The sequence below is a fragment of the Cedecea sp. B1(4) genome, from assembly GCF_059414925.1.
The window spans coordinates 396965-454635 of sequence record NZ_JCAHMZ010000006.1 but is presented as its reverse complement, the minus strand read 5'-3'; the positions used below and the strand labels follow the sequence as shown (position 1 = coordinate 454635).

General features: G+C 54.8%; 46 protein-coding genes, 1 tRNA gene and 1 pseudogene (2 of these 48 running past the window's edge). 22 read left to right on the top strand and 26 right to left on the bottom strand.

Features of this window, described 5'->3' with window-relative positions; translation table 11 throughout:
* A protein-coding gene (locus ACR6JA_RS14795; protein WP_494493785.1) for a YhbP family protein crosses the window boundary here: on the top strand, positions 1 to 116 show its end. It extends 313 nt beyond the left edge of the window; 116 of the gene's 429 nt are visible here — the last part of the coding sequence; its start codon lies off the left edge, out of view; its stop codon occupies positions 114 to 116.
* Between the two features lie 20 nt (positions 117 to 136).
* Entirely contained in the window at positions 137 to 790 is a 654-nt protein-coding gene (locus tag ACR6JA_RS14790; protein ID WP_494493784.1) for an NAD(P)H-binding protein, read from the top strand.
* Between the two features lie 140 nt (positions 791 to 930).
* On the opposite strand, the gene ACR6JA_RS14785 is transcribed toward ACR6JA_RS14790, so the two are convergent.
* Positions 931 to 1461, bottom strand: a complete 531-nt coding sequence (locus ACR6JA_RS14785; protein ID WP_494493783.1) for an NAD(P)H-dependent oxidoreductase — start codon at positions 1459 to 1461, stop codon at positions 931 to 933.
* A gap of 120 nt (positions 1462 to 1581) precedes the next feature.
* Between ACR6JA_RS14785 and ACR6JA_RS14780 the strand changes: the two genes are divergently transcribed.
* The gene (locus tag ACR6JA_RS14780) at positions 1582 to 1935 is read left to right on the top strand and encodes a winged helix-turn-helix transcriptional regulator (RefSeq protein ID WP_494493782.1); all 354 of its coding nucleotides are present in this window, start codon (positions 1582 to 1584) and stop codon (positions 1933 to 1935) included.
* 30 nt (positions 1936 to 1965) lie between these two features.
* On the opposite strand, the gene nrdG is transcribed toward ACR6JA_RS14780, so the two are convergent.
* The 3 genes from nrdG to ACR6JA_RS14765 form a co-directional block, all read right to left on the bottom strand.
* A complete protein-coding gene (gene nrdG, locus ACR6JA_RS14775) occupies positions 1966 to 2430 on the bottom strand; it encodes an anaerobic ribonucleoside-triphosphate reductase-activating protein (protein ID WP_213715462.1) in 465 nt (154 codons plus the stop codon).
* A gap of 190 nt (positions 2431 to 2620) precedes the next feature.
* Entirely contained in the window at positions 2621 to 4756 is a 2136-nt protein-coding gene (gene nrdD / locus ACR6JA_RS14770; protein WP_494493781.1) for an anaerobic ribonucleoside-triphosphate reductase, read from the bottom strand.
* 295 nt (positions 4757 to 5051) lie between these two features.
* Entirely contained in the window at positions 5052 to 5933 is an 882-nt protein-coding gene (locus tag ACR6JA_RS14765) for a LysR family transcriptional regulator (RefSeq protein ID WP_213715464.1), read from the bottom strand.
* A gap of 100 nt (positions 5934 to 6033) precedes the next feature.
* Between ACR6JA_RS14765 and ACR6JA_RS14760 the strand changes: the two genes are divergently transcribed.
* Positions 6034 to 6564: an NAD(P)H-dependent oxidoreductase gene (locus ACR6JA_RS14760; protein ID WP_494493780.1), complete on the top strand. Its 531-nt coding sequence runs from the start codon at positions 6034 to 6036 to the stop codon at positions 6562 to 6564.
* A 64-nt stretch (positions 6565 to 6628) separates the two neighbouring features.
* On the opposite strand, the gene treC is transcribed toward ACR6JA_RS14760, so the two are convergent.
* The 3 genes from treC to treR form a co-directional block, all read right to left on the bottom strand.
* Positions 6629 to 8287, bottom strand: a complete 1659-nt coding sequence (gene treC, locus ACR6JA_RS14755; RefSeq protein ID WP_494493779.1) for an alpha,alpha-phosphotrehalase — start codon at positions 8285 to 8287, stop codon at positions 6629 to 6631.
* 200 nt (positions 8288 to 8487) lie between these two features.
* The gene (gene treB, locus ACR6JA_RS14750; protein ID WP_008454726.1) at positions 8488 to 9906 is read right to left on the bottom strand and encodes a PTS trehalose transporter subunit IIBC; all 1419 of its coding nucleotides are present in this window, start codon (positions 9904 to 9906) and stop codon (positions 8488 to 8490) included.
* A gap of 120 nt (positions 9907 to 10026) precedes the next feature.
* Positions 10027 to 10974 carry a trehalose operon repressor TreR gene (gene treR / locus ACR6JA_RS14745; protein WP_166877826.1) on the bottom strand — a complete coding sequence of 316 codons (948 nt, stop codon included), beginning with the start codon at positions 10972 to 10974 and terminating at the stop codon, positions 10027 to 10029.
* 498 nt (positions 10975 to 11472) lie between these two features.
* On the opposite strand from treR, the gene mgtA reads away from it, so the two are divergent.
* Both mgtA and ACR6JA_RS14735 read left to right on the top strand, forming a co-directional pair.
* Complete coding sequence (gene mgtA / locus ACR6JA_RS14740; protein WP_213715468.1) at positions 11473 to 14190, top strand: magnesium-translocating P-type ATPase; 2718 nt, start codon at positions 11473 to 11475, stop codon at positions 14188 to 14190.
* Between the two features lie 114 nt (positions 14191 to 14304).
* Positions 14305 to 16695 carry a beta-N-acetylhexosaminidase gene (locus tag ACR6JA_RS14735; protein WP_494493778.1) on the top strand — a complete coding sequence of 797 codons (2391 nt, stop codon included), beginning with the start codon at positions 14305 to 14307 and terminating at the stop codon, positions 16693 to 16695.
* Positions 16696 to 16746: 51 nt separating this feature from the next.
* Here ACR6JA_RS14735 and ridA read toward each other — a convergent pair whose 3' ends face one another.
* From ridA to argF (ACR6JA_RS14690), 9 genes are all read right to left on the bottom strand, one after another.
* Positions 16747 to 17133: a 2-iminobutanoate/2-iminopropanoate deaminase gene (gene ridA, locus ACR6JA_RS14730; RefSeq protein WP_213715470.1), complete on the bottom strand. Its 387-nt coding sequence runs from the start codon at positions 17131 to 17133 to the stop codon at positions 16747 to 16749.
* 72 nt (positions 17134 to 17205) lie between these two features.
* On the bottom strand, positions 17206 to 17667 hold the full coding sequence (gene pyrI / locus ACR6JA_RS14725) for an aspartate carbamoyltransferase regulatory subunit (protein WP_008454720.1): 462 nt from the start codon (positions 17665 to 17667) through the stop codon (positions 17206 to 17208).
* A gap of 16 nt (positions 17668 to 17683) precedes the next feature.
* Positions 17684 to 18616 (bottom strand): aspartate carbamoyltransferase, encoded by a 933-nt coding sequence (gene pyrB, locus ACR6JA_RS14720; protein WP_213715471.1) that lies wholly within the window; start codon positions 18614 to 18616, stop codon positions 17684 to 17686.
* A gap of 268 nt (positions 18617 to 18884) precedes the next feature.
* Positions 18885 to 19364 (bottom strand): arginine repressor, encoded by a 480-nt coding sequence (locus ACR6JA_RS14715; RefSeq protein WP_008454718.1) that lies wholly within the window; start codon positions 19362 to 19364, stop codon positions 18885 to 18887.
* Between the two features lie 158 nt (positions 19365 to 19522).
* On the bottom strand, positions 19523 to 20992 hold the full coding sequence (gene arcD, locus ACR6JA_RS14710; RefSeq protein WP_494493777.1) for an arginine-ornithine antiporter: 1470 nt from the start codon (positions 20990 to 20992) through the stop codon (positions 19523 to 19525).
* Positions 20993 to 21065: 73 nt separating this feature from the next.
* Positions 21066 to 22070 (bottom strand): ornithine carbamoyltransferase, encoded by a 1005-nt coding sequence (gene argF / locus ACR6JA_RS14705; RefSeq protein ID WP_166877842.1) that lies wholly within the window; start codon positions 22068 to 22070, stop codon positions 21066 to 21068.
* A 140-nt stretch (positions 22071 to 22210) separates the two neighbouring features.
* Positions 22211 to 23125, bottom strand: a complete 915-nt coding sequence (locus ACR6JA_RS14700; protein WP_494493776.1) for a carbamate kinase — start codon at positions 23123 to 23125, stop codon at positions 22211 to 22213.
* Positions 23126 to 23138: 13 nt separating this feature from the next.
* Positions 23139 to 24359, bottom strand: a complete 1221-nt coding sequence (arcA, locus tag ACR6JA_RS14695; protein ID WP_039287993.1) for an arginine deiminase — start codon at positions 24357 to 24359, stop codon at positions 23139 to 23141.
* A gap of 649 nt (positions 24360 to 25008) precedes the next feature.
* Entirely contained in the window at positions 25009 to 26013 is a 1005-nt protein-coding gene (gene argF / locus ACR6JA_RS14690; RefSeq protein ID WP_213715476.1) for an ornithine carbamoyltransferase, read from the bottom strand.
* Between the two features lie 163 nt (positions 26014 to 26176).
* On the opposite strand from argF (ACR6JA_RS14690), the gene rraB reads away from it, so the two are divergent.
* From rraB to ACR6JA_RS14640, 10 genes are all read left to right on the top strand, one after another.
* Positions 26177 to 26599, top strand: a complete 423-nt coding sequence (gene rraB / locus ACR6JA_RS14685) for a ribonuclease E inhibitor RraB (RefSeq protein ID WP_008460771.1) — start codon at positions 26177 to 26179, stop codon at positions 26597 to 26599.
* 207 nt (positions 26600 to 26806) lie between these two features.
* Positions 26807 to 27574, top strand: coding sequence for a LysM peptidoglycan-binding domain-containing protein (locus ACR6JA_RS14680; protein ID WP_494493775.1), 768 nt, complete (start codon positions 26807 to 26809; stop codon positions 27572 to 27574).
* Positions 27565 to 28008, top strand: coding sequence for a lysozyme inhibitor LprI family protein (locus tag ACR6JA_RS14675; protein WP_213715477.1), 444 nt, complete (start codon positions 27565 to 27567; stop codon positions 28006 to 28008). Before ACR6JA_RS14680 ends, ACR6JA_RS14675 begins: the two co-directional genes overlap by 10 nt.
* A gap of 117 nt (positions 28009 to 28125) precedes the next feature.
* Positions 28126 to 28890 (top strand): tRNA isopentenyl-2-thiomethyl-A-37 hydroxylase MiaE, encoded by a 765-nt coding sequence (gene miaE / locus ACR6JA_RS14670; protein ID WP_494493774.1) that lies wholly within the window; start codon positions 28126 to 28128, stop codon positions 28888 to 28890.
* 11 nt (positions 28891 to 28901) lie between these two features.
* A complete protein-coding gene (locus ACR6JA_RS14665; protein WP_494493772.1) occupies positions 28902 to 29717 on the top strand; it encodes a topoisomerase II in 816 nt (271 codons plus the stop codon).
* A 95-nt stretch (positions 29718 to 29812) separates the two neighbouring features.
* A complete protein-coding gene (gene uhpA / locus ACR6JA_RS14660) occupies positions 29813 to 30403 on the top strand; it encodes a response regulator transcription factor UhpA (protein WP_039287977.1) in 591 nt (196 codons plus the stop codon).
* The gene (gene uhpB, locus ACR6JA_RS14655) at positions 30403 to 31905 is read left to right on the top strand and encodes a signal transduction histidine-protein kinase/phosphatase UhpB (protein ID WP_494493771.1); all 1503 of its coding nucleotides are present in this window, start codon (positions 30403 to 30405) and stop codon (positions 31903 to 31905) included. Before uhpA ends, uhpB begins: the two co-directional genes overlap by 1 nt.
* Before the next feature lie 9 nt (positions 31906 to 31914).
* Entirely contained in the window at positions 31915 to 33243 is a 1329-nt protein-coding gene (locus ACR6JA_RS14650) for an MFS transporter (protein ID WP_213715481.1), read from the top strand.
* A 138-nt stretch (positions 33244 to 33381) separates the two neighbouring features.
* Positions 33382 to 34773, top strand: coding sequence for a hexose-6-phosphate:phosphate antiporter UhpT (gene uhpT / locus ACR6JA_RS14645; protein WP_039298084.1), 1392 nt, complete (start codon positions 33382 to 33384; stop codon positions 34771 to 34773).
* Between the two features lie 160 nt (positions 34774 to 34933).
* Positions 34934 to 35386 carry a DUF1198 domain-containing protein gene (locus tag ACR6JA_RS14640; protein WP_494493770.1) on the top strand — a complete coding sequence of 151 codons (453 nt, stop codon included), beginning with the start codon at positions 34934 to 34936 and terminating at the stop codon, positions 35384 to 35386.
* Between the two features lie 21 nt (positions 35387 to 35407).
* Here ACR6JA_RS14640 and ACR6JA_RS14635 read toward each other — a convergent pair whose 3' ends face one another.
* From ACR6JA_RS14635 to pepA, 4 genes are all read right to left on the bottom strand, one after another.
* Entirely contained in the window at positions 35408 to 35929 is a 522-nt protein-coding gene (locus ACR6JA_RS14635; RefSeq protein ID WP_434082324.1) for a GNAT family N-acetyltransferase, read from the bottom strand.
* A 108-nt stretch (positions 35930 to 36037) separates the two neighbouring features.
* Positions 36038 to 38893, bottom strand: a complete 2856-nt coding sequence (locus tag ACR6JA_RS14630) for a valine--tRNA ligase (RefSeq protein ID WP_213715482.1) — start codon at positions 38891 to 38893, stop codon at positions 36038 to 36040.
* A 6-nt stretch (positions 38894 to 38899) separates the two neighbouring features.
* Positions 38900 to 39358, bottom strand: a complete 459-nt coding sequence (locus ACR6JA_RS14625) for a DNA polymerase III subunit chi (RefSeq protein WP_039287963.1) — start codon at positions 39356 to 39358, stop codon at positions 38900 to 38902.
* Positions 39359 to 39475: 117 nt separating this feature from the next.
* Positions 39476 to 40987, bottom strand: a complete 1512-nt coding sequence (gene pepA, locus ACR6JA_RS14620) for a leucyl aminopeptidase (protein WP_008460793.1) — start codon at positions 40985 to 40987, stop codon at positions 39476 to 39478.
* Positions 40988 to 41261: 274 nt separating this feature from the next.
* Between pepA and lptF the strand changes: the two genes are divergently transcribed.
* Positions 41262 to 42362 (top strand): LPS export ABC transporter permease LptF, encoded by a 1101-nt coding sequence (gene lptF / locus ACR6JA_RS14615; protein ID WP_213715484.1) that lies wholly within the window; start codon positions 41262 to 41264, stop codon positions 42360 to 42362.
* Positions 42363 to 43442, top strand: coding sequence for an LPS export ABC transporter permease LptG (lptG, locus tag ACR6JA_RS14610; protein ID WP_213715485.1), 1080 nt, complete (start codon positions 42363 to 42365; stop codon positions 43440 to 43442).
* A 113-nt stretch (positions 43443 to 43555) separates the two neighbouring features.
* On the opposite strand, the gene ACR6JA_RS14605 is transcribed toward lptG, so the two are convergent.
* On the bottom strand, positions 43556 to 44785 hold the full coding sequence (locus ACR6JA_RS14605; protein ID WP_213715486.1) for an amino acid permease: 1230 nt from the start codon (positions 44783 to 44785) through the stop codon (positions 43556 to 43558).
* 229 nt (positions 44786 to 45014) lie between these two features.
* Positions 45015 to 46517, bottom strand: a complete 1503-nt coding sequence (locus tag ACR6JA_RS14600; RefSeq protein WP_494493769.1) for a helicase HerA-like C-terminal domain-containing protein — start codon at positions 46515 to 46517, stop codon at positions 45015 to 45017.
* A gap of 136 nt (positions 46518 to 46653) precedes the next feature.
* Between ACR6JA_RS14600 and ACR6JA_RS14595 the strand changes: the two genes are divergently transcribed.
* On the top strand, positions 46654 to 48294 hold the full coding sequence (locus ACR6JA_RS14595; protein ID WP_494493768.1) for a dihydroxyacetone kinase subunit DhaK: 1641 nt from the start codon (positions 46654 to 46656) through the stop codon (positions 48292 to 48294).
* A gap of 34 nt (positions 48295 to 48328) precedes the next feature.
* Here ACR6JA_RS14595 and ahr read toward each other — a convergent pair whose 3' ends face one another.
* Positions 48329 to 49348, bottom strand: a complete 1020-nt coding sequence (gene ahr, locus ACR6JA_RS14590) for an NADPH-dependent aldehyde reductase Ahr (RefSeq protein WP_494493767.1) — start codon at positions 49346 to 49348, stop codon at positions 48329 to 48331.
* Positions 49349 to 49428: 80 nt separating this feature from the next.
* On the bottom strand, positions 49429 to 50487 hold the full coding sequence (locus ACR6JA_RS14585; RefSeq protein ID WP_494493766.1) for a Gfo/Idh/MocA family protein: 1059 nt from the start codon (positions 50485 to 50487) through the stop codon (positions 49429 to 49431).
* 204 nt (positions 50488 to 50691) lie between these two features.
* On the opposite strand from ACR6JA_RS14585, the gene ACR6JA_RS14580 reads away from it, so the two are divergent.
* From ACR6JA_RS14580 to ACR6JA_RS14570, 3 genes and pseudogenes are all read left to right on the top strand, one after another.
* Positions 50692 to 50776: transfer RNA gene (locus tag ACR6JA_RS14580), tRNA-Leu, on the top strand.
* A gap of 186 nt (positions 50777 to 50962) precedes the next feature.
* A pseudogene (locus tag ACR6JA_RS14575) lies at positions 50963 to 52219 on the top strand (tyrosine-type recombinase/integrase).
* Positions 52220 to 52450: 231 nt separating this feature from the next.
* Entirely contained in the window at positions 52451 to 53383 is a 933-nt protein-coding gene (locus ACR6JA_RS14570) for a COG2958 family protein (protein ID WP_043018260.1), read from the top strand.
* A 497-nt stretch (positions 53384 to 53880) separates the two neighbouring features.
* Here ACR6JA_RS14570 and ACR6JA_RS14565 read toward each other — a convergent pair whose 3' ends face one another.
* The gene (locus ACR6JA_RS14565; protein ID WP_494493765.1) at positions 53881 to 55053 is read right to left on the bottom strand and encodes a hypothetical protein; all 1173 of its coding nucleotides are present in this window, start codon (positions 55051 to 55053) and stop codon (positions 53881 to 53883) included.
* Positions 55054 to 55618: 565 nt separating this feature from the next.
* A protein-coding gene (locus tag ACR6JA_RS14560) for an HsdR family type I site-specific deoxyribonuclease (RefSeq protein WP_494493764.1) crosses the window boundary here: on the bottom strand, positions 55619 to 57671 show its 3' portion. Its footprint extends 1067 nt past the window's final position; the window shows 2053 of its 3120 coding nt (coding positions 1068–3120); its start codon lies off the right edge, out of view; it ends in the stop codon at positions 55619 to 55621.

Below are 57671 nucleotides of genomic sequence, written 5' to 3'. Positions count from 1 at the left end.
TCCCGATAGCCAAAGTCATGTCGGCTCCGATGTGGGAAATTCGGCTCGATGAGATAAAAATGACGGACAACACGCTCGGCTTCGGGAAAAAGCTACACTGGCTACGTGACGAATAAATTCATTCTCAGGAGGCAGTATGAGTCGTGTTCTGATTGTCGGTGCCACAGGGCTTGTGGGTGGCCATTTGCTCCGCCTGCTTAGTCAGGACTCGCGCGTTACCTCGATTGTGGCACCCACCCGCCGCCCGCTGCCGGTAGCGCTGAACAAGGTTGTTAATCCACACGATCCACAGCTGTCAGACGCGCTCGCGCAGGTCACGGAACCGGTTGATATGGTCTTTTGCTGCCTGGGTACAACGCTTCGCGAGGCCGGCAGCAAAGAGGCGTTTATTCTTGTCGATTACACACTTGTCGTGGACACCGCTCTTACGGGCCAGCGGCTTGGGGCAAAACAGATGCTGGTGGTTAGCGCGCTGGGCGCGAACAGCCGCTCGCCGTTCTTCTACAACCGCGTTAAGGGTGAAATGGAAGATACGCTGATAGCGCAAACCTGGTCGCGTCTGACCATTGCCCGCCCCTCAATGCTGTTGGGGCATCGCCAAACCCGTCGCTTAAACGAAGTCGTCATGCTGCCGATTTTTAAAATGCTGCCCGGCAACCTCAAAGCTATTGAATCGCTGGACGTGGCAAAAGCCCTACTTTTTGACGCGTTCAACCCTGCTCGTGAAGGAGTAACGATTGTTAATTCTGCCGAACTTCGAGAACGAGCTCAGCACTTTGCTGCGGAGTAATTTTTCCAGATAGCTTGTGTGGCATTATTTACGTTGCTGTTATAAATAAAAGCCACGTAGTAACGTGGCTTTTTAATAGCTAAAGCATACCGCTCAATACAATATTGAGAAGATAACTGTCAGGGATTAAAGGCTAAATATTAAAAGGACTGCAGGTAATCAATATATCCTTTAGCACTGCTTTCCAGCTGCTGTGCGGAAACTTCATATTCAGCCCCATAAAATGCGTAGAAGGGCTGATAATCCGCTTCGACATATTTCGCGGTCATTTCAAACGGCAGAAGTATTTCCTGTAACGAATGCTGATAGCGCCCGTCAGGTGAAAAGTCCTCCTCTTTGATGCCGGCGCTTACCGCCAGCGCGAACTTACGGCCTCTGAGCTTATGCCCGCTGGCAGAGCCGTAGGCCCAGCCATAGGTAAAGACCTCATCCAGCCACTGCTTTAACAACGGTGGGCTGTTAAACCAGTACAGCGGAAATTGCAGAATAATTTTATCGTGTTGTTCAATCAGTTTTTGCTCGCTTTCCACATCAATAACGCCATCTGGATAAGCCTGATAAAGATTGTGGACGGTATATAACGCCAGATGATTTTCTAATTCACTTACCCAGCGATTATTAATTTTAGACTCATTAATATTCGGATGAATAACAACAATTAACGTCTTCATGGTTAATTCCTCTTGAGATGGCTGCTCATCATTGTTTATTTGATGTTTGCATCATAGGGAGCTTTAAATTAAAGTACAATACTGTCATTGTTGATATGTACTATACCAAAGGATAGTGTCATGAGCGAAAAAGCTGTGCCGGATTCCTGCGCATTTATGGGCGACACGGGCTTTGCCTATACGCTGTCGCTGGTGAATGGGAAATATAAAATGATCATTCTCTATGCGCTGGCGGAACATAAGCCGGTAATTCGCTTCAATGAGCTAAAACGTTGCATTGAAACTATCTCGTTTAGAACACTCAGCCTGACGCTGAAAGAGCTGGAGAGTGACGGGCTGATTATTCGGGACGAATATCCGCAAATTCCACCCAAGGTGGAGTACAGCCTTTCAGAGCGCGGTAAGTCGCTGATCCCGGTGCTGGATATGATGTGCGAATGGGGAAACGTGCACCGCTATGATGTGCTGAAGTGAAGCTTTCCGCAGGCTGGCGGGAAGCCTGATTTAACGCAGGTGATGAACAACCTGGTTACTGCTGCCGCGCCAGATAAGCGCCGGGTCTTTTAAATCCTGAACAAACTTGCCGTCCACCAGCACGTTGATTAACGCCGCCACTTCCTGCTGTGCAGCGTTCAGTTCATCAATCTTATATCCCGTCCACACCCAGATGTCCTTGCCTGGGCATTCGGCACGCACGCGCTGCACCAGCTTTAGAATCTCGGGCACGTTCTGCGGATGCAGGGGATCGCCGCCCGAAAGCGAGATCCCCTGACGCTTAACGCGGGTGTCGTTCAGGTCGGCAATAATGCGATCGGCCATTTCTGCGGTAAACGGCATGCCCGAATTCACGCGCCAGGTGCTTTTGTTGTAGCAGCCGGGGCATTCGTGCACGCAGCCTGAGACAAACAGCGTGCAGCGAGTGCCGGGGCCATTGACGATGTCGACGGGGTAGTACTGGTGATAATTCATTTTCGCATCTCAATTGACGCCATAACTGTGTTGGCTGCTCTCACTCACCCCGGTCACTTACTTTATGTAAGCTCCCGGGGATTCCTTCCTTTGCCGCCTTGTTCTAACGTCAATTGCTTTGCGAAAAAATTGCTGAAAGTCAGCTTTATCCCAAAGATTTGGCAGCATTAAAGTCTAAAAACGGAAATTGTTAACCGATCTGCCCATTACCCAGGTGCTTCACGCGGCGTTTCACCTCTTCTTGCTTACCGGCGTTGAACGGGCGAGCATCCGGGCTGCCGAGATAACCGCATACGCGGCGGGTAACCGACACGCGCGCCGCATCGTGGTTACCGCATTTCGGGCAGGTAAAGCCCTTGTTGGTACATTCGAACTCACCGGTGTAGCCGCACTCGTAACATTCATCGATTGGCGTATTGGTGCCGTAGTAAGGCACATGTTTGTAGCTATAATCCCATACGTCCTCCAGCGCTCGAAGGTTGTGCTGGATGTTCGGGTACTCGCCGTAGCAAATGAAGCCGCCGTTAGCTAGAGGTGGGTAAGGTGCTTCGAAGTCGATTTTGTCGTAAGGATCCACCTTTTTCTCCACGTCGAGGTGGAAACTGTTGGTGTAGTAGCCTTTATCCGTCACGCCAGGCACGACGCCAAACTCCGCGGTATCCAGACGGCAGAAGCGGTCGCACAGGTTCTCACTTGGCGTGCTGTAAAGACTAAAGCCGTAGCCGGTTTCTTCTTTCCAGCTGTCGGTGGCTTCGCGCAGGCGGGCAACAATGGCAACGGCCTTCTCGCGCAGGGTTTCGCTGTCGTACACATGTTGGTTACCGAACAGGGCATTCACCGTTTCATGGATGCCGATATAGCCCAGGGAAATAGACGCCCGGCCATTTTTAAAGATCTCAGATACGTCGTCGTCGGCGTTCAGGCGCACGCCGCAGGCACCTTCCATATAGAGGATCGGGGCCACTCGGGCTTTGACGCCTTCCAGGCGGGCAATGCGGGTCATCAGCGCTTTACGCGCCAGCAGTAAGCGATCGTCCAGCAGTTTCCAGAAGGTGGCTTCATCCCCTTTGGCTTCCAGCGCAATGCGCGGCAGGTTCAGGCTGATCACGCCGAGGTTGTTACGCCCGTCGTGGATCTGCTCGCCGTTTTCTTCGTATACGCCGAGGAAGCTGCGGCAGCCCATTGGCGTTTTAAACGAACCGGTGACTTTCACCACCTGATCGTAGTTAAGGATGTCCGGGTACATGCGTTTGGAGGCGCATTCCAGTGCCAGTTGCTTAATGTCGTAGTTGGCGTCGCCGAACCTATGGTTCAGGCCGTCCTTGATCGCAAAGACCAGTTTTGGGAACACCGCGGTCTTGCGATTTTTACCCAGGCCGGCGATACGATTGCGCAAAATAGACTTCTGGATCAGGCGGGACTCCCAACTGGTGCCGAGGCCAAAACCAAAGGTGACAAACGGCGTCTGCCCGTTGGCGGTATGCAGGGTATTCACTTCGTATTCAAGGGACTGGAAGGCATCGTAGCACTCCTTCTCGGTGCGGGAGTGAGCATATCCCTCCGCGTCGGGGATCTGCCACTCTTCAGCAATTTTACGGTGCTTGTTAAAGCTTTCGGTCACAAACGGGGCCAGCACTTCGTCGATGCGGTTGATGGTGGTTCCGCCGTAAATATGGCTGGCAACCTGGGCGATGATCTGCGCGGTAACCGCCGTTGCGGTAGAAATGGATTTTGGCGGTTCGATCTCGGCGTTACCCATTTTAAAGCCGTGGGTCAGCATACCTTTGAGATCGATAAGCATGCAGTTGAACATCGGGAAAAACGGAGAGTAGTCGAGATCGTGATAGTGAATATCGCCGCGCTCGTGCGCTAGCACCACATCGCGCGGCAGCAGGTGCTGCTTGGCGTAGTGCTTGGCGACGATCCCGGCCAGCAGGTCGCGCTGGGTGGGGATCACTTTACTGTCTTTGTTGGCATTCTCGTTGAGCAGGGCGGAATTAGTCTGCTCAACGAGGCCACGAATTTCCTGGTTCAGGCGGCCACGCTTTTCGCGCTCAATATCGCGGTCATGGCGATACTCAATATAGGCGCGCGCCAGCTGCTTGTAGTTTCCGGCCATGAGCTGGTTTTCCACGGCGACCTGGATCTCGCCGATGTCGACCTGGCTGCGACCGGCCATCTGCTGACTGACGATATCTGCGACGGTGGCGCAATAGTCCGCGTCATCGACTCCCGCTGCTTTAGCTGCACGCAGAATGGCTTCTCTGATGCGCTCTGAAGTGAAAGGTACCTTGCACCCGTCTCTTTTCATCACATGCGGTGTCATGATTTCTCCGTTTATTTTTAGGTTATCCACAAATGTAGGGGGATCTCCGGGAGCTCGTAGCCAGTTGTCCTGTCGAAACTTCCCGAAAGTTGGCCCTTTTTATCCACAGATAATCCCCAAACTTATCCTTAGGGCGTTGTCGTTATAATAGTCGATGAATACAACATGTAGGGCCGAGATGCATTCTAAGTTCTATATATAGTGATTTGCATCAAACATGTTTGCGATTTTATTGATTCAGAACAAAGTAAATCGGGGGCGGTAGAAACGGCGGGCGTTGTCTATTGGAGGGAAATTATCCGATTAATTTTTCGTATAAATATTCTACAAACACCCGAGTCTTTGGCGGGATTTTTCCTCCGGCATACTTCACCCAGAGCTGCTGTGGCTCGGGGGCTGAACCCTGCAAAATCGGCGCTAATTTACCTTCGGCGATGGGACGGGTGAGATACCAGTCGGCGAGATAAACGATCCCCATGCCGGACAGCGCGGCATCCATCAGAGAATCCGGCGAGGTGGAGATAAACCAGGCTGAAGGCTCATCAAACAGCGTTTCGTTATTCATCCACTGCTGAAGGCGCCCGGTGCCGGAGTTACGGTGGATGAGGCAGCGATGCTTCGCGAGATCTTCCGGCGTTTGTGGTGTTCCGTGTTGAGCTAAATAGGCCGGTGACGCCGCCGTAATCATTTTCGAGGTATACAGCTCGCGCGCCACCACGCGGTTATCTCTTACCGTGCGGTGGCCGATGGCTACGTCAATGCGCTCGCCAATGAGGTTGACGCTGCGGGCTTCCATCGACATCTCAAAGCGAATCAGCGGATAGCGCCGCTGGAATTCGGCCAGGATTGGCATCAGGCAGTGGCGGCCAAAGCCAGGGATCACGCTGACGCGCAGCAGCCCCGAAGGTTCCGCCCCCGGATTAACCAGCGCCTGGTTCAGCGCCTGCCACAGCGGAGCGACCTCTTCACGCAGCGCTGTCCCTTCTTCGGTCAGCATCACAAAGTGCGTATTGCGCACAAAGAGCACGATGCCCAGCCGCTGCTCAAGCTGGCGAATGCTTTTGCTCACCGCCGCGGGCGTAATGCCCAACTGACGAGCTGCCTCGGAAAAACTCTGGCAGTCTGCCGCTGCCAGAAAAGCGGGAATGAGCCGATGAACGTCTGCGGAAAGTATCATGCTTGTAACCTTTGGTTGAAACAGATGTGCCATGTTATGGACTACAGGTAAGCCCTGTCATCTGAAAAGATAGCCTCATCCCAAAAATGAGGTCTGAAAGATGAATAAAATATTAGTGCTGGCGGCACATCGTGCCCCTGAAGAATCCCGTATTAACCGCGCTGGCATTACGGCCCTGAAAAGCATCGCAGGCGTCACCGTGCACGAACTTAAGCGTGAGTACCCGGATCACCAGATTGACGTTGAGCGTGAACAGGCGCTGCTGATGGAACATGACGCGATTGTGCTGATGTTCCCGTTCTGGTGGTACAGCTCCCCGGCGATCCTCAAAGACTGGCAGGATCAGGTGCTAACCTTTGGCTTTGCCTACGGGACTAACGGCACCGCGCTGCACGGCAAAAAGCTGATGGTCATGACGTCGACGGGCGGCCAGGCGGAGGCTTATCGTGCAGAAGGTGCTAATCGCTATACGGTGGAAGAGCTGCTGCTGCCGTTCCACGCGATGGCGAATAAGACCGGTATGATCTGGCAGACGCCTGCGCTTATTCAGGGGGCGAATACAATTACGGAAGCGCTGATCGACGAAGGCGTTAACGGCTGGCTGAGCCGGGTTCAGGCGTTGAAAGGGTAATTTTCACCCCTCACCTAACCTTCTCCCCGTGGGGAGAAGGTTAGGTGAGGGGCATTTTTCCAGACTAACGCTTAATCCAGTACACCGCCTCAAACGGTCTCAGGCTCATCTCCGCAGGTTTAGGGGCGGCATCAGCGTAGTTACTCATCAGTACTTCCCATTCGCCTTCGTGCCCTTCCAACTGCAGCCATTGCGCCTCTGCGCTAAGGTTCGCGGCAACTACCAGCGTCTGGCCTTCATGTTGGCGGCTGTAGCTCCACACCAGCGGGTGCTCCGGCAGCAGATCCTGATAATTCCCCCAGGTCAGCACCGGCTCTGTCTTACGCAGCTTGATCAACTGCTGGTAGGTATAGAAGACTGACTCTTTGTCCTCCAGCGCCGCTGCGGCATTGACCGTCTGGTAGTTATCGCACAGGCCAATCCACGGCGTGCCTTCGCTAAAGCCGGCATTACTGCCCGCATCCCACTGCATCGGCGTGCGGCTGTTGTCGCGTGACTTACTGGCAAGAATAGACATCAGCGTGTCGCTGTCGCGTCCAAGGGTTCGCAGCTCGGCAAACATATTCAGGCTTTCCACGTCGCGGTACTGATCGATGCTGGAGAAATGCGGATTGGTCATCCCAATCTCTTCCCCCTGATAGATGTACGGCGTGCCTTGCATGCCGTGCAGCACCATCGCCAGCATCTTCGCGGAGGTGGTTCGCAGCTCGCTTTCGTGACCAAAACGGGACACGATGCGCGGCTGGTCGTGGTTACACCAGAACAACGCATTCCATGCCACGTTGTGCATACCCTGCTGCCAGTGGTTGAAGATTGACTTCAGCTCCACGTAGTCAGGTTTTGCCAGCGTCCATTTCTCACCGCCGGGATAATCCACCTTGAGGTGATGGAAGTTAAAGGTCATCGACAGCTCGCTGCCGTCGAGAGCGCCATATTTCTGGCAGTTATCCAGCGAGGTGGAGGACATCTCGCCGACGGTCATCAGGCCGAGCGGCTTAAAGGCATCGCGGCTGAATTCCCGCAGGTACTCGTGAACCCGTGGGCCATCGGTGTAAAAACGACGCCCATCACCGCCGTTCACGTCATTCGGGAACGTCTGGTCTTTTGAAACCAGGTTAATTACGTCGAGGCGCAGGCCGTCTACGCCGCGGTTGGCCCAGAACTCGCAAACCTTCTTCAGCTCGGCGCGAACCGTCGGGTTTTCCCAGTTAAGGTCCGCCTGCTCAGGCGCGAAAAGGTGCAGGTAGTATTGCCCGGTTTCCGCCTGCCACTGCCAGGCGTTGCCGCCAAACTTCGAACGCCAGTTATTCGGCAGAATATCCGGCGTGCCGTCGCGCCAGATATAGAATTCGCGGTACGGGCTGTGTTTATCCTGCGCCTGCTTGAACCAGTCGTGCTCCGTGGAGGTGTGGTTAAACACCATATCGAGCACCAGACGAATACCGCGCTGGTGGGCTTCGGCCACCAGCAAATCAAAATCTTCCAGCGTGCCGTAGGTCGGATCTATCGCGCAGTAGTCAGCGACGTCGTAGCCGTTATCTATCTGAGGCGACACATAAAACGGCGTCAGCCAAATGGCATCTACACCCAGCGTTTTGAGGTAATCCAGACGCTGAATCACGCCCTTCAGATCGCCGGTCCCGCTGCCGGTCGTGTCCTGGAAACTCTTCGGGTAAATCTGGTAGATGACGCCGTTCTGCCACCACGGAGGAGTGATATTCATAGCGAGTTCCTGCTAGCTGAAGGGGCGGAATTGCCCCATAAACTGATGACAAACTTCTGGCGTAGAAAGAACCGTAAGTGCCATCAAAAATAAACAAGGAAAATCAATGGGCTGATTTTCAGCTGATAACCCACAAAGCGAGAAAAAGTCACTTTGCTCTGACGAAAAGGGGGGGGCATTTCTGCCCCCGGTCTATCTCACTACACCACCAGCAGCGTGCCCTGGCGGAATTTACGCTTGTAGACGATGGAGGTCAGGATAATCGGCACAATCACCGCGATAACAATTGCAATGGCGTAGACACCCCAGAACTTAGGCTGAATGGACAGGATGCCCGGCAGACCGCCGACGCCAATCCCGTTCGCCATCACGCCGTTCAGGCCGCACAGCAGGCCAGCCAGGCCTGAACCGACCATCGCGCACAGCATCGGGAAGTGGTACTTCAGGTTGATCCCGTACATGGCCGGTTCGGTTACGCCGAGGTAGGCAGAAATGGCCGCCGGGACGGAGATTTCACGTTCATTCTGCTTGCGGCTACAGATAATGATGCCGACAACCGCAGAAGCCTGCGCGATGTTAGACAGCGCAATCAGCGGCCAAACCGGTGTCCCGCCCAGGCTCTGGATCATCTGCATGTCGATGGCCAGCGTGGTCTGGTGAACGCCGGTAATCACCAATGGTGCATACAGGAAACCAAACAGCGCGGCGCCGATAGGGGCGAAGCTGCCGGTCATCAGGTGGCGAACCGCGAACGCCACGCCGTCGCCGATCATACGGCCAAACGGTCCGATGACGGTGTGCGCCAGGAAAACAGCCAGGATCAGCGAGCAAACCGGCACGATAACCAGATAAAGATAATCCGGCACGATGCGTTTCATACGAGTTTCGATGAAGCCGAGCGCCAGACCGGCCAGCAGTGCCGGGATAACCTGCGCCTGGTAACCGACTTTCTCAATAGTGAACCAGCCGAAGTTCCACACTTCCGGGATCTTGGTGCCCAGTTCGTAGGCGTTCATCAGCTGTGGGGAGACCAGCGTAACGCCCAGCACGATGCCGAGGATCGGCGTGCCGCCCATTTTCTTCACCGCAGACCAGCAAATGCCCACCGGCAGATAGAAGAAGATCGCTTCACCAATCAGCCACAGGAAGTCATAGACGGTTTTCAGCGCCGGGTACATCTGGGCAAGGGTTTCCCCGTTGCTCATCGGCAGGTCGCCAATGACGTTACGGAAACCGAGGATCAAACCCCCGCTGATCAGCGCTGGCAGCAGGGGGAAGAAGATCTCTGCGAAGTGGGAGATCAGCTGCTCGTGCCATTTCATGTTTTGACGAGCCGCCGTCTTGGCCTGCTCTTTGTCGGCGGAGTCCAGCCCGGTCGTGGCGATCAGCGCTTTGTAGTAATCATCCACATCGGTACCGATAACCACCTGGAACTGGCCGGCATTGGTAAAGCAGCCTTTCACCATGGGCAGATTTTCGATCTCTTTAGGATGGGCATTTTCGGGATGGTTCAGCACAAAACGCAGTCGGGTAATGCAGTGGCTGACGGTGGCGATATTCTCGCGCCCGCCAACCAGTTCGATCAGTTTGTCGATGTCTTGTTGTTTTACTTTGCTCATAAGTAACACCCTGGGTAGGAGGTAATGACCTGTTGTAAGGGTAGCCAGGTTTCTATATTGCGAAAATGGGAACGTTCCCGAAACCGGGCGAAGATCACAAAATCCCGTTCAGGGACGGTTTTATTGCAGGTGACTAGGAATGACGATTTGCCGCAGCTGTTGGTCCTGAGAAATCTGCCCGATCAGCTGTAAAGCCGCGGCGCGACCGGCTTCGGCGTAGCCTGGGTCAACGGTAATGATTTCAGGATGCAAGAATTTCATCAGCGGCGTGTTCCCCACGCTCGCCAGTTGAATATCGCTGCGATTTTGCTGCTGGAGATATTTGCTAGCGCCCAGCGCCAGGGTGTCGGTGGCGCACAGCAGGGCGGTGGTTTTCGGGGTCAGAACTTCAACCACATGCTCGTAGCCCTGCTTCATGGCAAGGCCGGGCAGGGCGGCATTTGGAACGATATCGTGGTCACGGCAAAAAGCGAGATACGCCTGGTGGCGGCGGTAACCGGTGGTGACGTCGCCGTGCGGCACGCCAAGGAAGCTGATATCCCGGTGACCCTGCTGATAAAGCGTAGACATCAGGATGTGAATGGAGCCTTCATCGTCATAACACACCGAAGCGAAGCCGCTGGCATCGCGCGCCATCAGCACCAGCGTGGAGCGCCACGGCTGCAGCACCTTCTCGTTGATGCCGGTGAAGCCAAACAGAATCACGCCGTCGATGTTACGGCGGCGCAGCATGCCAAGATGCTCCTCAACCATCTCTGGTGAGAACTGGCTTTCCATCATGATCGGGTCATAGCCCTGCTCGTAAAGGCAAGGCAGCATGGTTTGCACCGCCAGATTTTCCGACAGGGAGTCCAGGCGGGTCACAATAATGGCGACGACTTTGTCGCTTTGCCCGCGCATCGCGCGCGCCGAGCGGGAAGGGGAAAACTCATGCTGCTGCATTACCGCTTCAACCCGTTCCCGCGTGCGGGCGCTGACGCCGCTTTCATTGTTCAATACGCGAGAAACGGTAGATTTCCCCACGCCGCTCAGGCGGGCAATATCTTTGATGGTAAGGCGACTTTGCATGGTTGTTCTTTTCCCTGGCGGTCACGGTGCAAATTGGTTGGTTAGACAATGGCGGCTAGCCCTGTTCCCTTAGGGACACGAATGCAGTGATTGTCACTCGTTTGCCACCAACCTGTAATCCGGATTATTTAGAATATACTTACCAGGATTAAAATTTTAACGCTCTATCCCGTTCCCGATATGGGCAAAATCTGGTTTACAGACGGTTTAGTTTTACGGGCGTAGTATACCGGGCATTCTCATTATGCCAGAAGGCGTAATGCTATTTTTCTTTCAACGCTACCGGAGATGACATGGAACCCGATCCCAGTCCTCACCCTGAAGTAACAGGAATTTTCCGGTAAGCCACAGGTTAACGCCCGCTGCCTTACCGGTTTTGTAAGGCAGTGACGACCGCTCTCTTTTACGTCCCTGCTTGTTGATGCTCTCCTGCCTGGTGCAGCTTTGTTGCGCCTGCAGGAAACTTAGGTACCGCTCAAGACGGTGCTAAGGACGTTTATGCAATTCAAAAACCTCACACGCCAGCTGATGTCCCAGCTGAGCCGCCATCTGCCGCGCCGCCTGGTGCAGCGCGATCCTATGCCTGACGGGAAAGTGGTGGCAAAGGCCGCCGATATTCCGGCGACGCTGACCCAGGCCTGCCTGAAATATGCCGCCGCCAGCGAAGAGCAGCTCTACGTTGAGTTTGGCAGCCACCCGGAAGGGCTGGACGCTCGCGAAGTCGAAAAGGCGCGCGAAACCCACGGTCTGAACCAGATCCCGGCGCAGCAGCCCGCGCCGTGGTTTGTGCATCTCTGGGTTTGTTACCGCAACCCGTTCAACCTGCTGCTGACGGCGCTGGGGATTTTCTCCTACGCAACGGAAGATGATCTGTTTGGCGCCAGCGTCATCGCGCTGATGGTGGTCATTTCCACGCTGCTGAACTTCATCCAGGAAACCCGCTCCACCCGCGCGGCGGATGCGCTGAAGGCGATGGTGAGCAACACCGCAACCGTGCTGCGTGTTATCAACGATCAGGGCGAATATGCCTACGTTGAAGTTCCGCTGGACCAGCTGGTGCCTGGAGACATTGTTAAGCTTGCTGCGGGTGACATGATCCCAGCCGACCTGCGCGTGATACAGGCGCGTGACCTGTTTGTAGGTCAGGCGTCGCTGACCGGGGAATCTCTGCCGGTCGAGAAAGTTGCCGTCAGCCGCCAGCACGACCAGCACAACCCGCTGGAGTGCGACAACCTCTGCTTTATGGGTACCAACGTGGTGAGCGGCACCGCGCTGGCCATGATTATCGCCACCGGCGGCAACACCTGGTTCGGCCAGCTTGCCGGGCGTGTCACCCAGCAGGAAAGCGAACCTAACGCCTTCCAGCGGGGTATCAGCCGCGTAAGCTGGCTGCTGATCCGCTTTATGCTGGTCATGGTGCCGGTAGTGCTGCTGATTAACGGCTTCACCAAGGGCGACTGGTGGGAAGCGGCGCTGTTCTCGCTCTCCGTTGCCGTCGGCCTGACGCCGGAAATGCTGCCTATGATTGTGACCTCCACGCTGGCGCGCGGGGCGGTCAAGCTGTCGAAGCAAAAAGTCATTGTGAAGCACCTGGATGCTATCCAGAACTTTGGCGCGATGGACATCCTGTGTACCGATAAAACCGGCACCCTGACGCAGGACCGCATTGTGCTGGAAACCCATACTGATATCTTCGGTGAGCAAAGCGATCGCGTACTGCATACCGCCTGGCTGAACAGCCACTACCAAACCGGCCTGAAAAACCTGCTCGACGTGGCGGTACTGGAAGGCGTCGATGCCGATCACGCCCGCACGGCGGTTGCCCGCTGGCACAAAATAGATGAAATTCCTTTCGACTTTGACCGTCGCCGCATGTCGGTTGTGGTATCTGAACAGCCAGATGTGCATCAGCTAATCTGCAAAGGCGCGCTGCAGGAGATCCTCAACGTCTGTACCCACGTGCGCCACGGCGATGAAATCGTACCGCTCAGTGAAGGGATGCTGACGCGCATTCGCAGCGTAACCGACTCGCTAAACAGCCAGGGTCTGCGCGTCGTTGCCGTTGCCACCAAATTCCTGCCAGCCCGCAGCGCAGACTACAGCCGCGTGGATGAGTCCGATCTGATCCTCGAAGGCTACATTGCCTTCCTCGATCCGCCGAAAGAGACCACCGCTCCGGCGTTAAAAGCCCTGAAAGCCAGCGGCATCGCGGTGAAAATCCTGACCGGCGACAGCGAACTGGTCGCGGCGAAAGTATGCCGTGAAGTCGGTCTGGAAGTAGGCGACCTGATTATCGGCAGCGACATCGAAGAGATGAGCGATGACGAGCTGGCTCGTGTGGCGCTGCAAACCACGCTATTTGCCCGCCTGACGCCGATGCACAAAGAGCGCATCGTTCGCCTGCTGCGCGGTGAAGGCCATGTGGTTGGCTTTATGGGCGACGGCATCAACGATGCTCCAGCGTTACGTGCGGCGGATATCGGTATTTCCGTTGATGGCGCGGTGGATATCGCCCGTGAAGCTGCCGACATCATCCTGCTGGAAAAAAGCCTGATGGTGCTGGAAGAGGGCGTGATTGAAGGCCGTCGTACCTTCGCCAACATGCTCAAGTACATCAAAATGACCGCCAGCTCCAACTTCGGCAACGTCTTCAGCGTGCTGGTGGCCAGCGCCTTCCTGCCGTTCCTGCCGATGCTGCCGATTCACTTACTGATTCAGAACCTGATGTACGATGTCTCCCAGGTCGCAATCCCGTTTGATAACGTCGATGATGAGCAAATCAAGCAGCCGCAGCGCTGGAATCCGGCCGATCTGGGCCGCTTTATGGTGTTCTTCGGGCCGCTCAGCTCCATCTTCGATATTGTGACCTTCGGCGTGATGTGGTGGATTTTCAAAGCCAATTCCCCGGAAGCGCAAACGCTGTTCCAGTCCGGCTGGTTCGTGGAAGGCCTGCTGTCTCAGACGCTGATTGTGCACATGATCCGTACCCGTCGTATTCCGTTCCTGCAAAGCCGTCCGGCCTGGCCGCTGATGGTGATGACGCTGCTGGTGATGGCGCTCGGGATTGCGCTGCCGTTCTCCCCGCTGGCGGAATATCTCCACCTGCAGGCGCTGCCGCTGAGCTACTTCCCGCTGCTGGTGATCATCCTGGCAGGCTACATGATGCTGACTCAGGCGGTAAAAGGTTTCTATAGCCGCCGTTACGGCTGGCAGTAATCCAAAAAATGGCGAGATGTGATCCACATCTCGCCGCCGCCTTGCTGAAAAATCCTCCACGTGATAACAGATTGTTTTTGCTATTTTCTGGCCCGTCACGTGAAAGGATTATCCATGTTCAAATCGCTTCGTCTTAGCCTGCTGGCCGCAGGTATCGCCGTTGCCTGTCAGGCGCAGGCTGCCCCGGCAGGGGATCTCCCGTTAATGCCCTGGCCGCAGCAGGTCGAACTCCCGGCCACGCAGGGCAGTTTACCTCTGACTAACGCCGTGTCTATCGCCATTAGCGGCGATAAGCTCGACGGGGCTATTGACCGCTGGCGGCAGCGTATCAGCCTGCAAACTGGCTGGCAGCTTCAGCCCGCGGCGGCACAGCCGGGCAAACCCACGATTGCTATTCAAATCAAGCAAGCCGTTGATCCACTGCCTAAAGCAGACAGCGACGAAAGCTATGCCTTAAGCGTGACGGCGGACGGCGTGAAGCTCACCGCTAACACGCGTTTTGGCGCGATGCGCGGCATGGAGACCGTCCTGCAGCTTATTCAAAATGGCCCGCAAAACACGTCGATTCCTTATGTCGAAATCAAAGATGTCCCGCGTTTCCCGTGGCGCGGGCTGCTGCTTGATTCGGCTCGCCATTTTATGCCGGTGAACGACATTCTCCGCCAGTTGGACGGGATGGCCGCCGCCAAGCTGAACGTCTTCCACTGGCACCTGACGGACGATCAGGGCTGGCGCTTTGCGTCGACTCATTATCCAAAGCTGCAGCAGCTGGCGAGCGACGGGCAGTTCTATACACAGGCGCAAATGAAACAGGTGGTACGTTATGCCACCTCGCTGGGCATTCGCGTGGTGCCGGAAATCGATTTGCCTGGGCACGGCTCAGCGCTGGCGGTGGCTTATCCGGAACTGATGAGCGCGCCGGGGCCTTACCAGATGGAGCGCAACTGGGGCGTTCTGAAGCCGTTGCTGAACCCGGCTAACGAAGACGCCTATAAGTTTGTGGATACGCTAATTGGCGAAGTTACCGCTATTTTCCCGGACAGTTATCTGCATATCGGCGGTGATGAGGTAGACGATAGCCAGTGGAAAGAAAACGCCGCCATCCAGCAGTTTATGAAGCAGCATAATCTGGCGGACTCCCACGCGCTGCAAACGTATTTCAACCAGCGGCTGGAGAAGATCCTCGAGAAACATAAGCGCCAGATGATGGGCTGGGATGAGATTTATCACCCAGATCTGCCGAAGAACATTTTGATCCAGTCCTGGCAGGGGCAGGATTCGCTGGGGGCGATTGCGGCCAACGGCTACAAAGGCATTCTGTCCACGGGCTTTTACCTCGATCAGCCGCAGTCCACCGCCTACCACTACCGCAATGAAGTGCTGCCGGTTGGGCTGAACGGCGTGGATCATATTAGTGAAGCCGACAGCACACAGAGCTGGTTCTTCAGCATGCCTCGTCTGAAAGGCAGCGCGGTAGAAGGCAGCTTCACGCTGGTGAAAAGTGACGGCGGCTGGCGCGGATTTATCGACTTCAAGGGCAAATCCCGCCGTGCAGTTCATGACGTAAAATGGCTGAATCCAACTCAGGTAACCTTTGCGGTAGACACCTGGATGGGGGAAACGCGCCCGGTAGTCACGCTGGAAAACGACAAGCTTAACGGCTACTTCCTGGTGGGCAACGTGCGCTATCCGGCGACCGGGCAGAAGCTCGAAGGGATCCCGGATGGCAAACAGCCTGTGGTCCCAACTGAAGCGCAGATGAGCAATATCCTTGGCGGCGAAGCGGCGCTGTGGGCGGAAAACGTGATCTCCCCGCTGCTGGATATCAAACTCTGGCCGCGGACTTTTGCCGTAGCCGAGCGGCTGTGGTCGGCTAAAGACGTCACAGACGTGGACAATATGTACCAGCGTATGCAGGCCATTGATGCCTGGTCCACGGTCTCCGTTGGCCTGCGTCAGCACACCGAGTCCGTTACGCAGCTCACTCGCCTCGCCGGTACACCGGAGATCATGCCTCTGCAAATCCTCGCCCAGGCCATTGAGCCGGCGCAGTACTACACGCGCCAGCATCTGAAGTTCCAGGCCGGGAATTACAACCACTTTGAGCCGCTGAACCGCTTTGCCGATGCGCTTGGGGCAGAAAGTGGGCAGGTCAGGGCGATTAACGGTTGGGTGGACAAACTGATTGCCGACAGGGAAGACGGGAACAGTGCGGAAGCGTTGCGCCATATCTTCACTCGCTGGCAGAACAACACCCCGGATGTATTGGCGCTGATCGACGGCAACTACGTGCTAAAACCGCTCAAGCCGGTTGCTGAAGACGTGGACAAGCTCGCCGGGCTGGGCTTAAGGCTGACGGATTTGGTGGCGAAGCAAGGTTCGCTCAGCGATGACGAGCTGAAAGCCATTCAGGCTCAGTTGGATACTGCGGCGCAGACTCGTGATGAAGTGGTGATTGCGGCGGTGTATCCGCTGGAGAAACTGCTGCGGGCTGCCGTGAAGTAAGAAAGAAATGGCCCCGTGAAAGCGGGGCCAGAAGCAAAGCGCGGCGGCGAACTAGCGGCGAACGGCGATAGCTTCGATTTCGATTTTTACGTCTTTCGGCAGACGAGCCACTTCAACGCAAGAGCGAGCCGGGAAGGTCGCGTTATGTTCGTTGAAGAAGGCTTCGTAGGTGGCGTTCACGGTCGTGAAATCATTCAGATCTTTCACAAACACGGTGGTTTTCACGATGTCGCCCACTTTCAGGCCCGCGGACTCAACGATAGCCTTCACGTTTTCCAGGGACTGACGAGCCTGAGCAGCTACATCTTCCGGCACTTCACCGGTTTTTGGGTTCACCGGGATCTGCCCGGAAGTGATGATCATGCTCCCGAGATCGACACCCTGAACATAAGGACCGATAGCGGCCGGTGCATTTTCCGTGCTAAGCGTACGTGACATACTTTCTCCTTAGTATTGGATATAAACTCCCGCCCATTATAGGGACGGGAAATTGCTTGTCATTAGTGGTTGTTAATCTACCAGAACCACGTGGCGAGCGAACTCTTTCTCGCAATACTTGCACTTCAGGCTGATATCGTCGGCGCGCTGCTTCACGGCGAACGAAGAAGCCACCGGCTCGTTGTGGCTGATGCAGTTGGTGTTCGGGCACAGCAGCACTTTCTCGATCCGATCCGGCAGGCTTGGGGTGCTTTTGCCCACCACTTCGTATTCGTCGATGCGGTTCACCGTGGCGTGCGGGGCGTACAGCGCCAGCTGATTCACCTGCTCGTCAGTCAGGAAAGTATTTTCAATTTTGATCAGATCTTTGCGGCCCAGCTCGCGGGACGGCAAATTCAGGCCGATGGTAATGCGCTGATCGGTTTCGGTTAGCTGGAACAGGGTCAGCAGCTTAAAGCCAACCTGAGCCGGAATGTGGTCGATAACGGTGCCGCGCTTGATGGCTTCAACCTGTAATTTATTATCGTGCGTCATCTTCTTATCCTCTCACTTAAACCAGTTCGCGATTCAATACCAGCGCCAGCAGCGCCTGGCGAGCAAAAATACCGTTCCCGGCCTGCTGGAAGTACCAGGCATGCGGCGTGCTGTCTACGTCGGTGGTGATCTCATCCACGCGCGGCAGCGGGTGCAGTACCTTCATGTTGCCGCGTGCGCCGGTCAGGTCGGCGGCGCGCAGGATAAACTGCGCCTTAACGTTGGCGTACTCAGACGGATCCAGACGCTCTTTCTGCACGCGGGTCATATACAGAATATCCAGCTCGCCCACCACTTCGTCGATAGACTCGTGGCGGCTCCAGGCAATGCCTTTTTCATCCAGCATGTCGAGAATGTACTGCGGCATCGCCAGCGCAGTTGGGGCGATGAAATAGAAGCGGTTGCCGTTGAACTTCGCCAGCGCCTGGGCCAGCGAATGCACGGTGCGGCCATATTTCAGGTCGCCGACCATGGCGATATTCAGGTTCTCCAGGCGGCCCTGAGTTTCCTGAATGGTGAATAAATCCAGCAGGGTTTGGGTCGGGTGCTGGTTCGCGCCGTCACCGGCGTTCAGTACCGGGATCTCACCGGAAAACTCGGTGGCCAGGCGGGCCGCGCCTTCCTGCGGGTGGCGCATTACGATGGCGTCCACGTAGGTACTGATGACGGAGATGGTATCTGCCAGCGTCTCACCTTTCTTGCCCAGCGAAGTGTTGCTGCTGTCGGAGAAACCCACCACGGACGCGCCCAGACGGTGAATGGAGGTTTCAAAAGAGAGACGGGTTCGGGTCGACGCTTCAAAGAAGCAACTGGCGATAACTTTGTGCTTCAGCAACTCCGGCTGTGGATTAGCTTTTAGCTTTGCCGCGGTTGCCAGCACCAGTTCAAGTTCTTCACGACTGAGATCATTGATGGAAATGATGTGTTTTTTATAGAGCGGGTTAGTCATGCTTCTCTCCTGTTCTCGGGCCGACGGGCAAAAAAAAGGCCCCTCAACGAGGGGCCTTAGCAATTTGGGAATTTAGACATTCGACGGTGCAACGGGAAGAAAAACGCCCTGCCGCGTCTGCTTTCAGACGTCGAGCTGCGACATTTTTTTGAACACAGTAAACCATGCTTCCTCCCGGCAAATTGTGGCGCATTATACGCGCGTGGGTGTTCTCTGCAAGCGCTAAAATCACACTTTTTCAGGGGCGCTGCAATCGGTTGCGGTGCATTCAGGCCTGGCCCAGCATACGCATGATGCGGCGATGCACCAGCGGCGTTTTTTGCACTTCACGCGGCGCAATCCAGACCACGCTGCTGCCGGCGACCACGCCCAAAATCTCTGCGATGGCGTGATGATCGAGAATTTTTGCTATCGCTTTGCCGTAGCCTGACACCGTATGCACCATGACAAATTCACTGTTGTGCTCAACGCTTAACACCATCTCGGCCACCGAACGTGCCGCGTTGGGCTGGGGCAAAGTCTGCGGGCTAAGAGCATAGATTTTTTGCCCTTTGGCATTGCGCAATTTTATAACGCCCAGCAGCTTGAGCAGGCGGGAGACGGTGGACTGACTGATGGCTTCGAAGCCATGCTGTTTCAGGTCATGGCGCAGTTGCTCCTGGGAGTGATAACTCTTGTGGCTGATGAGCTGTTGGCACAGTTCAAGCTGGCGCTGCTCTTTCTCGAACGAGAGGCGGGATGTCCTCATGATCTCTATACACTCCTGTGATGGCCGGTGCGTTTTCATTGCACGGTTGATGAACGTAATTTATTGATAGAAATGATTTTTATTAATATTACCTTTTTAAAATGTCGCCAATGGATGGAGATGAAGCGTTTAACGCCACAATCGTGGCGTTAATGGCGTCAGGCTATCTGTAAATTTCCACTTATGACCAGTTTTAATGTCCATGCGGCCAGAGCCAGAATGGCCACGGCGATCGCCAGTTCATAGCTTTTCAGCAGCGGCTGACCCTGGGTTTTTTTCTGCCACAGGAAGACCAGAATGCCCGGCGTGAATAACAGCGAGCTCAGCAACATCGAATCGCCTGCGGCGTAGCAAAGCCAGAAGCCGTAAGCCGTGGCAATCAGGCCAAGCGCGATGCCGCCGGTTCGTGATTCCCCCAGTCCATAGCGCTCCCCGGTCCAGGCCAGCTTCAGCCCGTAGGCCGCGCTGAACAGGTACGGAGGTAAAATGGCCGCCGTGGCAATGGAGAACAGCGCCTGGTAGCCGGCGGCGTAGAACAAGGTGAGGATCAGGAAGAGCTGAATTAAGCCATTGGTGATCCACAGTGAAAACGAAGGTGAATGACGGGCGTTCTCTTTGGCGAAAATTTTAGGGAAAATGCCGTCAATTGCCGCGACGCGCGGTAATTCTGCGGCAAACAGCGTCCAGGCCAGCAGCGCGCCGGCTACGGACAGAATCACGCCTCCGGCAACGAACTTCGCTCCCCATGCCCCGACCACGCTTTCCAGCACGCCGGCCATCGACGGATTCTTCAGCCCGGCCAGAGCGGCCTGATCGAGGATCCCCATCGACAGCACGCTGACCAGCACGTAAATCGCCAGCGCGCCCAGTAGACCAATGACCGTCGCCTTACCGATATCCTCACGTTTTGCCGCCCGGGCGGAAACAACGGTTGCCCCTTCAATGCCGATAAACACCCAAGTAGTTACAAGCATGGTGTTTTTAACCTGGTCGAAAATTTCCGGGCGAGATCCTTCGACCAGCATCATGCGGCCCCAGAAATCCGCCGTGAACACACCAATCCGAAAGGCAATCAGCACCGCGATAATAAAGACCAACAGAATGATGACCTTGACCACGGTGAGGATGGTGTTGATGTAGGCGGCTTCTCGCACCCCGCGAAGGACCAGGGCATGTACCAGCCACAGCACAACGGAGGCGCCGATAATGGAAGGCAGGTTATTCCCGTCGCCAAAAACCGGAATGAAAAAGCTCATGGCGCTGAACAGCAATACCGCGTAAGAGACGTTCCCGAGCCAGGCGGAGAACCAGTAGCCCCAGGCGGACTGGAAGCCAATAAAGTCGCCAAACCCGGCCCGGGCATAGCTGTAAACGCCGCCGTCAAGATCCGGGCAGCGAGCGCTGAGGTTCTGATAAATAAACGCCAGGCAAAGCATGCCGACGCCGGTAATGGCCCAGCCGATCAGCAATGCGCCGGGGGACGCTACCGAAGCAAAGTTTTGCGGCAGGCTGAAAACGCCCCCGCCAATCATGGAGCCTATAACCAGCGCCACCAGCGCGCTGAGTCCGAGTTTTCTTTCACTGCTTGTGGAGGTGTCTGCGGCACCTTCATGGGTAACATCGGCCATTTCCTTTTCTCCCGCTGCGCGAAGCAGCACAAGGGCAATACGGGCAGCGAGGGGTTCCCACTGCCCGACAGCGTTACGCGCCGAGCGTGGCGACCATCACGGCTTTTATGGTGTGCATGCGGTTTTCGGCTTCGTCGAAGACAATGGAGTGTGTTGACTCAAAGACTTCCTCGGTCACTTCCAGCCCTTTCAGGCCGTAGGTTTCTTCGATCTCTTTGCCGACTTTGGTGTGTTCGTTATGGAAGGCAGGCAGGCAATGCATGAACTTGACGTTCGGGTTGCCGGTCGCATTAAGAACGCTCTGGTTAATCTGGTAGGGCGTCATGATGCTTACGCGTTCAGCCCAGGCTTCTTTAGGCTCGCCCATCGAAACCCAAACGTCCGTGTAGAGGAAATCCACCCCCGCAACGCCTTCTTCCACGCTATCCGTCAGCATGATGCGGCCGCCGGTTTCTTTGGCGATGGCGCGGCATTGCTCGACCAGCGCCGCTTCAGGCCAGAAGGCTTTCGGTGCGACAAGACGAATATCCATGCCCATTTTGGCTGCGCCCACCATCAGGGAATTGCCCATGTTGTTACGGGCATCGCCGAGATAAGCGAAGGAGAGATCCTGCAGTTTTTTACCCGGAGCGTGCTCCAGCATGGTCATCAGGTCGGCGAGGATCTGGGTCGGGTGAAATTCATTGGTTAGCCCGTTCCACACCGGCACGCCAGCGTATTCCCCCAGCTCTTCGACAATGTCCTGGCCATAGCCGCGGTATTCAATCCCGTCGTACATCCGCCCCAGCACGCGAGCGGTATCTTTCATGGATTCTTTATGGCCGATTTGCGAGCCGCTTGGCCCCAGATAGGTCACCAGCGCGCCCTGGTCAAACGCGCCAACCTCAAAGGCGCAGCGGGTACGGGTGGAGGTTTTCTCGAAGATCAGCGCGATGTTTTTACCGCATAGCGTTTTTTTCTCCGTTCCGGCCTGTTTGGCGGCCTTCAGTTCACGGGCCAGGTCGATGAGGTACTGAATTTCTGCCGGTTTGAAGTCGAGGAGTTTCAGGAAATTACGGTTTTTTAGGTTGATAGTCATTTTCGTTATCCTTTGAATGAGAAGTTTTTTTACCCTCACCCCGGCCTTCTCCCTGGAAGGGAGAGGGGGGAAATGCTGGTGATTCTGTTCCGTGTCCTGTCCCCTCTCCCCTTGGAGAGAGGGTTAGGGTGAGGAGGCTTTCATGGCTCCCGAATTAACGTGCCTTTCTCCCCGGCCAGAATTGCCGGGCCATCCTCCAGCGCACCTATCCCGGCGATACCGTGGCAACTGGCGACAAAGTGACTGCAGGCGGACACTTTTGGCCCCATCGAGCCTGCATCGAAGCTCATGCTTTCAAGCTCGGCTGGCGTCACGCTGGTGAGCGGGCGCTGCGCTGGCGTGCCCCAGTTGAGATAAACGGCGTCTGCGTCGGTGAGGATCAGCAGGGCGTCGGCCTCTATCTGGCGAGCCAGCAATGCGGCGGAAAGATCCTTATCAATGACGGCTTCAATCCCGTGGTAGCCGTCGGCTTTCTCCACCACCGGCACGCCGCCGCCGCCGTTACAAATAACCAGGTGGTCACGCTGGATAAGCGCCGTAATGGCATCGCTTTCGACGATGCGTTTAGGCAGCGGGGACGGCACCACGCGGCGGAAATACTGGCCATCGGCTTTTACCGACCAGCCTTTGTCACGCTCCAGGGCATCCGCCTGCTCCTTGCTGTACACCGGGCCGATGTACTTGGTCGGATTGCTAAAGGCCGGATCCTGCGGATCCACTTCAACCTGAGTCAGCAGCACGCTGACTTCGCGGTCAGGCAGATGATTTTTCAGCGCCTGCTGAAGCATGTAGCCGATCATTCCCTGGCTCTCAGCGCCGAGAACGTCCAGCGGATAAGGACTTACGTTTTGGTAGGCGCTGTTTTGCAGGGCCAGCAGGCCGACCTGCGGACCGTTGCCGTGTACCAGCACCACGCGCCAGGCGTGGGTGAGCTGGGCGATAGTTTTTGCCGCCAGCTCAATATTTTTACGCTGCAGATCGGCTTCCAGCGGTTCACCACGCTTCAGCAGGGCATTCCCGCCGAGCGCGACTACGAGAGTGGGTTTCTGTTGCATATGCTTTCCTCCCTTAAATCCCGTCGCGTTCCAGCGGGCAGCTCATGCAGCGCGCGCCGCCACGTCCGCGGCCCAGTTCATCCCCTGGAATAGGCAGGACGGTGATCCCGGCTTTGTCGTATTTCTCGTTGGTCCAGATATTGCGTTCGTAGCCGATGACCACGCCGGGGCGAACGGTCAGCACGTTGTTGGCATCGTTCCACTGTTCGCGCTCGGCTTCAAAAGCATCGCCGCCGGTGGTGATGAGCTTGACCTGATCGATACCCAGCGCTTTTTCGATGGCGTTCACCAGGCTGGTTTCCTGGTGGCGTTTGATGCCGCCGTGGCCGTCAGGGGTTAACGTCCAGCACTGCACGTCTTTGCGGACGACTTCTGGGTAAACGGAGAAGGTGTCGAGATCGAGATGGGTCATAACGGTATCGAGGTGCATACAGGAGCGGTGCTTCGGTAGCTCGACGGCAATCACGCGTGTTGCCTGTTGATGCCTGAATAATGATTCAGCGAGGAACTCAATGCCCTGAGGGGTGGTTCGTTCGGACATGCCAATTAATACCGCGCCTCGGCCAATCACTAATACATCACCACCTTCCAGCGTGGCATGATCGTAATTAATATTTTCGTCGCCGTAATACTTAATGAATTTTCCGTCGGTGAATGCCGGATGCCAGCGATAAATGGCCCTTAAGTTATTTGTTTCGCGCTGGCGAGCTGCTTTTGCCATTGGGTTAATAGAGACGCCGTTATAAATCCAGCAGGAAGTATCTCGGGTGAATAAATGGTTGGGGAGCGGCTTCATAATAAAGTCTGTTGTAGCATGAATATCCACGACCATATTTTTAATGTGTGTCGGAATTTCCCCGTAGGTCAGCCCGCCGGAAAGGCGACGGGCGAGTTCGCGATGTGGCATATCGGCCAGCCAGCCGCGAACGTCCGAGGCGAATGCCGGCCCGAGCCGGTAGTCTGAAATCTGGGTGTTCAGCAGCCAGGCCTTAGCATCGCTGACGTCCAGCGTTTGTGTCAGCAGGTCGGTTAGCAGCAGAACTTCCACACCCTGGCCGCGCAGCGTATTGGCAAAAACGTCGTGCTCTTCACCGGCGCGCTCAACGGAAAGCACATCGTCAAATAACAATTCCTGACAGTTTGAAGGGGTAAGTCTTTTCAGGCTGAGGTTTGGGCGATGCAGCATCACGCTGCGTAATTGACCTATTTCGGAGCCGACATAGTGTTTGTCCATGACTATTCCTTTGCATTAATTCGGAGATAGACGTGCCATTGGCGCAATGAATATTGCGTCGCGATTTTATTAACCTGTAGATTTGTCTTCGAGGCGTATATTAATTTCTTCACAACCATTTAATGTGATATTTATCACGCGCTCAAGGTGGTTTTTATTTGTTTTGTTATTAATTGATGGCTGTCAGAGAACGGTAATTTAACTGAGATTGATGAGTGCATAATTATACGATAAATCGTTTTTAATTATTTTGGAGTGTTAAAAATATGTAAGTTTATCCCTAAGGGTGAATATTGTAATGTATTGATTATCATTGCTTTTTATTTTCTGTTTGCATGGTTATTCATTATGGAATCTGTTTAATGCCGTGAAGAGAAGTTCACGAAAAAATAGTTATTTTTATTTTGCTATTAATGCAGTGCATGCAAACTGTGAGCGCAGCGGATTTATTCTTTTTATTTTAATGAAAACAACCGGTTGTGTGAGCTTTAAAAAGAGAGTGGGATGAGGTTATGTCCTTTTAGTGCATAAAAAATGCTGGGCGTGCATCAGACGCGCAACATTTTTAGTAATAACCAGGCGGGAGAAAAGAAAACCCCTCAGGCGGAAAGCCGCCGAGGGGCCAGGAGAAGCCCTGGGAGCGAAGAAACTAGTTTGCCAGCGTGGCGACCATCACGGCCTTGATGGTGTGCATCCGGTTCTCAGCCTGGTCGAACACCACGCTGTGGGAGGATTCAAAAACTTCGTCGGTGACTTCCATGCCGCCGTGCAGATCGAACTCCAGCGCCATTTGTTTACCCAGCGTGGTTTGATCGTCGTGAAACGCCGGCAGGCAGTGCAGGAATTTGACCTGCGGATTGCCGGTTAACGCCAGCATGGCGCTGTTGACCTGATAAGGGCGCAGCAGGGCGATACGCTCGGCCCACTTCTCTTTGGCTTCGCCCATCGACACCCAGACGTCGGTATAGATGAAATCCGCGCCTTTAACGCCCGAAGCAACGTCTTCGGTTAACGTGATTTTTCCGCCAGTCTTTTCGGCCATGGCTTTACATTCGGCGACCAGCTTTTCATCCGGCCAGCAGGCTTTAGGCGCCACCAGGCGCAAATCTAGCCCGGTCAGCGCGGCAGCTTCCAGCATGGAATTACCCATGTTGTTGCGCGCGTCCCCGGCGTACACCAGCGTCATCTCATTCAGGTTTTTGCCCGGCAGGTGTTCCTGCATGGTGAGTAAATCCGCCAGCAGCTGGGTCGGGTGATATTCGTTGGTCAGGCCGTTCCACACCGGTACGCCCGCATAGCTGGCAAGGGTTTCGACGATATCCTGGCCGTAGCCGCGGTACTGGATGCCGTCATAAATGCGCCCCAGCACGCGAGCGGTATCTTTAATTGATTCTTTATGCCCGATCTGACTGCCGCTTGGGCCGAGATAAGTAACGCGGGCGCCCTGGTCGTAAGCGGCAACTTCGAAAGAGCAACGAGTACGAGTCGAATCTTTTTCGAAGATGAGCGCAATGTTTTTACCAGTAAGATACTGAATTTCTGTTCCTTTTTTCTTATCGCTTTTCAGCTTGGCGGACAGGGTCAGCAATTCGTTCAGTTGAGCAGGGGTAAAATCGAGCAGCTTAAGAAAGTTTTTCTGATAGAAGTGACTCATTTTTTCCTCGCAGGGCGAAAGCCTTAATTGAATTAAAATTCAATTTATATGTATGAATATTCAATTGCAACCCCGTGTGTTAAAACTTTGCGGTGAAAGGTGGAGGCAAACCCCGGCGTGTGTGAAAATGAGAGTATCTGCCGACACATTTGAGGAAAGGGCCATGGCAAATCCAGAACAGCTGGAAGAACAGCGCGAAGAAACACGTTTAATCATTGAAGAACTGCTGGACGACGGGAGCGACCCGGACGCGCTGTACACCATCGAACACCACCTTTCTGCGGATGATTTCGAAACGCTGGAGAAAGCGGCCGTTGAAGCGTTCAAGCTGGGTTATGAAGTGACTGACCCGGAAGAGCTGGAAGTGGAAGAGGGTGATACCGTCATCTGCTGCGATATCCTGAGCGAATGCGCGCTGAACGCTGAGCTGATCGGTGCCCAGGTTGAGCAACTGCTGAACCTGGCCGAGAAATTCGGTGTGGAATACGACGGCTGGGGCACCTACTTCGAAGACCCGAATGGCGAAGAGGGTGAAGAAGACGGCGACGAATATCAGGACGAAGACGACGACGGCGTTCGTCACTAAAAGTAAGAGGCGCAGCGGCGTTCAGCCGCTGCGCCTGGAATGTGTCATTCTTACCCGATCGGGCAAAATTCTCTTTTTTCCTTTCTTCTTAAATAAATGATTTTCAGGCCGCCTATTCTGCCTTAGCATCGTCATCTTGTATTAAAAATGCGCAAATGAGGCTAAAGTCTCGCCATTTCAATTATCAGTCAGCACAGGATGTGTAATATGACAGCTTCCAGTCTTACTCCCTCCTCGACCCCAGCACAAAAAACGCCCAGAACAGGTTTTGAAAAGTGGCAGGACGGTATTAATAAGGCCCCCGGCGATACGCGGTGGAATGCCTGGGATTGTGACATCCAGCGGGTAGTCGATGGATACAATCGCCATCTCTCATCTACGCCAGGCTACAGGACTTTGGACTGGCATCTGATTAAAGCGATGGTCTGGGTCGAAACGGGAGCCCTGAGCTCTGAATGGCATTTCCGACCGATGCAAATCGGTGTTAAGGGCGATCCTGGGATGACATCTTTCCTGTCCGGTAAGGAAGGCGGTGAGCTCATCCTGCCTGACGCGTGGAAAAAACAGTTAACCGTCGCCACGATCAGAACCACGCCGTTAAATAACCTGCGTGCGGGCATCGGCTATCTGCTGATGCGTATGGCGCAATTCGAGCACCGAACGATACTCACTGTTGACAGCAAAATTTATGACGTCACCGTGAAACCCGGTGACAGCCTGGCAAAAATAGCGAAAGCGCAGGGAAGCACTCTGGAACTGCTGCAAAAGCTTAATCCACAGGTCAAGATTCTCCGTGTAGGTCAGACGCTCAAGTGCCAGAAGGCAAACGCTCGCAGAGTGATTGCCGGATGGCGGAGCATTTCTACCACGACGATCGCTCTTCGCTATAACGGCGGCGGCGATCCTAACTATTCCAGAAAACTCGATTACGCATTATCACTGATTAAAAAAGGGAAGAGCGCTTTATGCAAATGACACTGAAAGCTTGCCTGGTTATCGCCGCTTGTCTGCCGATGCTGGCGCTGGCTGACGATCCTCAGCCAGTTAAGGATGCCACGGCCCTGCGAGAAGCGTGTAGTGAATATGCGGAGGCGGGGATGCGTGATTGTCTGATTAAGCAGTCGAAAGAGAGTGAGCAAGTTTTGGAAAAAGCTAGCAAATCCGCCGCCACCAGAATCGCCGAATGGGATGAAGACCAGCGCTATATCGAGAAAGCTAGCGCAGCGCTCGAGACATCAAATCAACGGTTCATTCATTACCGCAACGGTCAATGCCAGCTTGCGGCTTCGCTCAGCGGAGGTGCGGCAGGCAATGCGCGTGAAATCAGGCGGCTGTCTTGCATGGCTGAACTCAACTATGGTCGCGCTGAGCAGCTAACCCACGCGGTTTCAGGGCTAGCCGTGAAATAGTGCAGCACGCTCTTTGTTGCCGGGCTTACTGACAAAAGTGTGGGCAGTGATTATGCTGTCCTTTACGAAAAGTAAGCGGTGCAGCGGCGTTCAGCCGCTGCACATCAGGATATCCTCATGGACTACCAGCAACTCCTCTCCCCGATTACCCAATTCCTGCAGTGCCCGACGCCCGAGGCGTGGATTCAAAAGGCACGTCGCCCGGAAAACCTGCCGCTGCTGCTAACCGACCACATGGTGTGCGAGCTGAAAGCCGCGCAAACCGCGATGCTGCTGATCCGCAAATACGTTGCCGATAAAGAGAGTTCTCAGGCGCTGCTCGCCTGGCTGCAGCCTTATGAAGCCTTTACCTTCCGCGACGGCGAGGAACCAGATTTTCTCTCGCTCCACAAAGGGCTGAGCAAAAGCATCATGCCGAAGACGGCGAACGGTTGGGGGCAGCAGCTTATCGACAGCATGGTGCTGCTGATCAAAGAAGAGCTGCACCATTTTTGGCAGGTGCGGGAAATTATGATTGCCCGTAACATCCCGTACGCCAAAATCACCGCCAGCCGCTACGCTAAAGGTTTACTGAGTGAAACTCGCACTCATGAACCGCTGATGCTGGTCGATAAGCTTATCTGCGGCGCTTACATTGAAGCGCGATCCTGTGAACGATTTGCCGCGCTGGCACCGCATCTTGATGATGAATTACAGCGTTTTTACCTGTCGCTGCTCCGCTCCGAGGCGCGCCATTATCAGGATTATTTAACCCTGGCGGAGCAGATTGCCGGGGGCGATATCAGTGAACGCGTTCGTTTCTTTGGCAAGGTTGAGGCCGGGCTTATCCAAAGTCCTGACGACGAGTTTCGTTTCCATAGCGGCGTGCCCGCCGCAGAGTAGAAGGATGCACTATGAACTGGACCCACGTCATTATTGCAGGCTATGTCGGGGCTGCGATCGCCGCGGTGGTAGCGGTATTTCGCAAGAAGGGCTGGGTCGGTAAAGCGGGCGCGGTGGCCATTGCGCTGGTTGCTATCATGGCGTGGAACATCTTTGACGTAAAATACCTTATCCCTCGCGATCGGGCCGGGCAGGAACTGGCGGGACTGGATGATGCGATGGCCCAGATGCCGGTTTACCAGGTGCTGAAAGAGCAGGAGCCCGTGCTGTGGATGTCCATTCGCCAGCAGGCGGTAGAGATGCACCAGCAGGGGAAAACCGAGCAGGAAGTGATCGACACCATCCAGCCGCAGATCCTCGCGGTGGAGACGAAGCGCCTGCAAAGCGCGACGGACGACAATGTCGTGGCATTTATGCAGGTGAACATGCAGCAAACAGCGATGGTGCAAAAATCCAGCGACGACGCCTGTTTCCGCTTCCTGTTCCCGGACGTGAAAGGCGGCATCAACTCCACGAAAATTCTGCCTAAAGATGTGACGATGCGCCGCATGCAGGTGGATGCGGCGATGATGCGTTCCGCCTACGGCGCAGACAAACACAGCGTAACTGACGCCGAGCGCGATCAGGCCCGCAAAGACATTCAGCCCATCGTGCAGCAGTTGACTAAGCGCTACGGGAGCGACCTCCAGCTTATGTCGGACCCGCATAAAGCGGTGGGCAAAGAGGGGCTGGTCTGTAACCAGGTTCAGGAGCTGTGGCGCAACGTTCTGCAGCTGCCTCCAGCCCGCGCGGCCGGGATCATTCGCCTGTCGGTTGCGCAGGAATAAACCATAGCGATAGCGATCGAAATCGCTTAAGGCTTGAACAGCTACGCGCTTATCGCTAAGGTAAGCGCGTTTTTTTTACCTTCCTGGAAAGCATCATGACCGCTATCGCCCTTATCGACGACCACCTTATCGTCCGCTCCGGCTTTGCCCAACTTCTTGGGCTGGAGGCGGATTTCCAGGTTGTGGCCGAGTTTGGCTCCGGGCGCGAAGCGCTGGCCGGGCTGCCGGGGCAGGGCGTGCAGGTGTGTATCTGCGATATTTCGATGCCGGACATTTCCGGGCTGGAGCTGTTAAGTCAGCTACCGAAGGGGATGGCGATCATCATGCTGTCGGTACACGACAGTCCGGCGCTGGTGGAGCAGGCGCTGAACGCTGGTGCGCGCGGCTTTTTATCCAAACGCTGCAGCCCCGACGAACTGATTGCCGCCGTGCGCACGGTGGCGACGGGCGGGTGCTACCTGACGCCGGACATTGCCATGAAGCTGGCCGCCGGGCGGCAGGATCCGTTGACGAAGCGCGAGCGGCAGGTGGCTGAAAAGCTGGCGCAGGGCATGGCGGTGAAAGAGATTGCCACCGAGCTGGGACTTTCGCCAAAAACGGTGCATGTGCACCGCGCCAACCTGATGGAAAAGCTCGACGTCAGCAACGATGTGGCGCTGGCGCGACGCCTGTTTGACGGTTGGTAATGCGGCCTTTCTTCTCGCGGCTGATTGCCGTTATCGCCAGTTTCTTTATCTTTTCCGCCGGCTGGTTTTGCCTGTGGAGCATCAGCCTGCATCTGGTGGAGCGGCCTGAGCTGGCGGTGCTGTTATTTCCCTTTGGATTGCGTTTAGGGCTGATGCTGCAGTGCCCGCGCGGCTACTGGCCGGTTCTGCTGGGCGCGGAGTGGCTGATGCTTTTCTGGCTCGCGCAGGAAGTGGCGCTGGCGCATCTGCCGCTGTTAATGCTGGGCGGAGTGCTCACCGTCCTGCCGGTGGCGCTCATTTCCCGCTATCGTCATCAGCGTGACTGGCGGACTCTGCTGCGCCAGGGGGCGGCGCTTATCGCGGCCGCTTTGCTGCAGTCGCTGCCGTGGCTGAACCAAGGCAGTGATGCCCTGAATGCGCTGCTGCTGACCCTGACCGGCGGGTTAACGCTGGCGCCGACCTGCCTGGTACTCTGGCACTATCTGACCAGCACCGTCTGGCAACCTCTTGGCCCGGCGCTGGTTTCCCAGCCGGTCAACTGGCGCGGGCGGCATCTGATTTGGTATTTACTGCTGTTTGCCGTCAGCCTCTGGCTGCAGTTGGGATTACCCGCCGAACTCTCCCGTTTTACGCCGTTCTGCCTGGCGCTACCGATTATCGCCCTGGCCTGGCACTACGGCTGGCAGGGGGCGCTGATTGCCACCCTGATGAACGCCATCGCGCTGATTGCCAGCCAGACCTGGCACGATCATCCGGTGGATCTTCTGCTGTCGCTGCTGGCGCAAAGCCTGACCGGTTTGTTGCTGGGGGCGGGGATCCAGCGCCTGCGTGAACTGAACCAGTCTTTGCAAACCGAGCTGGCGCGAAATCGCCGCCTGGCTGAACGCCTGCTGGAAACCGAAGAAAGCGTGCGGCGGGAAGTCGCGCGCGAACTGCATGACGACATTGGGCAGACCATCACGGCGATCCGAACCCAGGCCGGAATCGTGCAGCGGCTGGCGCCAGAAAGTGAGGGCGTTAAGCGCAGCGGGGCGCATATAGAACAGCTTTCGCTGGGGGTTTATGACTCGGTTCGCCGCCTGCTCGGGCGTTTACGTCCGCGCCAGCTGGATGATTTATCGCTCGAGCAGGCGATACGTTCCCTGATGCGTGAAATGGAGCTGGAAAGTCGCGGCATCGTCGGCCACATCAACTGGCAAATCGATGAGCCTCTGCTTAGCGAAGGGCAGCGCGTGACCCTGTTCCGCGTTTGCCAGGAAGGGCTGAATAACATCGTGAAACACGCCAGCGCCAGCGCGGTAACGCTGCAGGGCTGGCAGCAGGATGAGCGGTTGATGCTGGTGATTGAAGACGACGGCAGCGGTTTGCCGCTTGGGTCCGGGCAGCAGGGCTTTGGGCTTACCGGCATGCGTGAGCGCGTGACGGCGCTGGGCGGGACGTTCGCTATTTCCTGCACTCACGGCACGCGCGTCAGCGTTAGCCTGCCATTACGTTATGCCTGAGGGGCGAGCATGTTCAGTTTTTTAAAAGTCCCGGCAAGCGCCGCGCCGCTTAGCGACAAAAGTGAGATTGATGCCCGCTACCGCTACTGGCGTCGTCATATCCTGATAACTATCTGGCTCGGCTACGCACTGTTTTACTTTACCCGCAAAAGCTTTAACGCCGCCGCGCCAGAAATCCTCGCCACCGGCGTGATGGCGCGCACCGATATCGGCCTGCTGGCGACGCTGTTTTACATCACCTACGGCCTGTCGAAGTTCTTCTCCGGGATTGTCAGTGACTTTTCCAATGCCCGTTACTTTATGGGCATCGGGCTGATAGCTACCGGCATTGTGAATATTCTGTTTGGCTTCTCGACCTCGCTTTGGGCGTTTGCGCTGCTGTGGGCGCTGAACGCCTTTTTCCAGGGCTGGGGATCGCCGGTTTGCGCCCGTCTGCTGACGGCGTGGTATTCCCGCAGCGAACGCGGCGGCTGGTGGGCCGTCTGGAACACGGCGCACAACGTGGGCGGGGCGTTAATCCCGATCATCATGGGTGCTGCGGCGTTGCAGTACGGCTGGCGTGTCGGGATGATGATCGCCGGTGGCCTGGCGATTATCGCCGGGTTATTCCTCTGCTGGCGGCTACGCGACAGGCCGCAAACCGTGGGCTTGCCTGCGGTGGGTGACTGGCAGCATGACGCCCTGGAAATCGCCCAGCAGCAGGAAGGTGCGGGGCTGACGCGCAAAGAAATCCTCTACAAGTATGTGCTGGTTAACCCTTACATCTGGCTGCTCTCGCTGTGCTACGTGCTGGTGTATGTAGTGCGGGCGGCGATCAACGACTGGGGTAATCTTTACATGTCCGAAACGCTCGGGGTCGGGCTGGTTACCGCCAACTCAGCGGTGACCATGTTTGAGCTGGGCGGATTTATCGGCGCACTGGTGGCGGGCTGGGGCTCGGACAAGCTGTTCAACGGCAACCGTGGCCCGATGAACCTGATCTTCGCGGCAGGCATTTTGCTTTCCGTGGGCTCGCTATGGCTGATGCCCTTTGCCAGCTACGTGATGCAGGCGGCCTGTTTCTTTACCACCGGTTTCTTCGTGTTTGGGCCACAGATGCTGATCGGCATGGCGGCGGCAGAATGCTCGCACAAAGAGGCGGCGGGCGCGGCGACGGGATTTGTCGGGCTGTTTGGCTATCTTGGCGCCTCGCTTTCCGGCTGGCCGTTGGCGCGGGTGATCGACATCTGGCACTGGAGCGGCTTCTTTGCCGTGATCGCGATTGCCGCCGGGATATCGGCTTTGCTACTGCTGCCGTTCTTGAACGCCCAGGCCCCGCGCGAGGCTAATGAAGCGTGATACTCCTCACCCTTTTGCGCCATAAAGGGCAAAACTAAGAAATTTTCCCGGTTCGGCCTGGACGCTGTCTCAGGCCAGTTTGCTCGCTGATTTTTACAATGCCTGCCATTAAGCAGGTATTCAAATCAGGAGTCATCCATGCTGGCCTTTCTAAACCAGGTGCGTAAGCCCACCCTGGATCTGCCGCTCGAAGTGCGGCGAAAAATGTGGTTCAAACCGTTCATGCAGTCATATCTGGTGGTGTTTATTGGCTACCTGACGATGTACCTGATCCGCAAAAACTTTAACATCGCCCAGAACGACATGATCTCCACCTACGGGCTGAGCATGACACAGCTGGGGATGATCGGCCTCGGTTTCTCCATTACCTACGGCGTGGGCAAGACCCTGGTTTCTTATTACGCGGACGGCAAAAACACCAAGCAGTTCCTGCCGTTTATGCTGATCCTTTCCGCCATCTGTATGCTCGGCTTCAGCGCCAGCATGGGCGCAGGCTCGGTTAGCCTGTTCCTGATGATTGCCTTCTACGCTCTGAGCGGTTTCTTCCAGAGCACCGGCGGGTCGTGCAGCTACTCGACCATCACCAAGTGGACACCACGCCGCAAGCGCGGCAGCTACCTGGGCATGTGGAATATCTCCCACAACCTCGGCGGCGCTGGCGCGGCCGGTGTGGCCCTGTTTGGCGCCAACTACCTGTTTAACGGCCACGTTATCGGGATGTTTATCTTCCCGTCCGTTATCGCCCTGATTGTCGGTTTTATTGCCCTGCGCTACGGCAGCGATTCCCCTGAGTCCTACGGTCTCGGCACCGCCGAAGAGCTGTTTGGCGAAGAGGTCAGTGAAGAAGACAAAGAAGCCGAAGACAATTCGATGACCAAATGGCAGATCTTTGTTGAGTACGTGCTGAAAAACAAAGTGATCTGGCTGCTGTGCTTCTCCAACATCTTCCTGTACGTGGTGCGCATCGGTATCGACCAGTGGTCCACCGTGTATGCTTTCCAGGAGCTGAAACTCTCCAAAGAAGTGGCGATTCAGGGCTTCACCCTGTTTGAAGTGGGCGCGCTGGTTGGCACGCTGCTGTGGGGCTGGTTGTCTGACCTTGCCAACGGCCGTCGTGCGCTGGTGGCCTGCGTAGCGCTGGCATTGATCATCGCCACGCTGGGCGTGTACCAACATGCCAGCAATCAGTATGTTTACCTGGCTTCGCTGTTTGCCCTTGGCTTCCTGGTCTTTGGCCCGCAGTTGCTGATCGGTGTGGCGGCAGTCGGCTTTGTGCCTAAGAAAGCGATCGGCGCGGCCGACGGCATCAAAGGCACCTTCGCTTACCTGATCGGCGACAGCTTTGCCAAACTGGGCCTGGGGATGATTGCCGACGGGACGCCAATCTTCGGCCTCACCGGCTGGGCAGGCACGTTCGCTGCCCTGGATGCCGCCGCAATCGGCTGTATCGTGCTGATGGCCATTGTCGCCGTGTTTGAAGAGCGCAAAATTCGCCGCGAGAAAAAAATTCAGCAATTGAACATCGCTTAAGCGCATTTTGAACTGAACTGTTCCAGCCCGGCATAACGCCGGGCTTTTTTATGCCCGCGAATAACGCCAGCGCGAGGCATTACTGGGTAAAGTGATTGCGCTATACTGCCCGGCATTCATTGATAGCAAATTGTCGTTAAGCTGCCGGGTATTTAACTTCATGATTTGGATTATGTTAGCCACGCTTTGCGTGGTGTTTATTGTCGGCTTTCGGGTGCTCACGTCGGATTCACGGCGGGCTATTCGCCGACTGAGTGAGCGGCTGGGGATCGACGTGGTGCCGGTTGAATCGATGATCGATCAGATGGGGAAAGCACAGGGCGACGCGTTTTTACAGTATTTGCACCGCCCGGATGAGTCCCATTTGCAAAATGCGGCGCAGGTTTTGCTGATTTGGCAGATGGTGATTGTCGACGGCAGCGATCAAAATCTCCAGCAGTGGTATCGAAGGCTGCAAAGAGCCCGGCTTGCCACGCCGATTACCGATGCTCAGGTTCGCCTGGCGCAGGGATTTTTACGAGAAATGGAGCCGGAGAAGCCGGAGATCACGGCTTTTCAGATGCGCTATAACGGCTACTTCCAGCCTGAGGATGGCGTGCACTGGCTGCACTAGTGCACGCCGTTTCACAGAGAATTACAGCGTTTTGAGCATGGTGACTTCGCAATCCACATGGCCGGTGCAGCCTAATGGAGCAGGAATATGCTCAAAGCCTAAATGTTCGTATAACCCAACGGCTTCTTTCAGAAACGCGGTGGTTTCCAGGTAACAGCGCTTGAAGCCCTGAGCCCGGGCGTGATCCAGCGCCTGCAGCGCCAGTTTCTTGGCTAATCCCTGGCCGCGAACCACCGGCAGGAAATACATTTTCTGCAGTTCACAAATGTCCGGCTCGCTACACGATAACGGCGCCACGCCGCCGCCCCCCACCACTTCGCCGTTGATTTCTACCACCCAGTACGCATGGCCTGGCTGGCTGTAGAGCTGATAAAGCTCGTCAAGATTAGGGTCGGCAACGGTGTAGCCTTTATCGGCGGTCAGGCCGTATTCGGCGGACACCTGGCGAATAACCCGGGCGATAGCCGAATTGTCTTCGGCAGCAATCCGGCGCAGCTGGAGCTTCACATCAACCGGGGCTGTGGTGTTCATCATGTGACTCATAGGCTTAGGGAAGGATAAAAGCAGTTAATAGCACTTCATTACGGAGGGCGCAAGCTGCATAAAAAACGCCCCACACCGAGGTGCGGGGCGAATTATGCCTGGGGCCGATTACAGCGCGGCGATAACGGCCTGCTGCTCAATCAGCTTCGCTTTGGCGTCGACAAAGCCTTCGAGACGCTCACGCTCTTTGGCGACAACGTCAGCTGGCGCGCGGGCGACAAAGCCTTCGTTGGACAGTTTGCCTTCGATCTTGCCGATTTCGATTTCGATCTTCGCTACTTCTTTCGCCAGACGCTCGATCTCAGCGGCTTTATCTACCAGACCGGCCATCGGGATCAGCAGCTCTGCGCCGTCGATAATCTTGGTCACGGAAACCGGACCTTTGTCATCGACTGGCAGGATGGTGATGCTTTCCAGGCGAGCCAGATTTTGCAGGAAGGTGCGGTTTTCGCTCACGCGACGAATCGCTTCTTCGCTGCAGCCGCGCAGCAGTACGTCCAGACGTTTGCTTGGAGCGATGTTCATCTCGGCGCGAATGTTACGCACCGCGGTGATCACGTCCTTCAGCCATTCGGTGTCTGCGAACGCCGCTTCATCAACCTGAGACGCATCGTAGGCCGGGAATGACTGCAGCATGATAGTGTCTGCGGTGATGCCCTTCAGCACTTTCACGCGCTGCCAGATGGTTTCGGTGATGAATGGAATGATCGGGTGCGCCAGGCGCAGCAGACCTTCGAGCACGTTCACCAGCGTATTGCGGGTGCCGCGCAGTTCGGCTTCAGAACCGCCGTTCATGACCGGCTTGGTCAGCTCCAGATACCAGTCACAGAACTGGTTCCAGGTGAACTCGTACAGGATGTTGGCGGCGATGTCGAAGCGGTAGCTGTCCAGCGCTTCACGGTATGCTTTCACGGTGCGGTTGAACTCGGCCAGGATCCAGCGATCGGCCAGAGACAGCACCATTTCGCCGCCGTTGAAGCCGCAATCCTGCTCTTCGGTGTTCATCAGCACGAAGCGGCTGGCGTTCCAAAGTTTGTTACAGAAGTTGCGGTAGCCTTCCAGGCGCTTCATGTCCCAGTTGATGTCGCGGCCAGTAGAGGCCAGCGCCGCCAGGGTGAAGCGCAGGGCGTCGGTGCCGTGCGGCTCGATGCCGTTCGGGAACTGTTTCTCGGTGCGCTTGCGGATTTTCTCCGCGAGCTGCGGCTGCATCATGTTGCCGGTACGTTTCTCCAGAAGATCTTCCAGAGAGATGCCGTCCACCATGTCCAGCGGGTCGATAACGTTGCCTTTGGATTTGGACATCTTCTGGCCTTCGTCATCGCGAATAAGGCCGGTCATGTAGACGGTCTTAAACGGCACCTGCGGTTTGCCGTCTTCATCTTTGATGAAGTGCATGGTCAGCATGATCATGCGGGCAATCCAGAAGAAGATAATGTCGAAGCCGCTGACCATAACGCTGGTCGGGTGGAAGGTGCGCAGCGCTTCGGTGTTTTCCGGCCAGCCCAGGGTGGAGAAGGTCCACAGGCCAGAGGAGAACCAGGTGTCCAGCACGTCTTCGTCCTGGTTCAACGCCACGTCGGCACCCAGGTTGTTTTCGGCGCGAACTTCCGCTTCGTTGCGGCCAACGTACACGTTGCCTTCCGCGTCGTACCAGGCCGGGATACGGTGACCCCACCACAGCTGACGGGATATACACCAGTCCTGAATATCGCGCATCCAGGAGAAGTACATGTTTTCATACTGCTTAGGCACGAACTGGATGTCGCCCTGCTCAACGGCTTCTACCGCCACTTTTGCCAGCGGCGCGGTACGCACATACCACTGGTCGGTCAGCATTGGCTCAATAACCACGCCGCCACGGTCGCCGTAAGGCACGGTCAGGTCGTGGGGTTTGATTTCATCCAGCAGGCCCATTTCGTCGAACTTCGCGACCACGGCTTTACGTGCTGCAAAGCGCTCCAGTTTCTGGAATTCAGCCGGGATGTCGGAGGCGTAAACGGTGGACTCTTCGCCGTTGGTATCGAACACTTCTGCGGCTTCACGGATATCCCCGTCGAAGGTCAGAATGTTGATCATTGGCAACTGATGGCGGCGGCCAACTTCGTAGTCGTTAAAGTCGTGCGCCGGGGTGATTTTCACGCAGCCGGTGCCTTTTTCCATGTCCGCGTGCTCGTCGCCCACGATAGGAATGCGGCGGTTAACCAGCGGCAGTACCACGAATTTACCAATCAGGTCTTTATAACGTGGATCTTCCGGGTTAACGGCCACGCCGGTATCACCGAGAACGGTTTCCGGGCGGGTGGTGGCGACGATCAGGTAATCTTTACCGTCTGCGGTTTTGGCACCGTCGGCCAGCGGGTAACGCAGGTGCCACATGGAGCCTTTGGACTCGCGGTTTTCAACTTCGAGATCGGAAATCGCGGTACGCAGTTTCGGGTCCCAGTTGACCAGGCGCTTGCCGCGGTAAATCAGATCTTCTTTATAGAGACGGACGAACACTTCTTTCACCGCGTTGGACAGGCCTTCGTCCATGGTGAAGCGCTCGCGCTCCCAGTCTACGGAGTTACCGAGACGACGCATCTGACGGGTAATGGTGCCGCCGGATTCTGCCTTCCACTGCCAGATTTTGTCGATGAACGCATCGCGGCCGTAATCGTGGCGGGTTTTGCCTTCTTCGGCGGCGATTTTACGTTCTACAACCATCTGCGTTGCGATACCGGCGTGGTCGGTGCCCGCCTGCCACAGGGTGTTTTTGCCCTGCATGCGCTGGTAACGGATCATGGTATCCATGATGGTTTGCTGGAAGGCGTGACCCATATGCAAACTGCCGGTGACGTTCGGCGGTGGGATCATGATGCAGAAGCTTTCCTGGCTGGTGTCGCCATTCGGTTTGAAGTAGCCCTGCTGTTCCCAGTGCTCGTAAAGCGGCTGTTCGATATCTTGCGGGTTATATGTCTTTTCCATTGTCTGCTATGTCGTTCCCGGCGGGGTATAGGTCGCCGTAGTCAAGTGGAAACCGGCAACGCGGTACGCTTTGTAGCGCTCGCGGGCCAGTTGTTTCTGGGATTCTTCGTAAGGTACGAAGTCTATCACTTCCAGGAAAGCGGTGGCAAAATCTGCGAACTGTGGCAGCAGGCTAATCAGCAAATCCCGGGGCGCGCTGCCGCGGCGCTGAGGCCATGCCAGCTCAACCGGCGCGCCGTAGCGTGGGCCTTCACCAGCCAGATTGTGCGGGACGAATGCCTGAGCATCTCGCTGCCAGAGCGCTTCGTCGAGGCGAATCGCCTGCTGTTCGTTTTCGCAGGCGACCAGCACCCGCTTGCCTGCACGGAATCCATCCGCAGCCAGCTCGCACACCAGCTGTTCCACGGCACTTAGCCCTTCGGCATGAGTGTCGTTATCCAGCAGGTAAAACGTTGCGTTTTTCATGAGACCAGCTTGTTAAGTTGAATGTTGTTGCCCCTCACCCTAACCCTCTCCCCAGAGGGGCGAGGGAACCAAACGGCGTTTTTTATGCCCGTCCAGGGTGAGGGTAAAGCTTTACGCTTACTCTTCGCCGTTAAACCCGGAACGGTTCAACAGGAACTGGGACAGCAGGGCGACAGGGCGGCCAGTTGCGCCTTTTGCCTTGCCGGAGCGCCATGCGGTGCCGGCGATGTCCAGGTGAGCCCAGTTGTACTTGCGGGTAAAGCGAGACAGGAAGCATGCCGCCGTAATCGCGCCACCAGGACGGCCGCCAATGTTTGCCATATCGGCAAAGTTGGACTCCAGCTGTTCCTGATACTCGTCACCCAGCGGCAGACGCCATGCGCGGTCACCGGCTTGCTCAGATGCGCTGATCAGCTCGTGCGCCAGCGGATTGTGATTCGACATCAGGCCGGTGATGTGATGGCCAAGGGCGATTACGCAGGCGCCGGTCAGCGTTGCGACGTCGATAACCACTTCTGGCTCGAAGCGCTCGACGTAGGTCAGCACGTCACACAGCACCAGACGGCCTTCGGCATCGGTATTTAGCACTTCAACGGTCTGGCCGGACATCGTCGTCAGCACATCACCCGGGCGATAAGCGCGCCCGCCTGGCATATTTTCACAGCCGGCAAGGACGCCAATCACGTTCACCGGCAGGTTCAGCTCCGCTACCATGCGCATCACGCCGTAAACGGAAGCCGCGCCGCACATGTCGTACTTCATCTCATCCATGCCTTCGGCAGGTTTGATGGAGATACCGCCGGAGTCAAAGGTTAAGCCTTTGCCAACCAGCACAATCGGACGAGCATCCGGGGAGGCATTGCCTTTATATTCAATCACCGACATCAGTGATTCGTTCTGCGAGCCTTCGCCTACCGCGAGATAGGAGTGCATGCCCAGCTCTTTCATCTGCTGTTCGCCAATCACGCGGGTGACCACGTTTTTGCTGAACGAGTCAGCCAGTTGACGAGCCTGAGAAGCCAGGTAAGCGGCGTTACAGATGTTTGGCGGCATGTTGCCGAGATCTTTCGCGGCTTTGATGCCGGACGCGATAGCCAGGCCGTGCTGAATGGCGCGCTCACCGCTGGTCAACTCACGACGAGTTGGCACGTTGAACACCATTTTACGCAACGGACGGCGTGGTTCGGTTTTGTTGGTTTTCAGCTGATCAAAGCTGTACAGCGTCTCTTTAGCTGTCTCAACCGCCTGGCGTACTTTCCAGTAGGTGTTACGGCCTTTGACGTGCAGCTCGGTCAGGAAGCAAACGGCTTCCATTGAGCCGGTGTCGTTGAGCGTGTTGATGGTTTTCTGAATCACCTGCTTGTACTGGCGCTCATCAAGCTCGCGCTCTTTGCCGCAGCCAATCAACAGAATGCGTTCAGACAGCACGTTCGGTACGTGGTGAAGCAATAAGGTTTGCCCTGGTTTTCCTTCCAGCTCACCACGGCGCAGAAGCGCGCTGATGTAGCCATCGCTGATTTTATCGAGTTGTTCTGCGATCGGGGACAGGCGACGCGGTTCAAAGACTCCCACAACGATGCAGGCACTACGCTGTTTCTCGGGGCTACCGCTTTTTACACTGAACTCCATGCACTACGCTCCTGAATCTTAAAGACAACGGCGGGGGCTACAGGCTAGAATTGCAAGCTTTCGTAACTCATCTCCGCTGTTGCGATGACTTCGTGTTAATCTTAACGAATGGATTTACGTTTTCTATTGTGTCTGAACATCGTCCCGTGATGCGAGTTCGCCGGGCTATCTAATCTTAGCGATGTTTTCGACGATTAAAGAGAATAAATGACGTATAAGCGATGAAACAAGCGATTTTCCTGCAAAAAGACTCGTTTCTACAGGCGTATTTAATGTGATTATCATAAAGTATCTGGTTCGGGAGACGCTTAAGAGCCAGCTGGCGATCCTTTTCATCCTGCTGCTGATTTTCTTTGCTCAGAAGCTGGTTAGGATCCTCGGTGCTGCGGCCGACGGCGAAATCCCGACAAATCTGGTTTTATCTTTGCTGGGTTTAGGTGTGCCTGAAATGGCGCAGCTAATCCTTCCCTTGAGCCTTTTCCTCGGCTTACTGATGACGCTCGGCCGCTTGTACACCGAGAGTGAAATCACGGTAATGCATGCCTGCGGTCTGAGTAAAGCAGTACTGGTCAAAGCCGCGATGGTTCTCGCACTCTTCACCGGAATTGTTGCCACCGTAAACGTGATGTGGCTGAACCCGTGGTCCGCTCGTCACCAGGACGAAGTGCTGGCTGAAGCCAGAGCGAACCCTGGTATGGCTGCCCTTGCGCAAGGGCAGTTCCAGGTGGCGAGCAACGGCAGCGCGGTGCTGTTTATCGAAAGCGTGCAGGGCAAAACATTCAACGATGTTTTCCTTGTTCAGGTGCGTCCGAAGGGCAATACACGTCCTTCCGTGGTGGTCGCGGACTCTGGCCAAATCTTCCAGCGCCCGGACGGCACGCAGATTGTTAAGCTGAATACCGGCACGCGCTTTGAAGGAACCTCAACGCTGCGCGATTTCCGTATTACAGATTTTAAAGATTACCAGGCCGTGGTGGGCCATCAGGCGGTGATGCTTGATCCCTCCGATATCAGTCAAATGAGCATGACCGAATTGTGGAAGAATCCGGAGCCTTCTGCGCGAGCCGAGCTGCACTGGCGCCTGACGCTCATCATGTCGGTGGTGATTATGGCCCTGATGGTAGTCCCGCTGAGCGTGGTGAACCCGCGTCAGGGGCGTGTACTGTCGATGCTTCCAGCCATGCTGCTCTATCTGGTCTTCTTCCTGCTGCAAAGCTCTTTGCGTTCCAGCGGGTCAAAGGAAAAGCTGGATCCGATGATTTGGATGTGGGCGGTCAACCTGGCGTACCTGGCGCTGGCCGTTGCCCTGAACCTGTGGGATACGGTACCGATGCGCAAAGTGCGTGCCCGCTTTAGCTATAAAGGAGCGGCTTAAATGTTTGGCGTACTTGACCGTTACATCGGTAAAACCATCTTAAACACCATCATGATGACGCTGTTTATGCTGGTGTCGCTGTCGGGAATCATTAAGTTCGTTGACCAGTTGAAAAAAACGGGCCAGGGTTCTTATTCCGCAGCGGGTGCGGGGATGTACACCCTGCTTAGCGTGCCAAAAGATGTTCAGATCTTCTTCCCGATGGCCGCGTTATTAGGCGCGCTGCTTGGGCTGGGGATGCTTGCTCAGCGCAGTGAGCTGGTGGTGATGCAGGCGTCCGGCTACACCCGGATGCAAATCGCCTCCTCGGTAATGAAAACCGCGATTCCGCTGGTGCTGCTGACCATGGCAATCGGTGAGTGGGTCGCCCCTCAGGGCGAGCAAATGGCGCGTAACTACCGTGCGCAAATGCTGCTTGGCGGCTCATTGCTGTCCACCACCAACACCATCTGGGCGAAAGACGGCCATGACTTCGTCTACATCGACCACGTCAACAGCGAAACAGAAATTTCCGGCATCATGATTTACCACTTCAACGGTGAGCGCCGCCTGCTTTCGGTTCGCAATGCCGCGGCGGCGAAGTATGACGCTGAGCATAAAGTCTGGCGCCTGTCGCAGGTTGACGAGTCAAATCTCTCCGATCCAAAGCAGATTACCGGGTCGCAAACCGTGAGCGGGGAATGGAAAACCAACCTGACGCCCGACAAGCTTGGCGTGGTTGCGCTTGATCCTGACTCGCTGTCGATCAGTGGGCTTTATGATTATATCAAGTACCTGAAAACCAGCGGCCAGGACTCCCGACGCTACCAGTTGAATATGTGGAGCAAGATTTTCGCCCCGGTCTCGGTGGCGGTAATGATGCTAATGGCGCTGTCGTTCATCTTTGGCCCGCTGCGTAGCGTGCCGATGGGCGTACGAGTGGTGACGGGGATAAGCTTCGGTTTTATTTTCTACGTGTTGGATCAGGTGTTTGGCCCGCTAACGCTGGTGTACAATATTCCGCCGATTCTGGGGGCGCTGCTGCCTAGCGTGACCTTCCTGCTGATCAGCCTCTGGATGCTGACGAAAAGAGCGGGATAAGTTTACCCTCTCCCTAAAAGGGAGAGGGGATCTGACTGATACTCTTCTGCTTTTCTTGCCTTTTAGTGTTTCTTTCCTCCTCTCCCTTTGGGAGAGGGCCGGGGTGAGGGAAATCAGTGAATAAACATCACCGACACACACAAAATCCCGATAATCAGCGTCAACAGATTCGCCAGCGAACGCCACGGCTTAAGCGCGGGCACGAGATATGTCGACAGCGTTGGCATGATGAATAAAATCAGTGCGATAAGCGGCCCGCTGATGGCGTAAATCATCGCCAGCGCATTCGGGTTGATGTAGCACACCACGAAGGTCAGCAGCGAAATCAGGGTAATAGACAGCGCCCGGCAGAAGGCCCTGCTTCGGTTCATACCTGCCGCGCCCAGCGTGGACTTAACAATCGCCGTCGCCCCTTCAATCACCCCGAAATAGGTGCCCAGAAACGATTTGGACATTGCCACTATCGCAACGATAAAGCCTGAAATACCCAGCCAGGCCGGCGTGCCCGGCACCATCGACAGCGCCGACAGGATGGTCAGGCCTTGCGCCTTCGCCGCTGTAATATCCTGAGCCGGAATAGACAAGAAGCAGCTAAACACGAAGAACAGCACGCTGCAGCAAATCACAAAATAGGCGACACGCATGATTTTCTTGCTGTTATTCATCGCACCTTCGCCATGGCTTTCGCGCTGCGCTACGGCAAAAGTAGAAATAATGGGCGTGTGGCTGAAGGCGAATACCATCACCGGAATCGACATCCAGATCTCACCCAGCGCGTGGCGGTCGAGGATTAAGCCCTCGGTCAGTAAGGACGTCTGCCAGTTGCTGGTCAAATAGAGGGATAAAAACAGGAAGTAGGCAATCAGCGGGAAAACCAGGAACCCCATCACTTTGATGGTGACTTGCCGTCCCATCAGGAAGATCAGGTTCAGCGCCGCGACAACGCCGAGGCTAACCAGCACTCTGATTGTGGTCGTAATGGGTCCATGCTTGGCCAGCTGTTCGATGAGCGAGTTGGTAATGGCGACGGCATAAATCAGGATCACCACGAAGAACGCGACGAAGTAGAGCCCGGTGATCAGGTTGCCGATTGTTTTGCCGTAGTAGTGGGTCACGGCGCTGGTGATGCCGCCGCTGCCTGGGGTTTTTGCCGACAGGATAAACTGGCAGAGCGCCCGGTGCGGCCAGTAGGTCAGCGGGTAGGCGATCAATGCCGTAAGAAGCAGAACGATGGCGCCGGCTGAGCCGAGCTGAATAGGGAGAAAAAGGGTTCCTGCGCCAACGGCAGTACCATATAAGGCGAAACTCCACAAAGTTTCTTCTTTTGTCCAGAATTTGCGCATTATTTAATCTTTTCTTCTGACTGATTTCCAAAAACCGGCGTAATCTAGCACAAAACTGACCTGGTGAGTCATGTGGCTGTTATTGCAGAGGTTATTACCCTCACCCCGGCCCTCTCCCTGGAAGGGAGAGGGGGAAAGAAAGAACCACTGGCTCAATTGAACGGGCAGAAAGAGAAAGATCCCCTCTCCCTTGAGGGAGAGGGTGAGGGTGAGGGGGAAATCACAAAATCTACCGCTTACGCCCTCCCATAATACTGCCCAGCACGCCGCGAATAATCTGGTTCGTCACCTGCCGAGCCGCGCTCTTCGCCATCGTCTGCACCACGCCGTCACGCTTACCGCCTCGTGGCCCGGTGCTGCCGAACAGAATATCCTTCAGCCCACCGAGAATACCGTCGTCCACCGCCACGTTCTGGCCTTTGGCCGGCGGCGCATCCTGCTGCTCGCCCGCGGCCTGCACGCCTTTTTGAAGGATCTCGTAGGCCGATTCCCGGTCAATCACTTCGTCATATTTGCCGTACAGCGGGGATTGATTCAGCAGGCCGTTACGCTCGTCGTCCGTCACCGGACCCATGCGCGAACAAGGGGCGATCACCATCGCGCGCTCGACCACAGTCGGGCTGCCTTTGGCGTCGAGGAAGGAGATTAGCGCCTCGCCGGTGCCCAGTTCCTGAATAGCCTTTTCGGTATCGAAAGCCGGATTCGCCCGCATGGTTTGCGCCGCCGCTTTTACCGCCTTCTGATCTTTGGGCGTAAAGGCACGCAGGGCGTGCTGGACGCGGTTACCCAACTGGCCAAGCACAATGTCGGGCACATCGGCAGGGTTTTGCGTCACGAAGTACACGCCCACGCCTTTGGAACGGATCAGGCGGATCACCTGCTCGATTTTATCCAACAGAACCTGCGGGGCATCGTTAAACAGCAGGTGCGCTTCGTCAAAGAAGAACACCAGTTTCGGTTTATCGAGATCACCCGCTTCCGGTAACTGCTCATAAAGCTCGGACAGCATCCACAGCAGGCTGGCGGCGTACAGCTTCGGCATCTGGTAGAGCTTTTCCGCCGACAGAATATTGATGATCCCTTTGCCGTTTGCGTCGGTACGCATCCAGTCTCTTATATCCAGCATCGGCTCGCCGAAGAAATACTCCGCGCCCTGCTGCTCAAGAGAAAGCAGCCCGCGCTGAATGGCCCCGACGGAAGCGCTGCTGATATTGCCGTACTGCGTCTGGAAGGCTTTGGCGTTATCACCGATGTACTGAGTCAGGGCGCGCAGGTCTTTAAAGTCCAGCAGCGGCAGGCCCTGGTCGTCCGAAATGCGGAAAATGATCTGCAGCACGCCGCTTTGCACATCATTCAGGTTCAGCAGCCGTGCCAGCAGCAAAGGCCCGAGATCGCAGACGGTGGCGCGAACAGGATGCCCTTTCTCGCCGAAGATATCCCACAGCACCACCGGATTGCCGTGCGGCGACCAGTCCGTCACGCCGATATTGGCAAGCCTGGCGAGGAGCTTCTCAGACTCGGCACCTTCTTCGGCCACGCCGGTTAAATCTCCCTTCACGTCGGCCATAAACACCGGCACGCCAATCTCTGAGAAGGACTCAGCCAGCTTCTGCAGCGTCACGGTTTTGCCCGTCCCGGTTGCGCCGGTGATCAACCCGTGGCGGTTCGCCATGTTGGGCAGAATATGCAGTTCAGTCTCTTTGGTTCTGGCAATCAGCAGTGGTTCAGTCATGAGCGTTTCCCTGTGGCAACATTTGTCTAAAGCATAGCCTTCCGCACGAATTGAGCATCAGGATCTTCCCATGTTTACCCCCTCGGCCCGGCAAAGGTCTATGCTTGGCAGATCTCTTACACAACCAGGGAAAGCTATGTCCAGATTCTTTTATAACGATCGCAAGCAGTTGGTTAACGATGCCATCGAAGGCGTCATTGTCAGTTCCCGCTACCGCAACCTTGTGCGGCTGGATATCGACCCGGCCATCCGCGTTGTGGCCCGCAGCGACTGGGACAAAAGCAAAGTGGCGATCATTTCCGGCGGCGGCTCCGGCCACGAACCGGCGCACGTGGGCTTCGTCGGTAAAGGAATGCTGACTGCGGCGGTGTGCGGCGACCTGTTTGCCTCCCCGAGCGTGGATGCGGTGCTGAACGCCATTGTCGGCGTGACCGGGGATCGCGGTTGCCTGCTGATCGTCAAAAACTACACCGGCGACAGGCTGAACTTCGGCTTGGCCGCTGAAAAAGCCAAAAAGCATGGCCTGAAGGTCGAGATGGTGATCGTCGGCGACGACATCTCACTGCCGGACAACAAACAGCCGCGCGGCATTGCCGGCACGGCGCTGGTGCACAAAATTGCGGGCTATGCCGCAGAGCAGGGCAAATCTCTCGGCGATGTGCGGGACATCGCGCAAAAAGCCTGCGACAGCATTGCCAGCATGGGCGTGGCGATGCAAACCTGCAACCTGCCGGGCAGCGAGGAAGAAGAAGGGCGCATTAAAGGCGGCCACGTCGAGCTTGGGTTGGGCATTCACGGCGAGCCGGGTGCAAGCACCGTGGATACCCAAAACAGCAAAGAGGTGATTGCCACGCTGGTGAAGCACCTGCGCAAAGCGACGGGTAAAGAGAGCGACCTGGCGGTGCTGATCAACAACCTCGGCGGCGTTTCCTCGCTGGAAATGGCGCTGCTGACCAAAGAGCTGATGCATTCGGATCTCGGTCCGCAGATCAAATATCTTATCGGCCCCGCGCCGCTGGTCAGCGCCCTGGACATGAAAGGCTTCTCGCTCTCCACCATTAAGCTGACCCCGGACTTTATTCAGGCGCTGGAATCCGAGGTGGAAACCGCAGGCTGGCAGCCAATGGTGAAATACCGCAAGATGCCGGAGCAGAAGCAGGCGGCTATCCGTGAAGACCATGCGGTAAAACCTTCTGCTAACGATGAGGTGAAAGCCCTGGTAGCAAGCGTGACCCAAACGCTGATCGCCCAGGAGAACCACCTCAACGCGCTGGACGCCAAAGTGGGCGACGGCGATACCGGCTCAACCTTTGCCGAAGGTGCGCGCGATATCGCCAACCTGAACGACAAAGGCAAGCTGCCGTTGAACGACGCCGCCGCGCTGCTGGGGCTGGTAGGCGAGCGGCTGGCAACGGTAATGGGCGGCTCCAGCGGCGTGCTGATGTCGATCTTCTTCACCGCCGCCGGGCAAAAAGTCAGTGAGAAGCAGCCGCTGGCGGAGTCTCTGCTGTTTGGCCTGGCGCAGATGAAGCGCTACGGCGGGGCGGATCTGGGCGACAGAACGTTAATCGACGCCCTGCAGCCTGCGCTGGAAGCGCTGAGGGATAAAGACCTGAACGCCGCCGCGAAGGCAGCAGAGAAGGGCGCAGCCGATACGGCGAAGATGCAAAAAGCCAACGCCGGGCGCTCGTCCTATGTGAACAGCGACAACCTCGATGGGGTGAAAGATCCTGGGGCGGTCGCCGTGGCTGAGGTGTTTGCCGGGCTGGTGAAGTAATTAAAAAGGCTCCCGGTTGGGAGCCTTTCTTACATCAGAAATCCGCTTTCAACACCACGCGGTAACGGGCTTTGCCGTCGCGCACATGCTGGATGGCTTCGTTGATTTTCGACATCGGGTACAGCTCGATCTGCGGCTGAACCTTCGCCCGGCTAACCAGCTTCATCAACGAACGAAGCTCGTGCGGAGAGCCGGTTGCCGACCCGGAAAGGCTGCGGTCGCCGCCGATCAGCGTACCGGAGCGGATCTGGAACGGTTTCATCACCGCGCCCACGGTGTGGAACGTGCCGCTGTAGGCCAGCGCTTCGAAGTAGGGCTGCCACTCGAGGTCAACGCTGACGGTATTGATGATCAGATCAAACTGACCTGCCAGCTCGGTTAACGCGGCCGGATCGCGGCTGTTCACCACTTTATCCGCACCCATCGCCAGCACTTCTTCTTTTTTGGACGGATTAGAACTGAACGCCGTCACCTCGCAGCCCATGGCGTGCAGCAGCTTGATGGCGATATGTCCGAGGCCACCGATGCCGATCACGCCCACGCGGCTGGTGGCGGTGATGTGGTGCATCAGCAGCGGTTTAAACACTGTAATGCCGCCGCACAGCAGCGGCCCGGCGGACTCTATATCAATCGAGTCCGGCAGCGGGATTACCCATTGCCAGTCTGCTCGAATTTTATCGGCGAAGCCGCCACGGTTCACGATGGTCGGCACGCTGCCTGCCTGGCAGTTTATCTGGCTGCCGCTGATACACGCATCGCAGTGACCGCAGCTTCTCGCCGTCCAACCGATGCCCACGCGTTGGCCGACTTTGAGCCCTTTGTTTTGTGCCGCCGATCCCAGCGCGTGCACGCGGCCAATCACCTCATGTCCGGCGACCAGCGGATACTGCGAGAAGCCCCATTCGTTGTCGATCATCGACAAATCCGAATGGCAGATGCCGCAGTACTCGACTTTAACCTCGACATCTTCCGGCAGCAGATCGCCCGCGTCGAAATCCTGAAGTGCCAGCTCCGCACCGGCCTTTGGCGCGGCATAACTTTTAATAACAGACATCGCTCTTCCTCCATATTGGCTCTGCAACCAGTGTAGAACATTGGACGGAGGAGCGACCTGGTGGAATGTGCCTGCCAGGGTTAAAGCGTTACCCAGCCGCCGCCCTGTTCCGCCGAAGCGTAGAGCGCGGCGACGATCTGTTGCACGACATAACCCTGTTCGGCATCGGCTACCATGGCTGCCTCGCCCTGAACGTGGCGGACAAAGCTTTCCATGGCACGGAAATGGCGGCGATCGTCGGCGGCCTCCCGGCGCTGGAGCGTTTCCAGCTTGCCGTCGCGGTCGTGATAAATATGGGCCGGGAACAGCGTGGCACCGGCGCGTTCGCCGCAGAACTCAACGTTCATTTGCGAGGTTTCTTCCACGTTGAGAATAAAAGAGGTATCCACCCGCAGAATACCGCCGCCCTCGAACTCAACCACGCCGAACAGCGCGTCTTCCACCGTATAAAGCGCCGGATCCCACTCGCCATACTGCCCGCTGTTTTTGGTGTTGCCCAGCCTGCGGAAGCTGTGGGCCATCACCCGCGTCACCTTCGGGAAGCCGAGCACGTAAAGCGCGGCGTCCAGCATATGAATGCCGAGATCGATCAGCGGGCCGCCGCCCTGCGACTCCTTGCTGATGAAATTCCCCCACGACGGTACGCCGCTGCGGCGCAGCGCTTTGGCCGTGGTGACATAGACATCCCCCAACGCCCCGGCCTGAACCTGTTCGCGAAGCAGAGCGCTGTCCAGCGCAAAACGATGATGGAAATTATAGGCCAGCACCCGGTTCGCCTTTTTCGTCGCCCGCCGCATCTCGTCGGCCTGCGCCACCGTCATCGCCGGCGGCTTCTCGCAAAGCACATGGCAACCCGCCTCCAGCGCCCGCATCACGTGCTCATAGTGCAGAATATTGGGCGAGCAAACGCTGACGATCTCCGGCTTCGCCTCACGCAGCATCTGCCTGACATCGTCATACGCCGCCGGGATGTTTAACTTATCCGCAAATGCCTGAGTACGCGCCAAATCGCGCCCACAGGCCGCCACTAAAACCAGAGAAGGATTAGTCGCATAGTAAGCCGCGTGCACGTTCTCAGCGATCTGCCCTGGCCCTATGATGGCGACTCGCATGGGGGGCGTGGTGGTTGGGTTGGGCATGGGGGCTCCGTTGGGTGGCCAGGCTGAAAGCAAATCACATCGCAAACGAGCGGGAATGTAAACCGCAGAGTTGTTCATAGAGGGCCTGGAGGAAAACGGCAGGCCGCTGAAAAATTCAGCACTTAACGCCACTTACGCACAGCGCCGCTTGCATGGCGGCCAGCGACAGGTATAATCCACAACGTTTCCGCATACCCCTTCAGTGCCGAAGTGGCGAAATCGGTAGACGCAGTTGATTCAAAATCAACCGTAGAAATACGTGCCGGTTCGAGTCCGGCCTTCGGCACCAAAAGCATGTAAATGGACCTCAACTGAGGTCTTTTTTTATGTCTAAAATCCAGTATTTATCTACCTTTCCCGCTATATTAACTCTCTCAAGGTCAACCGACATCAATGTACATCTACCAACACATGTTGGTACAGATGATGGTATTTCCGGTTCGATAATGTTTGTACCAACAGGGAGGGGATAAGCATGGCGTTAACAGATATCAAGGTCAGAACAGCCAAGCCAACGGATAAGCAATACAAACTGACCGATGGCAGCGGTATGCACCTTCTTGTCCATCCAAATGGTTCTAAGTACTGGCGTTTGCAGTACCGATTTGGCGGAAAGCAAAAGATGCTGGCTTTAGGGGTATATCCTGAAGTTTCTCTTGCCGATGCCAGAGCCCGCCGTGATGAAGCTCGTAAGCTTTTGGCAAACAGCATCGATCCGGGAGATAAAAAGAAAAATGATAAGGTTGAGCAGGAAGAAGCACGTACTTTCGAACAACTTGCTATTGAGTGGCACGCCACGAATAAAAAGTGGTCGGAAGAACATAGCCGACGAGTGCTGAAAAGCCTGGAGGACAATCTCTTTCCAGCCATTGGCAAACGTAATATAGCCGAACTTAAAACACGGGATTTGTTAGCCCCGATAAAAGCCGTAGAGATGTCTGGACGTCTTGAGATCGCGTCACGGCTGCAACAGCGAACTACGGCAATTATGCGTTATGCCGTACAGAGTGGTTTGCTTGATTATAATCCGGCACAGGAGATGGCCGGTGCTGTTGCTTCAAGTAACCGGCAGCATAGGCCTGCGTTAGAGTTGAGACGTACTCCCGAACTGCTTTAGCGCATTGATAGCTATACCGGCAGGCCTTTGACTCGTCTTGCCGTTGAGTTAACCCTCCTTGTCTTCATCCGCTCCAGCGAATTGCGTTTTGCTCGTTGGTCTGAGATCGATTTTGAAACATCAATGTGGACGATACCCGCAGAGCGCGAGGCTATTGAAGGCATAAAGCACTCCCAGCGCGGCTCAAAAATGCGTACACCTCATTTGGTGCCGTTATCTCGTCAGGCGTTAGCAATCCTTAAACAGGTGCACAAACTTAGTGGCGATCGCGATTTTGTTTTCATTGGCGATCACGACCATCGTAAACCGATGAGTGAAAATACGGTAAACAAGGCTCTGCGCGTTATGGGTTATGACACTAAGATAGAGGTTTGTGGGCATGGTTTCAGGACGATGGCATGTAGCTCGTTGATAGAATCGGGATTGTGGTCGAGGGATGCGGTTGAACGGCAGATGAGCCATATGGAGCGTAACTCTGTGCGTGCGGCTTATATTCATAAGGCCGAGCATCTGGATGAGCGCAGACTGATGCTGCAGTGGTGGGCTGATTTTCTTGATGCGAATCGTGAGAAGGCGGTGAGTCCGTTTGATTTTGCCAAATTAAGCATGGAATGATTAGATGTATTTAAGGTATGTGTCTGACATACCTTATTTTTTCTTTAACATGGCTTCTGATGCGGTGTTCGTTTTTGTAATGAAATCTGTTGTTCAATACCAAAAACTCATATTGTAAGCTTGGTTCAAGTGATAGGTAGTTTTACACTGTTTCATCAGAAAAGCAGCATTTGAGATTTAGCCATTCATTCAGATAGAAACGTTCTTACTGTTACATTAAAGGCAGGAGCCATGACTAGTCGCCCACAGATGATTATTAATGTTCTTCAGGCTAATCCTGATGAGCAATTTACAGCCCGTCAGCTTGCCCAAAAAATCATTGATCACTATGGCGCAGAGCTTGCTGTAAAGCGTCAAAATCCTCGATTCGCCAGTGATGAAGATTTCTTGAGTCAAATAGCTGCTGAAGTCGGTGGGAGCAGAACCGTTCAGGCAAAAGCGATGTGTCCTCAGGTTATGACGCGTGACAAACCTCGGCCCAGACTTTATTACTGGGGTAAGGAAATCGATAATGGCGTGCAACAAGAGTCATCTTTTGATATTGCTCCGACTCCGTCTGCTGAGACGGTAGCTTTTTCTGAGCATGCTCTTTACCCGCTTTTGATTGAGTACCTTTCTGAAGAAGAAGAATTGCTTTGCCGTCGTATCGATGAAAAGCGTTCAAGCAACAACAAAGGTCTTGGGGCAAACCATTGGCTTTATCCGGATATTGTTGCTTTGCAGCCTCTCGATAAAGGTTGGGATAGCGTTGTGCAAAACTGCGTACGGTATAGCGAAGGGCGTTTAACCCGTCTGTGGTCTTTTGAGGTAAAACGTCAGCTTAACCGTAGCAATGTTCGAGAATGTTTCTTCCAGGCAGTGAGCAATTCAAGCTGGGCCCATTATGGTTATCTTGTCGCGACCGAAATAAATGAAGATAAGCAGCGTGGTGTAGAAAGAGAGCTGCAGATGTTGTGTGCATTGCATGGTATTGGCGTGATCCTTCTTAATCCGCAAGATCCCGGTAATAGCCAAACTCTGATTCCTGCACGAGAGCGAACAAGTATTGATTGGCAATCCGTCAACCGCCTGGTAGTTGAGAACAAGGATTTTAAAGAGTTTATCGATCTGGTTTCCGATTATCACCAGACAGGAAAAATACACAAAGCGCTCTGGAATAGATAACCCACTTTAATGTTTCTTAATAAGATATTAGAGTGGATTAAAATCAATATAGACTGATGAACAGCGAGTTATATAGAGTGAGTGATATTTAAAAACTCTGTCTACGAATCGATGGGATAGTAAATTTAATAAAGGTGGGCTAGTAGTTGTTTACAAAATATTAAAATAAATAAATCCATGCAGATAGATTGATTTATTTTAATTGTATTTGCTCAGATTTTATCTGACACAGCTATGGCACAGATCTAAACCTAATCTGACAGGTAGCTCTGTGCCAAGAACGGCCGCTTATCTCAATAAATCAATATAATTCAATAGGGTATAAATCACTGTGGCTAGATAGAATTTAGTAAGAGATTTCAACGCACCAAAAATGATGGAAGTTGAGCGAACCGTCGCATATGGTATTCGGAGCAAGATAACTATGGCATGTCTTTTCTTATATCATCAACATGCCGATATCTCATCATTAATTCCGTTCAGGCCGCCTTATTCGATTATTCAGGTGGTGGCAGAAGCCAGCCGTCGGTTTGTAGAATTGTGAGTACATCACTATACTTATTAATACTGTGATGGCGATCTAGGTGATGATAAAAACGAGCACGCGCATCTATAGTTGGTAAGTTGGCGGGTAAAGCATTGCGGAGCATTCCTAGGAGAAGCTTAGGCGTCTCAGCGGCATCCCAATTCTGCCCATTGGAAATGATAGCATCTAGAAGTTGGTCGAACTGTTGCTGACTAAGGCGACCAGAAAATGGTATGACGAGAGAAATAAAGTTCCCCTCAGATCCACGCCAGCTACCTGATTCCGCATAGTATTCTATTGCCTTATCCCAAAGCTCAGCAAGTGGGTTAAAGATGATCGCTGAGGCCAACTGCTGTTGAGTTAGTCCAGCTATTAGCCTTTGCAGCGAGGCTTGAAACGGTACGAAAGTTACACCAGTCAAAATACGGTAATCAGTGATATTTTCTGGATTGGCATTTTCAATAGTCTCTAGCAAGACTGTTCGCGTTGGCTCCTGAAGCTGCATCCAAAGCTCATTAAATGCGGCAATAAATGCGATCGCTCTAGGCCGATGTCGTGGTTCTAGATTATCAATAAGCCTAACAATTGACAGTGAAACGTTTGGCCAAGCAATGCTGGCGCGGTCTCGTACGGTGACTAATGATGTAATAATCTGGTGATAAAGCGTTTCCCATTGTTCTGGCACGCCTTTGAGAAGTGATTTTGCGAGAACCATGCCGAAGTTACTGATATTCTGAGCGCGTACGCGAGTAAGATAACGTTGTTCTACATAATCAAGAATGCGTTTACTGTCCGTAGGAAAGCCGGGCGACTGAACATCAACGTCATACAACTCGAATATTGCTTTTCCCTGTAGAGGTTCTTGCGATAGGACGAATTCCACTGCATTTACTAAATGAAGTCGCACTAACTCATGAGAAGGTTCGAATAGATCTGCTTCTGCTGAGAATGCCGGATGCGCGCAAAGATGCCTATCCTCGCGAAGACGGTCTAGGTGTGTTCGGGCTAACCGGTTGACTACCTGAGTATTGGCCGTTGCGTCTTCAAGAATGCCTCCCTCAAGTTGGAGAAGTTTAGGGATGTCACCTGATTTAGTCGCGTTGTCCCAGGTGTTAAGAAATGCAGTCGCGGCTGCATCGCCCATGGCACTAAGTTCACGATATTTGGCTATCAGATCGTAGACGAGAGCAACCCAAGCGGAGGTTAGTGCCCCCCTCAACGCGCCCGCTTTGTAGGCCTTAACGGCATCAAGAAAGTATGTCTTCGACTGGGCATGCCTAATTCGTGTAAGAAGTATATCGAGATCTACGAATCCACTGTCCATAATTCAAATTCAATGAGTTAAAGTGTCGAGGATCATATCACAACATTTCGTAACCAACCTCTAAGGTTATTGTGCAATAATGCTCAAAATTCAGTTTTTTCATCAGCTAGCTAGGAGGGACAATCAAACTTCCGCTCCTCGCTCAAAGCAGACTGTCATATTTGATTGTGTGCTGCCAGTGAAAACCGTCAGATCAAGTCTGAGCTAATATATCTAAATATACCAATTTAAAAATAGACCGCGTCTATTAACGATGGTTTTATCGATCGTTATCTAACAACCCGGAATATGCACTTCAGTCAATAAGAATATATTTATCACTGACAGTTGTATCGAACGCTGGCATAGGTAAGGGGGACCACTTTGTCCCCCTATGCGCCCACGGCTAAATTTGTCCACCCACCCCTTTAAACTTCTCAATAAATTCACCAATTTTCTGGAAAACGGTCTGTTTTTTCGTTTTGTACTGCGGGTTTAACGGACTAAGCTTCGGTAGAGTCTCGTTTAACTCAGTACCATTTTCGGTGGCATATTCGCGTTTTAGCGATGTACGGATATAGCGCTTTGCAGCCTCTTCATTCAGGTTTTCTTCTTTTATCAATGCGTCAGCTTCACGCTGCTGCTCACGCTGAGCAAAAATGAAGAACGCATCAATGATGCTGGCTTTGTCCGGCATGTCATCAAGGTTAGTCTGCTGAATAAAGTCAACAATCAGACCTTCTTTTGCCCTGTTACCTAGACTTGAGCGAATTAACCGTCTAACCTCTTCAGTCAGTGCCTCTTTACCTTTCTTCTGCCTGTTGTGTTCAAAAATTAGACCAAGAATGTAGTCCAGGTTAATTTCCTGAGATTTCAGTAGGTCAATTTCAAACACGACATCATCCCAGTCAGTGGTTGACTTATCCTTGTCACTAGCCACTTTCTCGCGACGCTGCCAGTCACGGATATCATTGTAGGCTGAACGATAGTCCTGAATCTTACGTTCTGTGGGGAGACGAATGGTCTGTAATTCGGCAAACTTTTCATCGTCAAGATAATGCGCTGTCTTGAAGGTTTCCACGGCATCGGAATCGCTGATATCGACTTTTTGCAGATCTTTCAGCATGGCAAATTCGTCGTAGTTTTGCAGGATATTTTCAGCCCGCAGGTATTCACCAAACAGTTTAACGAAGGCTTTTTTCCCCTTCTCGCTATCAATGCTAGCCGGATCAGGGAACTGGTGTTCCAAGGTCGTCACAATATCCATAAAGCCGCGCTTGGCCTCACCTGTCACGATATCAGTAAAGCCCTCCATGTACTCTTTGTAGCTTTTCTCCAGCACCACATTTTTGGTGTTCTTATCACCAAACAGCGTAATAGCATCAATGGTTGCGCGTTCAAGATCCCTGAACGTCACTATATTGCCGAAGGTCTTGGTGGCATCAAAGATACGGTTGGTACGGGAGAATGCCTGCATCAAGCCGTGATAACGCAGGTTTTTATCGACGAACAGGGTGTTCAGCGTCGGAGCGTCAAAACCGGTTAAAAACATTCCCACCACAATGAGCAGGTCGATGTCCTGATTTTTAACTCGCAGGGCCAAATCACGGTAATAGTTTTGAAAGCCGTTGCTGTCAGTGCTGAAATTCGTCTTAAAGTGAGCGTTATAATCATCAATGGCTGCATCCAGAAACTCTTTGGCGCTGCTGTTCATTGCACTGGTATCAAAGCTTTCATCAGTAATGTCACCGATAGCGCTTTGTTCTTCATTGGCCGCAAAAGAGAAGATGGTTGCCACCCGCAACGGTTTATAGCTGGCTGATTTATTAGCCGCCTCTTCCTGTAGCTCTTTAAACGTCGCGTAATACGCTTTTGCCGCATCCACACTACTTACCGCCAGCATGGCATTAAAACCTCTGGCACCAGGGAAAGAGCGATGCGTTTTCTGGCGGAAGTTATTCAGAATGTACTGTGTGATTTCCTGAATGCGCAGTGGGTGAAGAAAAGCCTGCTGATTTTCTGCAGCGCTGAGTTTTTTCTCGTCGGTTTCGGTTTCCAGCGCCTTAAACTGCGGTCGGACATCGTTATAGTCCACCTTAAACTTCAGCACCTTTTCATCACGAATGGCATCGGTAATCACGTAAGAATGTAACTCACGGCCAAAAACGCTGGCGGTCGTTTCCGACCCTAATGCGTTTTGTGGGAAAATGGGCGTGCCGGTAAAACCGAACTGGTAATACCGTTTGAATTTCTTTTTTAAGTTCTTCTGTGCTTCACCAAACTGACTACGGTGACATTCATCAAAAATAAACACCACCTGCTGCTGATAGACGGACAAGTCCGCTTCCGCCTTCATCAGGTTATTCAGTTTCTGAATAGTAGTGACGATAATTTTATTATCGTCTTTATCCAGATTCCTTTTAAGGCCTGCAGTATTGTCAGAACCATTAACGCTGTCC

Excerpts from the sequence above, each read along its gene's own strand:
- ACR6JA_RS14790 (WP_494493784.1), top strand. The coding sequence starts at position 137 with ATGAGTCGTGTTCTGATTGTCGGTGCCACAGGGCTTGTGGGTGGCCAT.
- ACR6JA_RS14785 (WP_494493783.1), bottom strand. The coding sequence starts at position 1,461 with ATGAAGACGTTAATTGTTGTTATTCATCCGAATATTAATGAGTCTAAA.
- ACR6JA_RS14780 (WP_494493782.1), top strand. The coding sequence starts at position 1,582 with ATGAGCGAAAAAGCTGTGCCGGATTCCTGCGCATTTATGGGCGACACG.
- nrdG (WP_213715462.1), bottom strand. The coding sequence starts at position 2,430 with ATGAATTATCACCAGTACTACCCCGTCGACATCGTCAATGGCCCCGGC.
- nrdD (WP_494493781.1), bottom strand. The coding sequence starts at position 4,756 with ATGACACCGCATGTGATGAAAAGAGACGGGTGCAAGGTACCTTTCACT.
- ACR6JA_RS14765 (WP_213715464.1), bottom strand. The coding sequence starts at position 5,933 with ATGATACTTTCCGCAGACGTTCATCGGCTCATTCCCGCTTTTCTGGCA.
- ACR6JA_RS14760 (WP_494493780.1), top strand. The coding sequence starts at position 6,034 with ATGAATAAAATATTAGTGCTGGCGGCACATCGTGCCCCTGAAGAATCC.
- treC (WP_494493779.1), bottom strand. The coding sequence starts at position 8,287 with ATGAATATCACTCCTCCGTGGTGGCAGAACGGCGTCATCTACCAGATT.
- treB (WP_008454726.1), bottom strand. The coding sequence starts at position 9,906 with ATGAGCAAAGTAAAACAACAAGACATCGACAAACTGATCGAACTGGTT.
- treR (WP_166877826.1), bottom strand. The coding sequence starts at position 10,974 with ATGCAAAGTCGCCTTACCATCAAAGATATTGCCCGCCTGAGCGGCGTG.
- mgtA (WP_213715468.1), top strand. The coding sequence starts at position 11,473 with ATGCAATTCAAAAACCTCACACGCCAGCTGATGTCCCAGCTGAGCCGC.
- ACR6JA_RS14735 (WP_494493778.1), top strand. The coding sequence starts at position 14,305 with ATGTTCAAATCGCTTCGTCTTAGCCTGCTGGCCGCAGGTATCGCCGTT.
- ridA (WP_213715470.1), bottom strand. The coding sequence starts at position 17,133 with ATGTCACGTACGCTTAGCACGGAAAATGCACCGGCCGCTATCGGTCCT.
- pyrI (WP_008454720.1), bottom strand. The coding sequence starts at position 17,667 with ATGACGCACGATAATAAATTACAGGTTGAAGCCATCAAGCGCGGCACC.
- pyrB (WP_213715471.1), bottom strand. The coding sequence starts at position 18,616 with ATGACTAACCCGCTCTATAAAAAACACATCATTTCCATCAATGATCTC.
- ACR6JA_RS14715 (WP_008454718.1), bottom strand. The coding sequence starts at position 19,364 with ATGAGGACATCCCGCCTCTCGTTCGAGAAAGAGCAGCGCCAGCTTGAA.
- arcD (WP_494493777.1), bottom strand. The coding sequence starts at position 20,992 with ATGGCCGATGTTACCCATGAAGGTGCCGCAGACACCTCCACAAGCAGT.
- argF (WP_166877842.1), bottom strand. The coding sequence starts at position 22,070 with ATGACTATCAACCTAAAAAACCGTAATTTCCTGAAACTCCTCGACTTC.
- ACR6JA_RS14700 (WP_494493776.1), bottom strand. The coding sequence starts at position 23,125 with ATGCAACAGAAACCCACTCTCGTAGTCGCGCTCGGCGGGAATGCCCTG.
- arcA (WP_039287993.1), bottom strand. The coding sequence starts at position 24,359 with ATGGACAAACACTATGTCGGCTCCGAAATAGGTCAATTACGCAGCGTG.
- argF (WP_213715476.1), bottom strand. The coding sequence starts at position 26,013 with ATGAGTCACTTCTATCAGAAAAACTTTCTTAAGCTGCTCGATTTTACC.
- rraB (WP_008460771.1), top strand. The coding sequence starts at position 26,177 with ATGGCAAATCCAGAACAGCTGGAAGAACAGCGCGAAGAAACACGTTTA.
- ACR6JA_RS14680 (WP_494493775.1), top strand. The coding sequence starts at position 26,807 with ATGACAGCTTCCAGTCTTACTCCCTCCTCGACCCCAGCACAAAAAACG.
- ACR6JA_RS14675 (WP_213715477.1), top strand. The coding sequence starts at position 27,565 with ATGCAAATGACACTGAAAGCTTGCCTGGTTATCGCCGCTTGTCTGCCG.
- miaE (WP_494493774.1), top strand. The coding sequence starts at position 28,126 with ATGGACTACCAGCAACTCCTCTCCCCGATTACCCAATTCCTGCAGTGC.
- ACR6JA_RS14665 (WP_494493772.1), top strand. The coding sequence starts at position 28,902 with ATGAACTGGACCCACGTCATTATTGCAGGCTATGTCGGGGCTGCGATC.
- uhpA (WP_039287977.1), top strand. The coding sequence starts at position 29,813 with ATGACCGCTATCGCCCTTATCGACGACCACCTTATCGTCCGCTCCGGC.
- uhpB (WP_494493771.1), top strand. The coding sequence starts at position 30,403 with ATGCGGCCTTTCTTCTCGCGGCTGATTGCCGTTATCGCCAGTTTCTTT.
- ACR6JA_RS14650 (WP_213715481.1), top strand. The coding sequence starts at position 31,915 with ATGTTCAGTTTTTTAAAAGTCCCGGCAAGCGCCGCGCCGCTTAGCGAC.
- uhpT (WP_039298084.1), top strand. The coding sequence starts at position 33,382 with ATGCTGGCCTTTCTAAACCAGGTGCGTAAGCCCACCCTGGATCTGCCG.
- ACR6JA_RS14640 (WP_494493770.1), top strand. The coding sequence starts at position 34,934 with ATGATTTGGATTATGTTAGCCACGCTTTGCGTGGTGTTTATTGTCGGC.
- ACR6JA_RS14635 (WP_434082324.1), bottom strand. The coding sequence starts at position 35,929 with ATGAGTCACATGATGAACACCACAGCCCCGGTTGATGTGAAGCTCCAG.
- ACR6JA_RS14630 (WP_213715482.1), bottom strand. The coding sequence starts at position 38,893 with ATGGAAAAGACATATAACCCGCAAGATATCGAACAGCCGCTTTACGAG.
- ACR6JA_RS14625 (WP_039287963.1), bottom strand. The coding sequence starts at position 39,358 with ATGAAAAACGCAACGTTTTACCTGCTGGATAACGACACTCATGCCGAA.
- pepA (WP_008460793.1), bottom strand. The coding sequence starts at position 40,987 with ATGGAGTTCAGTGTAAAAAGCGGTAGCCCCGAGAAACAGCGTAGTGCC.
- lptG (WP_213715485.1), top strand. The coding sequence starts at position 42,363 with ATGTTTGGCGTACTTGACCGTTACATCGGTAAAACCATCTTAAACACC.
- ACR6JA_RS14605 (WP_213715486.1), bottom strand. The coding sequence starts at position 44,785 with ATGCGCAAATTCTGGACAAAAGAAGAAACTTTGTGGAGTTTCGCCTTA.
- ACR6JA_RS14600 (WP_494493769.1), bottom strand. The coding sequence starts at position 46,517 with ATGACTGAACCACTGCTGATTGCCAGAACCAAAGAGACTGAACTGCAT.
- ACR6JA_RS14595 (WP_494493768.1), top strand. The coding sequence starts at position 46,654 with ATGTCCAGATTCTTTTATAACGATCGCAAGCAGTTGGTTAACGATGCC.
- ahr (WP_494493767.1), bottom strand. The coding sequence starts at position 49,348 with ATGTCTGTTATTAAAAGTTATGCCGCGCCAAAGGCCGGTGCGGAGCTG.
- ACR6JA_RS14585 (WP_494493766.1), bottom strand. The coding sequence starts at position 50,487 with ATGCCCAACCCAACCACCACGCCCCCCATGCGAGTCGCCATCATAGGG.
- ACR6JA_RS14570 (WP_043018260.1), top strand. The coding sequence starts at position 52,451 with ATGACTAGTCGCCCACAGATGATTATTAATGTTCTTCAGGCTAATCCT.
- ACR6JA_RS14565 (WP_494493765.1), bottom strand. The coding sequence starts at position 55,053 with ATGGGCGATGCAGCCGCGACTGCATTTCTTAACACCTGGGACAACGCG.